The sequence below is a fragment of the Pseudonocardia kujensis genome (assembly GCF_021283305.1).
GTDB lineage: Bacteria > Actinomycetota > Actinomycetes > Mycobacteriales > Pseudonocardiaceae > Pseudonocardia > Pseudonocardia kujensis.
The window spans coordinates 1-56,421 of sequence record NZ_JAJSOK010000029.1 but is presented as its reverse complement, the minus strand read 5'-3'; the positions used below and the strand labels follow the sequence as shown (position 1 = coordinate 56,421).

The following is a 56,421-nucleotide window of genomic DNA, read 5'->3' as shown; positions in this document are numbered from 1 at the left end:
TCACGAACGGTGCAGGGGTGTCGCCGGCACCGGCCGCCGCGCACCGCACCGCTCGAGCCACCGCACGAGCTGCCGGTGCACGGCGTCGGCGCCGTACAGCAGCGCCTCGCCCTCGACCGACCGGTCGAGGAGGTCGGCGTCCAGCGGCCAGTCCGCCGGGTGGACGAGCACGGCGTCGTTCTGCCACCCGCCCAGGCCGCCGTGGCAACCGACGAGCTCCTCGAAGGCGTGCACCTCGTCGGTGCGCGGGTCGACCGTGGAGTGGACGTAGAGGTCGGGGCAGGAGCCCATGACGGCGACCCGCGCGAGATCGGCCGCGGCCCGGGGGCCGAACGCGGCCAGCGGGTCGCGGCCCTCGACGACGTCCTCGAGCAGCACCCGCACGCCGTCCGGACCGACCACCAACGGTCCGCGTGCACTGTCCACGACGAGGAACGCCACCCCGGGTTCGGCGAGCAGGCCGGGGACCAACCCCGGGAACCGCCGGTCCAGTTCCTCGATCGGCACGCGCCCCGGCAGTCCGGGGAACCAGACGAGCCCGACGTTGCCCGAACCCACGACGACCAGCTCCGGCCGCTCGCCGGGCGCCCCGTCCGGCGCCCGGCGCTGCGGCCCGACGACCACGCCCGTGCCGCCGGGGCCCTGCCGCGCGCCGGACCGCCGCGCCCCGGGCCGGACGGACGACAGGACCTCGGCGAGCATCGCGTTGGCCGGCCCCCACACCTCGACGTCACCGGTGTCGACCAGCGTGGCGGTCCCGGCCGCGGCGGTGTGCTCCCGGACCGCCGCCTCCAGGCCGCGCCCGGTCAGCTGGCGGAACGTCGGCCCCTGGCTCTGTCCGTGGTCGGACAGGACCACGAAGCGGTACGCCCGCGGCGCGGCCGCCGCCACCCTCTCGAGGGTGCCGAGGACCCCGTCCACGCCGGCCAGCGCGGCGAGCGCCTCGGGCCGCGCGACGCCGGCATGGTGGGCGATCTCGTCGTAGTCGACGAGATCGACGAAGATCACCGGCGCGCCGGCGATCATGTGCTCGGCCACCAGGGCGACGTTGAGATCGCGCAACAGGACGTTCGTCAGCCCGCGCAGGGCCACGTAGGCGCCCCGCCTGCGGACCCGCGGCTCGATGCCCCGCAAGCGTTGTCGCCGGCTCTGGTGGATCTCCTTGAGCATCTCGCCGAGTGTCCGCACGAGCGCCTGGGGGAACACGAACGGGCTGGCGAAGAACCTGATGTAGCCGCCGCCCGGGCCGAGGCCGCCCCGTCCGGTGATGCGGCTCATCGTCATGAAGGCGATCGGTGCGTCCCCGCTGAAGATGTTCGACACGCTCACGCCGCCCTCGGCCAGCAGCCCGCGCCCGTCCGAGAGCCGCTCCTCGACCTCGGCCGCGTCCGCGGGGCGGTTCGCGACCAGCAGCCGGCCGGTGTCCTTCTCGTACCAGCGGAAGGCCGGGATGCCGTCGTTGGTGCCGTGCAGCAGGGCCGCCTGGCTCGCCGGCGTGGTCGACGGGACGCGTGCCCACCACCGGACCGCGTCGTGGTCGCCGGAGCGCACCCAGCGGGCCAGGGTCGGCAGGACGCCCGAGACGATGCCGTGCTGCAGCAACGGGAACGGCAGGCCGTCCACCTGCACCACGACGACACCGACGGGGGCGGCCCCGGCGTCCACGCCGGCGTGCGGTGTGCGGCGCCGTCGTCGCTCGCCGCGGCGGATCAGGTCCGCGACGAGGTAGGTGTTGTCGGTGGCACCGAGCAGCCAGCGCGTCACGACCGCGACCACGGCGACCACCACGAGCGTCGCCACCGCGTCGCCGAGGGAGGCCACCGAGGCGGAGGGCACCGCGAGGAGCGCGAGCTCGACCACGGCGACCTGGACGATCACCCCCAGCAGGAGCGCGGTCACGGCGCCCACCCGGCGGGCCAGGGCCCGCAGCCCCGGCCGGACCAGGGCGTCCACCACGGCCATCACGGCGGCGACCACGAACGCCGTCCACCATGGCGACAGGGACAGCCCGTCCAGCACCCACGCCGCGACGAGCAGCGCCGACCCGGTGACGACGAGCCCGATCAGGCCGTCGCGGACGTCGCGGCCGCTCGTGCGCAGGCTCGTCCCTGCCTGCGAGTCCACCCCGGCATCGTGCCCGGCCGACTCGGCCCGGGCACGTCACCCCGCGCGGGTGAGCGGAGCCGACGCCGCGTTCGCGAACGTGGCGCCGCGAGAAGAGTGGGGGAGGCCACGGTGACCGAACGGCTGAACGTCCTGGCCGGCTTCGACCGGCTCCGCCGGGACCATCCGTGGCTCGACCACCTGGTGCGCGCCGGCACGCGGTACACCGAACGGCACGGGAACCACTACGCGGCCGCGATCACCTACTTCAGCCTGCTGGCCCTGGTCCCCCTCGTCATGGTCGCGTTCGCCGTGGTGACGCTGGTGCTCGTCGCCGAGCCGGATCCCCTCGCGCGGCTGCGGGCGCACATCGACGAGGCCCTCCCGGCCGCCCTGAACGCGACGGTGAACTCGATCATCGACCAGGCCGTGGCCTCCGCCTCGACCGTCGGGGTGGTCGGCATCCTCATCGCGACCTACACGGGGATGCGGTGGATGAGCAACCTGCGCGCCGCGCTGTCCGAGCAGTGGGGGCAACCGCCGCAGGAGCCACCGTTCCTTCGCCGGCTGTGCGTCGACCTGGTCGCGCTGCTCGGGCTGGGCCTGGCGGCGGCGGTGTCCTTCGGCATCACCACCGCGGCGGGATTCTTCGCCGGGCGGGTGCTCGAGTTCCTCGGGCTGGCGGACCACGCGTGGGCGCGCGTGCTCCTCACCGTGCTCGGCATCGTCCTGAGCCTGCTCGCCGACTGGCTGCTGTTCCTCTGGATCTACACGCGGCTGCCCCGCGAGCAGGTGACGTGGCGCAGCGCCGGACGCGCGGCGGTCGGCGCGGCGGTCGGCCTCGAGCTCATCAAGCAGGGGATGGTGGTGTACCTGGCGGTCGTGACCCGGAGCCCGACCGGGGCCGCGTTCGGCCCGATCCTCGGCCTCATGGTCTTCATGTACACGGTGTCCCGGTACCTGATCTTCATCGCCGCCTGGGCCGCCACGTCGCCGGACAACCAGGTCGACCACCCTCCGCCCCCACCCGAACCCGCGGTGATCCGGCCGGAGGTCCGGGTCCGCCGCGGCCTCGGGACGGCCGCCGGCGCCGGACTGGTCGGGGCGGGGGCGGTGGCCGGCCTGATCGGTGGCCACCTGCTCAGGACATCAGGGCGGCCAGCTCGGTCATCTCGGTCTCCGGGTCGACGACGGGCTGGATGACGATCTCGGTGATGCCGGCCTTCTCCATCGCGGCGATGCGGTCGAGGAGCTCGGCCCGGGTGCCGATCAGGCCCAGCTTGTCGACGAGCGACGGTACGACCAGGTCGCGGTCCTCGGGCGCGATGCGGCCGAGGTAGTTGCGGTAGAGCGTCGCGTGCCGGTTCGGGTCGGTCGCCGTGGTGCCCCGACGCTCCAGCAGCCGCTGCACGGCGTCGGCCTCGTCGGGCTCCAGCGTCTCCAGGAACCCCGGGTTGTCCGCGGCGAACGTCAGCAACGCCATCGCGACGTGACCCATGGTGTCCCTGGCCAGGTCGCCGTGGCGATCCTCGCCCTCGCGAAGCACGTGCAGCGACGTCATGACGTAGGAGTCGGCCTCCTCCGGGTGCCCGGCCCCGCGGGCGGCCTCGCGCCGCGTCGCGTCGAACGCCGTCCACGCCTCGGGCGCCAGCAGCCCGAAGGAGATGACCCCGGCCCCGAGCCGGCCCGCGATCGCCGCGGCCTTCAGCCCGAAGGCCGCGACCACGAACTCCACCGGGTCCGCCGTGTTCACGTACGGCCCGACGTGCAGGAACCGGATGGTGCGCTCGCGGTCGCCCTCGCGGTAGGCGGTCTCCCGACCCGCCGTGAGGTCCTGCAGCGCGGCGGTGAACGACTCGAGCTCGGCCATCTTGGTCGGCAGCATCCCGAGCGTGCGCCGGGCGGTGTTGCCGGTGCCCACCCCGCAGATCACCCGGCCCGGGGCGAGGGCGTTGAGGCTCGACACCGCGGCCGCCGCGGCCGGGGTCGAGCGCAGGGCCGGCGACGTGACGCCGATGCCCAGCTTGATCCTGCTCGTCGCCTTCGCGCACAACGCCAGGGACACGAACGGGTCGCCGTTGACCATCGGGGTGTCGTAGACCCAGAAGCTGCGGAAACCGAGCTCCTCGGCCCGGGCCGCCAGCTCCTCGACCCCCGGTCGGGCGGTCATCACGATGCCGGTGCGCATGAGCTCTCCTCGCCGTCGAAGAAAGGGACCGTCGTCACGGTAGCCGGGTCGGCCCGGCAGGAGGGCCGGGCAACGCAGGCTGTCCGGAGGACGCGCCGCCGTAACACCGCGACGACCCGGCGCGCTGTCTCGGTGACCGCGAGTGAGAGCCGGAGGACGTCCCCGTTGGCAGTGAAGATCGGCGGCAGAAGTGGCACGAGCGAGAAGGGCAGCGGCGGCGGCACCTCGCTCGCCCTCGCCCTCGGCATCGCTCTCCTGGCCGGCACCGGCGTGGTGACGGCGATCGGGAACGCGACGCCGTCCGGCGAGGCGTCCATCTCGGCCGACGACCGTTCGGACGCGCCCACCGGGTCGCGCGTCGGCACCAGCGACTCGGCCGCCGCGGAGGCGCGCATCGTCGGGAAGGGCGTCCGCCTGACCGCCACCGTCACCGCCGACTCGACGGACTGCGTCGCCGACTCCTACGGCCGGATCCAGGACTTCTTCCGCCGGACGCCCTGCGCGGGCCTCCACCGCGCCCACTTCGAGCTGCGCGACCAGGACGGTGACGCCGCGGTCGTCGCGGTCTCCTGGGTCGCGATGCCCGACGAGGCGAGCGCCCGTGCGCTCGAGCAGCTCATGGACACCAGCGGCACCGGCAACGTGACCGAGCTGTCCCGGGAGCGCGGCCGGTACCGCACGGTCCGCTTCACCGGCGACGCCTACGCCTCCCACCGTGACGGCCCGGTCGTCGTCAACGCCCAGGCGGAGCCCGTCACCCGCGGCTGGACAGGGCCGGCCCTGACCGGCATCGCCACCACCGCCGCGCAGTAGCTCCCGGGGGGGTGGCTCGGGCGACCGGTTCGTGCCGTCGGCGCGGCGGACGAAACGGGTGATTCGCGCCGTGATCGGTACGCTCGTCGGGTGGCGGACCCCACGTGGCTAGGGACGATCTCGGCCCTCTCGGGCACCGTGCTCGGCGGGGTGATCGCGGCCGCCGCGCAGTCGGTCCGTGACCGGCGCACCCGGCGCTACGAGTCCGAGGCACGGTGGGAGAAGGCGTTCGTCGACGGCGTCGCCGAGTTCCTGACCGCCTCGGACGCCGAGTTCCGGGCTCTGCGCCGGCTTCACCGGGCCACTCCCGGGGACGACCGCTGGGACGCCCTGCGGAACGACGCCGACGACGCCGTCGAGGGGGCGGAACGCAAGTCGAACGTGGTCTCGCTCCTCGCCGGCGACCGCACGCACCCCGTCCGTGTCGCCTCGCGGACGATGCGGCAGGCCCTGCGCGAGATGCAGACCGCGGCCCACGACGGCACGGTGCTGGGCGAGGACGAGATCGAGGACGTGCGCCGGCGCTGGACAGCGGCGCGCGAGGACCTGCTCCGGCTCGTGCAGGGCATCTGCGCACGGCACGGCCGACACCCTCGGGTCCGCGCGTTCCACGAGCGCCGGGTCGGCGCACGCGCGGAACGATCAGCCGGGGCCGACCGCCGGGAGTGACATCGTGGGGAGCAGCCGTCCCGGGGGGCGGCGTGCAGACGGTCATCAGGGACGGGTGAGCGGTAGCCGATTCAGGGTGGGTGGCGGGTCATTGTCCGCGGCAAATGCCCGACGGTAAACTCCGACACCCAGAATTACGGCCGACACGGCGACACTTCTCGCCGACCTCCGTTTTTGCGCTGCCGAGATCGGTGTCCGATGATCGAAATCCTGACCCTGGGCTTCTTCCTCAGTCTCGACAATTTCCGGTCGTCGATCGCGCTCGGAACGGTTCCGTTCAGCCTCGCCCGTGCCGTGCAGATCGCCCTCGTGTTCGGATTCTGGGACTTTCTGGCCCCGCTCGTGGGCGGAGTGGCGGGGCACTATCTCGGCGAGCTGATCGGGCCGGTCGCGGACTACGTCGGACCGGCCGTGCTCGGCGTCTACGGCGTGTACCTCATCGTCACCGCGCTGCGGAAGCCCGCGCCGGAAGAGGTCGACCAACCATGGGTGACGCTTTTCGGGATGCCGCTCGCCCTCAGTCTGGACAACCTTCTCGCGGGCACGGGATTGGGACTGCTCGGGTTCTCCCCCCTGGTCCCGGCCGTCGCTTTCGGAGTGATGACCGCAGTGATGTCACTGGCCGGGCTGCTCCTCGGACGCGGTGCTGCGCGGCTCATTCCGATACGCTCGGACCTGCTCGGCGGAATCTCACTTCTGTCGGCCGCCGTCATTCTGCCGTTCGTCTTCGCGGGCTGACCCGAGGCCGGCCCCCGGCCTCCGTCACGTCAGAGCCCCGTTTCGACCCGGCCCACGCCGCCCATTCGGGCTCGACCTCGCCAGGGAGAGCTGGTTGCCGGCCGGGTCGACGACGAACGCGATCTCGAGCAGGCCTGCACGAGCTCACCTCCGGGCTGCGCGAGCGGCGAGGGCCGGTGCAGGTCCGTGGCTCTACCCGGCAGCGCTGTTCCCACGCTCCGAGGTGCCGGCCAGCAGCCGGCCCGCGCCGGCGATGGAGGGCGTGTGACCGAGGCCGAGCAGGACCTCGTAGGCGGTCGCCGTCGCAGCGGTGATCACCGGCAGACCCAACTCGTCCTCGACCCGTTGCACAGCGGGAAGCGAGGGCATCTGGACGCAGGCGGACAGCACGATCGCGTCCGCGGCGTCCCGGCGCAGGCCGCGGGCGATGCCCGGCAGCCGCTCGGGGTCCAGCCGACCGACGGCGAGGTTGTCGGGCACCTCGAGGGCGATGGCGTCGAGGACCTCGATCCCCTCGCCCTCGATGTACTCCCGCACCATCCGGGTCAGCGGCGCCATGTACGGCGTGACGATCGCGACCCGGGAGTAGCCGAGGCCGCGCAGCGTCCGGACCAGGGCCCCCGCGCTGCTGACGACCTCGGCGGGGTGCCCGTTCGCCCGGGCGGCGTCCGCGATGACCTGCTCGGACTCCTTGTGCGCGCCCGGGCCCTGCGCCATCACCGCGACCAGGCAGGCGTAGGCGATGGCGTCGACGGCGGCGTCGGACACCGCCGTCGCGCACTCTGCGGCCCGGCCCACCATGGCGAGGAGCTCCTCGCGGGTGACCTGCTTCATCGCGGCGCGCGCCGAGTGGAAGGTGTAGCGGTGCCCGGTGGCCTCGCTCTGCCGGCGGAACAGCTCCGGGAGCTCGGTCTCCATCGTGGTGTTGGAGCTGGGCACGATCAGCCCGATGCGCGAGAGCCCGGCGGGGGCGGGTGCGGCGCAGGTCGGACCGTCGGGGTTCTCGGTCATCAGTACTCGACTCCTCCGTCGGGCAGGTCGGCCGGGGTGGGCGTGAGCTCGGGCTCGCGGGCGGCCGTGCGTCCCGCGAGCGCGCTCCAGATCGCCTCCGGCGTGATGGGCAGGGCGGTCAGCTCGACGCCGTGGTCCGCGAGCGCGTCGCACACCGCGTTCGCGACGGCGGCACCGGGCGGGATGGTGCCCACCTCGCCGACGCCGCGGACGCCGAACGGCGTGACCGGCGAGGGCACCTCGGTGTGCAGCAGCTCCACCTGCGGGAGGTCGGCGGCCGTCGGGACGAAGTAGTCCACCATGGAGCCGTTGACGAGCTGGCCGGTGTCGGCGTCGTAGCGCAGCTCCTCGCTCAGCGCGGCGCCGAACCCCTGGGCCAGCCCGCCGCGGACCTGCCCCTCGACGATCGTCGGGTTCACGACCGTCCCCCCGTCGTGGACCAGGACGAACCGCTCGACGTCGAACTCGCCGGTCTGCGGGTCCACGGCCACCTGGGCGGCGGCGGTGCCGAACGAGTACGCGCCCCACCCACGAAGTAGCGCAGCTGGTGCAGCTCCACGACGGCGGGCTACCGGTTCCGGCGCCACCGGCGCACCGCCACCCGCAGCCGCGCGGCGAGCGTCGCGGCCAGCAGCGACAGCGCGCCGGGCGGGCGCGCGGGCGTCGCCGTGGCGCGCCCCGTGCGCGCGTTCTCCTCGACGGCCACGGCGAACTGCTCGAACAGCCGCCTGCTGACGTCCCCGGCCAGCGCCCGACCGAACTGCGCGATCCGTCCGGACAGGAACAGCGCCGCCTCGGCCTGCAGGACCGTGCCGCCCCCGGGGGCGGGCTCGGCGTGTAGCCGGATGTCGGCCTGCGTGGTGCTGCCGCCGGTGTCGGCGCCCTGGGCGTGCACCCGCAGGCGGTGCTCGTCCGGCGCGCGCTCGACCACCTGCGCCAGACCGTCGAACGCCAGCTTCACGGGCCCGAGCGCGACCGTTGCGCGGCCGCGATAGCGGTGCTCGTCCAGCACCTCGACGAGTTCGGCGCCGGGCAGGCAGGCAGCCAGCCGGTGGAAGTCGTCGAGCACCTCCCACGCCTTCTCGACGGGGACCCCGAGCTCGCTGCGCACCTCGACGGTGGCCGACGGCGCGCCCGCGGGCAGCCGCACCTCGGCGGGCACCTGCGGCCGGGGCTCCTCCTCGGGGGCATCCGCCGTCGACCGCGACCGGGCGGTCCCGCGTCCGACCAGCGTGCGCGCGCCGCAGCCGCGCGGCCCGGGCAGGCCCTCCGGGTGCTCCGCGGCGACGTCCGCGACGGCCGCGAGGATGCCCCGGTAGCCGGTGCACCGGCACAGCACACCCGACATCTCCACCGGAAGGTCCTCGGCCGGGAGCGCCGTGCCCATGGGCCCTTCGGCGAGCAGGTCGTAGCTGCTCATCAGCATGCCGGGGGTGCAGAAGCCGCACTGCAGCCCGTGGTGGGCGGAGAACGCCTGCTGCAGTGGGTGCTGGTCGTCCGGGCCGCCCAGCCCCTCGACGGTGACGACCTCCGCGCCCTCGCACTGCACCGCGAACAGCAGGCACGCGCGGGCCGCCGCGCCGTCGACGAGCACGGTGCACATGCCGCACACGCCGTGCTCGCAGCCGAGGTGGGTGCCGGTCAGGCCGAGCTGCTCGCGCAGCACGTCGGCGAGGTGCACTCGCGGCGGGGCGTGGACCGTCACCTCGGTGCCGTTCACGGTCATCGTGATCGCGACGCTCTCACCCGCCGCGACCTTCTCCGGTCGCGCCTGGGGAAGGGTCATGTCGGGTCCTCCTCGCTGGAGCGGCGGGCGTGGCGCACGGCACGGGCCAGCTCGCGCGCGGCGAGCACCCCGAACAGACGCCTGCGGTAGCCGGTGGAGCCGTGGGCGTCACCGGCGGTGTCGACGACCTCGGTGGCGAGCTCGGCGGTGGCGACGCGCAGCTCCGGCTCGCGCTCACCCGCTGCCTGCACGAGCGCGGTGACGTCGCGCGAGACCGGCCGGTCGGAGATTCCGAACCCGGTGAGCCGGGCGTCCGTGATGCCGTCGGCGTCGACGCGGACGCGGGTGGCCACACCGGCGAGGGCGAAGTCGCCGTGCCGCCGGGCGATCTCGGCGAACCCGAACCCCTCCCCCGGCCGCGCCGTCGGGAACGCGACGGCGACGACGATCTCGTCGGGACCCGCGCCCGTCGTCATCGCGCCGGTGAAGAAGGCGGCGGCCGGCACCGAGCGGCGCCCGGACGGGCCGGCGACCTCGATCGTGGCTTCCAGGCAGGCCGCGACGGCGGGCAGCTCGGCCGCGGGATCGGCGTGGGCCAGGCTGCCCACGACCGTCCCGCGGCTGCGCAGCTCGCGGTGCCCGACGAAGGGCAGCGCCATCCCGATCAGCGGCACGGCACGGGCCGCATCGGCGCGCTCGACCGTGCGCTGCCGGACGGCGGCGCCGACCCGCAGCGCGCCGGACACCGCCGCCAGCCCGTGCAGGTCGGCGACCGAGTTGATGTCGACGAGCGTCGCGGGCCGGCCCAGCCGCATCGCCAGCACGGGCACGAGCGACTGCCCGCCCGCGAGCACCTTTGCGTCACCGCCGGCCAGCTCGGCGAGCACGTCGTCGAGCGTGGCGGGGCGGACGTAGGCGAACGGCGGGGCCTTCATGCTCGGGTCACCTTCCCTGGAAAGTGGGCTTGCGCTTCTCCTCGAACGCCTTGACGCCCTCGGCGAAGTCGTTCGTGGCACGCAGCATCGAGTAGGCCTTCCGCTCCAGCTCGATGCCCGTGTACAGCGGCCCGTCGAGGCCCTTGTCGAGGACCTCCTTCGCGGTGCGCTGCGCCGACGGGGAGAAGTCGGCCATCTTCAGCGCCAGCTCGTCGACCGCGGCGTACAGCGCGTCCCGGTCGGCGTGCAGGCCGGCCACCACGCCCCAGTCGAACGCCTGCTGCGCCTGGATCCGGGTGGCTGTCATGATGTGGAACTTCGCCCGGGACAGCCCGATCAGCCGGCCGAGCCGCTGCGTGCCGCCGGAACCGGGGATCATGCCGAGGTTCATCTCCGGCAGCGCGAACTGGCTGCGCGGGGTGGCCAGGCGGATGTCGCAGGACAGCGCGAGCTCCAGGCCCACCCCGAAGCAGTAGCCGTCGACGGCCGCGATCACCGGCTTGGTGCTGCGCGCCGGCGCGGTGACGTTGTGGCCGAGGTCGGTGAAGTCGATCGGGTCGACCTCCATGAATCCCGCGATGTCCCCGCCGGACGAGAAGTGTTCGCCGTCGGACCGGACGACCACGACCCGCACGTCGTCGTCGCGGTCGATCTCGGCGAACCGCTCCGCCACGAGCTGGCGCATCTCCCACGTGATCACGGTGTACTTCCCGTGGGAGAGGGTCAGGTAGGCGACCCGCCCGTCGTGGCCGCGGTCGAGGTGGACGTCACCGCCGGTCAGTGCCATGTCTCAGTACTCCTTCGTGTCGAGCAGCCGGTGCAGCACGTCGCCGTGCAGCGGCAGCCGGGTGATGGGGACGCCTGCCGGGCGCAGGGCGTCGGCGACGGCGTTGGCGAACGCCACCGGGAAGCTCATCGACGAGCCCTCCCCGCACCCCTTCGCCCCGAGCGGGGTGAGCGGCGACGGGGACACCACGTGGTCGGTGCGCAGCTCGTAGCCCGTCTCGGCGGCGGTGGGGCACAGGTAGTCGAGGAACGTGCCGGACGTCGGCTGGCCCGAGTCGGCGTAGGTGAACTCCTCGTACATCGCCCCGCCGAGGGCGTGGGTGAGCGCGCCGAGCACCTGGCCGTCGAGCAGCTGCTGGTTGAGCACGGTGCCGGCGTCGTGCACCGACGAGACCCGGTCGAGGGTGATCTCGAGGGTGTCCGGGTCGATCCGCACCGCGACGATCTCGGCCACGAACCCGTAGCAGAGCGAGGAGTTGATGCGGTCGTCCTTCGTCGCGGCCTTCACCTCGGCCGGGGTGAACGCCGCCTCCTCGTAGAGCCGGGCGGGCGTGCCCGGCGGCAGCGCGCCGGGGTCCCAGTGCACCAGGCCGGCGGCGTGCCGGAACTGCACGTCGCGGTCCGGCTCGGATCGCTGCCGCACCAGGCCGTCTGCCAGCTCCAGCTCCTCGGGGGGCAGGTCCAGCATCACCCCGGCGGCCGCGCGGACGGTGCCGGCGATCCGGTCGGCGGCCCCGACGACCGCGCTGGTCACCAGCGGCGCGAACCGCGACGAGTAGCTGCCGGACGTGACCGTCCACGGCGTGGTGGCGGTGTCCATGTCGACGACGACCCGCACCTGCTCCACGGGCAGCCCGAGCCGGCGCGCCGCGACCGCCCGGGCCACGGTGGCGTGCCCCTGGCCCTGCGGCACGCTGCCGAGCATCACCGTGACCAGGCCCTGCATGTCGACGGAGATCCGCACGTGCTCGGTGGAGCCGGACTTGTCGCGCCCGGGCTTGCGCTGCTCGCTCGGGGTGGCCAGCCCGACGTAGCCGATGTTGGTGCCGGACGGGTCGACCACCAGCCCGACCCCGATGCCGTAGAAGCCGCCGGCTGCGCGCACCTCGTCCTGGCGCGCGCGCAGCGCGGCCAGGTCGGCGTTCTTGACGGCCAGCTCCACGGCGGCCGAGTAGTCCCCCGAGTCGTACACACCACCGGTGGGCGTCTCGTGCGGGAAGGAACCGACGAGGTTGCGGGTGCGCACCTCGAGCACGTCCTGGCCGACGGCGTCGGCGACGGCGTCCATCAGGCGCTCGAGCCCGAAGTAGAGCTGCTGGCCGCCGAACCCGCGGTTGAGCCCCACCGGCATCCGGTTGGTGACGACGGCGCGCGCCCGGATCTCGACCGCCCCGATGCGGTAGGGCCCGGTGATGTTGCCGAAGCAGCGGTAGAGCGTCGACGGCTCGGGCGGGCGCAGGTACGCGCCGACGTTGTCGACGAGGTCGGCCTTCAGTGCCGTGACGGTGCCGTCGGCGGCGACCGCCGCCGCGAACCGCATCACGCGGTCCGCTCCGGCGGAGCTGGCGAGCAGGTGCTCGGCGCGGTCCTCGGTCCAGCGCACCGGGGTGCCGGCGTGCTTCGACGCGAGCGCCATGAGGACGACGTACGGGTAGATCCCGGCCTTGATGCCGAAGCTCCCGCCGATGTCGGCGGGCACGTGCAGCCGGATCCGCGACGACGGCAGGCCCAGCGCGCCCGCCATGACGGGCACCATCGTGAAGGGACCGTGGAAGTTGGCCCAGGCCTCGATCGAGGGCCCGCCGGAACCGTCGCCGCCGCCGTCGCGCCAGTCGGCGATCACCGAGTAGCACTCCATCGGCACCGACGAGTAGCGCGGGAAGTCGTACTCCCCCTCGACGACGTGCGCGGCCTGCGCGAACGCCTCGTCCACCGGCCCGAAGGAGAACGTGCGGTCGGTGGCGACGTTCGAGCCGGCGTCCTCGTGCAGCAGCGGGGCGTCCGGTGCGAGCGCCGCCCGAGGGTGCACGACGACGGGCAGCGGCTCGTAGTCGACCGCGACCAGCTCAGCGGCGTCCTCGGCGGTGTACCGGTCGGTGGCCACCACGACCGCGATCGGCTCCCCGACGAACCGGACCTTGTCGGTGCCGGTCGGGTAGTAGGGCATCGCGGTGCCGGTGGACAGCGGGAACGGCCGCAGCGCGGCGCGCACCTCTTCCGGCCCGATCACGGCGGCGACGCCGGGGTGCGCCCGCGCCCGCGAGAGGTCCACCGACCGCAGCCGGGCGTGCGGCTGCGTGGAGCGCACGACGGCGGCGACGAGGGTGCCGGGCAGCGGGTCAATGTCGTCGAGGAACCTGCCCCGCCCGGTGACCAGCGGCCCGTCCTCGACACGGGCCGGTGTCCAGCGCTGCTGCTGTCCCTGGTTCTGCGGCTCAGTCATGTGTCGACTCCTTCGCGCTGTCGGCCAGCGGGGTGAAGTCCCCGGCGACGAGCGTGCGGCGCAGCGTCTTGCCCACCCCGGAGCGCGGTATGGACCCGACCGCGATCACCCGCTTGGGCCGCTTGAGCGAGGGCAGCACCTCGCCGGCGTACGCCACCGCCTGCTCGACGGCGGGGATCGGCTCGGTGCCCTCCGCGGGCACCACGAAGGCGGTGACCGCGTGGCCCCAGCGCTCGTCGGGCAGGCCGACGACGCAGACGTCGTCCACGGCCGCGCAGCGCACGAGTGCCGCCTCGATCTCGTCGGGGTAGATGTTCTCCCCGCCGGAGTTGATCATGTCGTCGACGCGGCCGGAGACCCACAGGTCGCCGTCGTCGTCGGCGACGGCCAGGTCGCCGGTGTAGTACCAGCCGTCACGGATCGACTTCGCGTTCGCGTCCGGGCGCTGCCAGTAGCCGCCGAAGGCCTCCGGGCTCTCCATCGACACGATGACCTGGCCCTGCTCCCCCGGCGCGACCAGCGCGTCCGGCGGCGCGCCGACCTCGGGCGCCACGAGCCGCACGCGCGAGAAGATGCCGGCCCGGCCCGCCGAGCCCGGCTTGGCGGCCACGTCCGGGCCGATCGTGAACGTGTAGATCTCGGTGCTGCCGAAGTGGTTCACGAACGCGCGCGGCCCGACCTCCGCGACCAGCTGCTCGGCCAGCGCAGGCGTCATCGCGGCCCCGGCGTAGGCGAGCCGGTCCAGCGCCCGCGCCTCCGACAGCCGGCCGGTGCGCAGCAGCGACCAGTAGATCGTGGGCACCAGGTACAGCGAGCTCACGCCCTCCGACATGACGAGGGCGAGCGACTCCTCGGCGTCGAACGCGGGCTGCCCGACCCAGGTGCCACCCACGACGATGCTCGTGAGCAGCGTGCGCAGCCCCATCGTGTGGAACATCGGCATCACGCCCAGCACGACCTCGCCGTCGCGCTGCTGGGTCTGCACCGCGTGTGCCACGGCCGCGGAGTGCTCGGCGCGGTGGGTGCGCGGCACGCCCTTGGGTCGGCCCGTCGTGCCCGAGGTGTAGAGCATCACGCTGAGGTCGGTCTCCGCCACCCGCGTGCCGAGCGGATGGTCGGGCTCGGCCTCGGCCCGGGCGTCGAGCTCGGCCGCGTCCCGCACCACGACCCCGCCGCCCACGGCCGCCGCAGCGGCGCGCTCGCCGTTGGCCGCATCGGCCACCAGCAGGCGCGCGGCGGCGTCCTCGAGGCAGTAGCGCAGCTCGTCGGGCGAGAAGCGCGTGGACAGCGGCACCGAGACCGCCCCCAGCTTCTGCACCGCCAGGTGCAGGCTGGCGACCGGCTCCCCGCCGGTCAGGGCGAGCGCCACCCGGTCACCCGGCCGCACCCCCTCGGCCGCCAGCGCCCGCGCCAGTCGGTCGGTGCGCGCATCCCACTCGCGGTAGCTCAGGTGCCGCCCGCTCCCACGCACCGCAGCGCGCTTCGGGAAGCGCTCGGCGGTCCACCGCAAGACCGTTCCGAGATCCATCCGTCCTCCTTGACGATCTGTTTCAGACCGTACTATCCGGATGGACGCCGGGCAAGGCCGGACCGTACGTCTCGGACGGTCGGACCGTTATCATCGCGGTCCCGGACCAGGAGGAGGGGCAAGTGGACGACGTCCGGCTGTCCGCCACGTCGTACGTCGTGCTCGGGATGATCGCGCTGCGCGGCCCGTCCACGCCGTACGAGCTCAAGCGCGCGGTGGGGCACTCGGTGGGGTACTTCTGGCACTTCCCGCACGCCCAGCTCTACTCCGAGCCGGACCGGCTCGCGGCGCTCGGGCTCCTGGAGCTCGCCGTCGAGGAGAGCGGGCGCCGCCGCAAGACCTACTCGCTCACCGACGCCGGCCGCGCCGCCCTGCAGGACTGGCTCGCCTCCCCCACCCACGAGCACTTCCAGATGCGCGACATCGCCGAGCTGAAGCTGTTCTTCAACGAGGCGGGTGACCCCGAGAACGTGCCCGCACTCGCCCGCGACCAGATCAAGCAGCACGAGGAGCGGATCGCGGTCTACGAGCAGATGGTCGAGCGCTTCGGCGACGACCCCCGGGCCGAGCCCCGCATGATCACCCTCGAGCTCGGGCTCGAGATGGAGCACGCGGCGCTGCGGTTCTGGTCGGCGCTCGCCGACGGCGACCTCGAGCGGCTCCGGTCGGCGCGGAGCGCCCGACGGCCCTGAAGCCTCTCCGCCGCCTCCTTCCCGCCTTGATGCGGTGACGAGCGTCCAGGTCCAACCGGTCGCAGCCCGGTGGGTGGAGACCCGGCGCGCTTGCGGGCGCGCTGCAGCAGCCGCTCGTTGAATCCGTCTGCCTTCGTTGCCCGCAGGATCTCCCCGGCCCCAGCTGAGCCGGCGCGCTTCTCGTCAGCGAGGTAGCCGAGCAGCCACGCCACCGCCTCAGCGATCAGCGACCGGTCCTCTCCCTCGGGCTGACCGCGAGCAGCTCCTCCGCTCGCTGCGCTGTCTCGCCGCGCCACTCGACCCGCGCAACCTGCGTGATCCCGTCCGGAGTCTCCACCACCGCGGGGACAAGGCCGACCGCCAGCGACACCGCGTCGCCCGGCGCGAGATTCGCCTTCGTCGAGGAGATGACGAGCTGGTGGGTGTGCTCGTCCCGGGCCACCGCCAAGACCGAGCGCGCCACCTGTGACCAGGCGATCGAGCCGAGGATCAGCTTGCCGGTGTCCGCCGACTCCCGCTTCCCGAAGTGCACGATGCCCACGACCGCAACGCCGGTGTCCGCCGCGAGCTTCGAGATCGGCTCCAGCCCGCGCCGCATCTGGCGGTCACGGTCCCCGTCCAGCGCGCTGTCGATGACCGACGCACCCGCGTCGAGCACCACCAGCGCAGCACCCGGCTCTTCGATCTCCTCGGCCAGGAACCGGGTGTCGTGCGGCTGGACCAGCGGCGACTCGTCGTCGGTCCGCGTGACGGCGTCGAGGAAGACGGCCCGGTCGAGGTCGCCACCGGCCGCGACGAGCCGCGAAGGCGATGGACAGGGTGGCGCTGAGCAGGGCCACGGCCTCGGTGGCCACGCCGAGGACGAAGGAGATTCCGGTCGTCGGCGTCCTCCATGCTCTCGGTGCTCATGCTCTGGTTCGCCGCGGCTGTCTGGCTCCTCCTGGCCGTAGTGCTGGGCGTGCCTCTGGCATCGCGGAGCGGTCGCTCCCGGCCCGAGGCCCGCTCGCCCGTGGTGCTCGCCGGCACGGTCTCCAAGTACTTCGACCGCGTCCGGCGGTCGGAACAGCTGCCCGCCGCCCTGCTGTCGGCGATGCGAGTGCTGACCGACCCGGTCGAGACCGGGGCGGTGACCGTCTGCTTCCCGCAGGACGGGGATCTCGGACACGACCTAAGGCGTCGCTGCCCCTGCTCGCCCGGGTTCGCCCGGGCCGTCGACGACGGTCTCGGCGCTCCACTCGCCGGGGGGCTGCGTGTGCAGGGCCCAGTAAGTGTCGGCGATGCGTCCAGGGTCCAGCGCGGTGCCGGGGATGATGGCGCCCTCGATCCTGATGCCGGCAACGTGGACGCCGTCGGCCTTGAGGTCGTCGTGCAGCAGCGACACCGCCGCGCGGAGACCGGCCTTGCCCAGGGAGAGCGTGGCGTACCGGGGCTCGGGGGCGACCGAGGGGTGTCCGCCGGTGGCGAGGAACGTGCCCCGGCCCGCTCGGCGCATGGCCGGGGTGAACACCTGGGCGGCGGTGACGGCCCCCACGACGTCGACGGCGTAGGTGACGAGCAGATGATCGACGTCGCTGGTCAGGATGCGGTCAGGAGCAATGGAGGCGAGGTTGTAGACCACTACACCGGGGGTGGTGCGACGGGCCAGCTCCTCGAGTGCCGTTCGGAAGCCGTGGGCATCCGCGACATCGGCCGTGACGGTGTCGACGGGGACGCCGGCGTCGCGAAGCCTGCCCGCGAGCTCGGCGAGGTTCCGTTCGTGGCGGGCGACGAGGGTCACCGCGAAGCCCTCGCGACCGAAACGGCGCGCAATGGCGGCCCCGAGTCCGGGCCCGGCGCCCACGACGATCACGTGCTGCGGGTCGACGGCGGAGCCGGTCATCGGGAGTGGGGCTCCGCCAGTGCCGCTCGTGAGGCAGGCGCAGGGAAGGGGTCGGCGAAGTACTGGGTCTCGTGTGTCACGAGACCGGAGTCGAACTCCATGATGCTCACCGAACGGGTGGGCACGCCGTCGTAGGTGATCACGCACTCGCTCACCCAGACGTCGCCCGCCCCCACGAGTCGGATCAGTTCGAAGTGGCGATCGGCGGGGTGTCCTCCCCGTTGCGCGGCGATCGTCGACCGGCCCCGGAAGCGTTCTCCGGACTGGGGGTAGTCCAGGATCGCGTCCGGGGCGTAGATCGCGTGCTCCGTGTCGATGTCCCCGAGCTCGGAGGCCGTCCAGTGCTCCGCGATCTGGGCCCGGGTCGCGGCTTCATCGGCCGGGTCGTCACGGTCATCGGATGCAGTGCGGGTCATCTACTCCTCCTCGGCACGGCGGCCGCCGCGGTCACAGGTCCAGGACGATGTCGGAGGTGGGCTGCGCGCAGCAGATCAGCACGTGTCCGTCGGGTTGCGGTTCGAGCGCGGCCGGCGCGTAGCCGACGTCGCCGGCGAGCAGCGGAGTGAGGCACGTGTGGCACTCCGGCCCGGCAGCTCCAGCGGGCGGGGCCGTTGCAAGCCTCGGCGAGCTCGAGCACGCTGCGTGCGTATTTCGGGAACGCGGTGGCGACGTCGCTGCGGGCGAAGGTCACCAGCGGACCCTCGCGGGCGGTCCGGGCGGTCGGTGGGGCGGACACGCGCGGGGGTCGGATCAGCGGCCGGGGAGGCGGACCTGGATCTCCTGGAGGAACCAGCGGTTGCCGTCCGGGTCGCTGAAGGAGGCGAACGAGCCGCAGCTGCGTCCCTCCGGATCGGGTCCGGGGAGGAGTACGTCGCCCTCGGCGTGGTGGAACACCCCTCCGGCGTCGTGGAAGGGCTCTCCGATCTCCACACCGCGCCGGATCAGCTCGGCGCGCGCTGCGTCGAGGTCGGCCACGACCAGATGGAGACTCTGCACGGATCCCGGGGCCGCCGAGGTGAGCCCACTGCCGAAGATGATCGAGGCGCTCGATCCCGGAGGGGGCAGCTGCACCACCCAGAAGTCCGGTCCGGTGGTGACGTCGGCGTCGAGCCGCCATCCCAGCCGGCCGTCGTCGGTGCAGCGCCCGGTCGACGACTGCGACCGGGATGACGACGACCTCCAGGGCCATCACCAGTGTCTGGTCCTCCGCGTGGCCGACGGCGTCGTCCGGGCTCACCTGCACGCTGCTCATGGATGTCCCTCCGGAGGGCACGGGATGGGTAAGTCGTGCAGTAAGGCGCAAGGGACCCGACACAAGGCCCGATCGTGTCCGATCGTCCGGGGTGGCGTCAGGAGCAGGCAGACACGAGAGACTAGGTGCGATGGTCCGCGTGGTCTCGAGGGCCGGACGGGTAGGCCCCACTCCGCCATCGGCGGCCGGCCACCGGTTACCAGGCTGACCAACCTCCCCGGACAGCACACCTAGGCCAGCAGCCGGATCGGGTCATCGCCGCTGCCAGGTCGTCGGCGGTGACGGCGAGCAGGTCGATCGTCTCGCGAACGTGGCGCCAGGCCGTCGTGACGCCGATCTGAAACCCGGCGGCCAGGCGCGACAGCGTGTCGCCGCTGCGCACGTGGGCCAGGGCGAGCAAAGCCTGCCGGCCGGGGTCGAGGCGCCGCCGTCGGGATCGCCGCTGGTCACGGCGGACTCGGATGAGCGCGGCGAGGTGGTTCAGGCTGCGGGTGACAACGCAATCGCGCAGGGGAAGACAGCACAGCGGGGCTCCCGGTCGGGCATCTAATCTTGGTCGGTTGCTGTCTTGCCGGAGCCTCGTCCTATGTCGACACCAGCCGCCCACACCACCTGTGACCTTCACCGTCCCGATGAAACGGCTCACTGCATCGCCACGGACGCTCGCGTCCGTCGCAAGGGCGTCGGCGCCGCCCTCACCTTGCGCGCACCGGCGTTGGCCCGGGAGGCCGGGCGAACGGTTGTCACGCTGCACGTGCGTCGGGTTCAAGACCGTCGCTTACCACGGTTTCTCCACCTTCCCCGCCTCGTACGTCACGGCGAGGGCCAGAGGGCCGACGCACGGCGGGCCAGGCGTTGAAAACAGAGGCAGACGGTCACGGTCCTGAGGCATTCGACCACCCGTTCGTCCCGACCGAATTCCTACGATCGACCGGAAAGACGCCCGTCGAAGAAGGAGAATCATGCAATTGCAGGGATGCACTGCACTGGTCACCGGCGCCGGTCGTGACCTCGGTCGCCTCTTCGCTGAGCACCTGCTGCGGCGAGGGGCGAAGAAGGTGTACGCGGCCGCGCGACGCCCCGAGCTCGTCGACCTGCCCGGCGTCGTGCCGCTACGCCTGGACATCACCGACCCGGCGTCGGTGGCCGCAGCCGCCGAGGCCGCCGGCGACGTGACCCTGCTGATCAACAACGCGGGCGTCTCGTTGAGCCAGAACCTGGTCGAGGGCGATCTGGACAAGATCCGAATGGTCGTCGAGACGCATCTCTTCGGCACCCTCAACATGGTCCGCGCGTTCGCGCCGGTCCTCGGCGCCAACGGCGGCGGCGCCATTCTCAACGTGCTGTCGAATCTGTCCTGGATGAGCTTCGACGGCAACAACTCCTACGCGGTGGCCAAGGCCGCACAGTGGAGCCTGACCAATGGAATCCGGCTCGAGCTGGCGGAGCAGCGGACCCTCGTTTCTGGGCTGGTCTTCGGGCCGACGAGAACCGAGACCATGAAGGCGTTCAACCCGGCTGCCGTGATGAACGACCCGGTCGACATCGTCAGCTCCGCGCTCGACGGTATCGAGGCCCGCCGGATCGAGATCGTGGCGGACGATTACGGTGCGGCGGCCAAGGCTTCGCTGACCGGCGAGCCGCGCGGTTTCGTTCTGGCGACCAGCAACTGAGGCCGGCGACCAGCAGCTGAGGCCCGCGCGGCTCGCGATGAGAGCAGCCCGGGTGGCTACTCCGACGCCATCCGGGACACGGTGCGGTAGCGCAGCGGCGATTGCCCGCGAGCCCGGTGGAACGCACGGCGGAAGGCGTGCGACGAAGCGTAACCGACGGTTTCGGCTACGACGTCGATCGGGTCATCGGTGTCGCGAAGGCGGACGGCGGCCACGTCCATCCGCCACGAAGTCAGGTAGGCCCCTGGTGAGATACCGAGCGCGGCGGGGAAACGGCGGCTCAGGGTGGCTCGCGACACCCGGACCGCCGAGGCGAGATCGGCCGTGGTCCACGGATATGCGGGACCCTGGTGCATGAGGGCGAGGGCATCGCGTACCACCGGGTCGGTCACCGTGGTCAGCCAGGGCGAAGCGGCGGGACCCGAGCCGCCGGCGCCGACCGCCCGGACGAACTGCACGAGCAGCAGATCGACGAGGCTGTTGACCGCGGCGGTGACACCGATCTCGGGGTGTGAGAGCTCGTCGCACAGCAGACCGATCGTCGCGTCCAGTTTGCGGCTGCGGGCCCCCGCGACGTGCAGGACGGCTCCCGGCATCGACACCGGCGTCTGGCTCACCGCGGGGTCAAGGTCATAGTGCACCGTGATTAACCGGGCCGACACCGGTCCGGATCCGAGTCGCACCACGCCGCCCCGGTCACGGGCCCGGGAGGCGGCGGCGCGATCACAGGACCCCATCCGTACACCTTCGCCGCTGGACAGCCCGTGCGCCGTGCCCGGCGGCAACAGCACCGCGTCGCCCGTCCGGAGCGGCCGGCGCGGCTCTTGCGGGACCTCCAGCCAAACCGTCCCGGAGGTGATGAGGTGCATCGCCGCGCCGGGGCAGGTGTCGAGCCACAGACCCCAGTCTCCGCCGGCGTCGGTCCGCGTCCCGACCGAACCGTGCGCACCGAAGAGACGTACGGTTTCTGCCAGCGGGTCGGAGACCCGCGGCGTGGCCGGGGCCGGCCGACGGACCAGCGTGTCCGCGGCAGCGGTCATGAGCCGGCTCCGTGGCTCCGCCACGCGACGGTGGCTGCGCTGTCCATCGATCAGCGGTCCCGGTGCGGGCGGGTTGCTCATGATCAATGCAGCGCCGGCCGTGCTCCGGCGTATTCCCGGCCTTGTCACCAACGCGGCCATCTTGGCGCAATTTTCGGCTCAGATCGCCTGCGACCCCGGGAGATAGCAGGTCTTGTAGAGCGGACGGCTGTCGACTTCGACCTGGAGTCATCCATGAGCTCGGCGGCCGTTCCCGACGATGGCGGTCCAGGTCGGCCAGCTAATTGTGGTGGCGGTCCAGAGGCCGCGCCGCCGGCACTCCTCGGCGATCTCGGCCACCGGCCGGATGCCGGTGGGCCGCCACGAAGGAGCCATTGTCTCACAGAAGCCAGCGACAGTCGGGTCGCCGGTGCGGGTCATCGGCTGTCCTCGGCGCTCGGCAACGTCTTGTGTGGGTCCCCCGCTTCGGCGGACCCTGCGAGCCACTGAGCGCCCTCGGTGTAGAGGCGCTCGACCGCCTCGCCGGTCAGCCCGGGCAGCCCGGGCGCCACGGTGAATCCGGCCTGCGTCTGGAGGTAGCCAAGGTGGCGGTAGCCGGTCGGGAAGCGCCCAAGCAGTGTCGGGTCCAGCTCCAGCCGTGAAGCGGGATCGACAACGTCGAGTCGGTCCTTCTCATAGATCGGCTGCCGGCGCACGATCTTCCAGCCCCCCTGCTCGCGGGAGAGAAAGTCGTAGAACCGGCCGGTGCACACAACATCGACCAAGACATCGTCGACCTCGGCGCGCTGATTGATCGTCATCTTCGTCTGGGCGATCGCGCGGTCATCCACCACATCCGCGGAGTGTCCGCCGAGGAAGTGCAGGATCGACACACCGCGCTCGGAGCCTTTCCGGCTGACCTCGATGAACCGTGTCGCCGGTCCTTGAAACCAGGTCGCGGTCATCCAACCGGTCTCCGGGTGCCAGACCGTGGCGAAACGCTCCCAATCGCCTGCATCCCGCCATACCGCCCACTTCTCCACCAACTCGCGAATAGCTAGTCGGTCGTCGCACGGGTGGAACACGATCAGACCTTTTTCTCGAATGCGGACGCAGGGTTCGGCCGGTAGGGACGGGAGACACCTGCGGCGACGGCCGCGATGACGCAGAGTCCGCCAACGAGCAGGGCCGCCGGGAGCCACCCAAGGGAGCCGTCGCCGATTACGAGGTAGGCGAGAGTCGGCGTGAACCCGGTCAAAACAATACCGATCTGGGTAGCGAGCCCAACAGCAGTGTAGCGGAGCTCCGGCGCGAAACGCTCGGAGAAGAACGATGGCCACAGTCCGTTCGGGGCCGAGTAGATGACGCCCTTGAGGACCAGCGTCATAGCGAATACTGCGGCCAGGTTCTCGGCCCCGATGGCCGCCATGTAGGGGAAGACTCCCACGGCAGTGAGAAGCGCTCCGCTTACGAATACCCGCTTTTTTCCGTACCGGTCCGCCAGAGCGCCGAACAGCGGGTGGAAAACAAGAGCCACGAGCTGACTGCCTGTCATTGCGGCCAACATGCTCGCCTTATCCAGTGAGTGTTGCTGCGTACCGTAGGACAGGCCAAAGACGAGGACGAAGGTGGACAAGCTCGAGAACAGATAGGCTAGGAAAACGAGGAGTAGTGGCAGTGGCTGGCGGCGCAGCAGGCCGGCCAGAGGGACATGCGAGGAGGCGTGCCGCGTCGACCCGGCAGAGGCGTTCTTGCGGGTGAACTCGGGAGATTCTGCTACGCCTCGCCGTATCAGCAGCCCGATCACAGCGGTCAAGACCCCGGCGAAGAACGGGATCCGCCATCCCCAGGATATCAATTGATTGTCCGGAAGCCCCGCGATCGGGATGAAGACGAGAGTTCCGAGCGTGGCTCCGGCGGAAGTCCCGTTGAGCATCCAACTGGACCAGAATCCTGTGCGGTTGCTGGGTGCGTGTTCGATGGTCAGCAGGCTGGCGCCGACGCCTTCGGCGCCCGCGGAGAGTCCTTGCACGAGGCGGGCAATCACGAGGAGCAGCGGAGCGATAATGCCAATCGAGTCGTAGCTGGGAATGCATCCGATCGCGAAGGTCGAGAGCCCCATCAGGGACAGGGTGGTGTTGAGTACCTTTCGGCGGCCGATGCGGTCGCCGAGGTGGCCGAAGAAGATCGCTCCAAGGGGACGGGCGATGTAGCCCACGCCGAAGGTCGCGAGGGCGGCGAGGGTGCCGGCGGTCGGGTCCTCGCCGGGGAAGAAGACCTCGTTGAACACGAGCGCGGCGGCGGTACCGTAGATCAGGAAGTCGTAGTACTCCGCGGTGCTGCCGAAGAAGCTCGCGAGTGCGGCGCGTCGGACCATACGTTGCTGGCGACGGGGGTCAGACGTGAGGGGCCGGTCGTGGACAGTGGTGTTCTCTGGGCTGTCGGACATGAGCCTCTTCCTCGAGGTTGTCAGCGAGTCGGCGGTGCGGTGTAGGGGCCGGCGCGGTTTAGTACGGGGTGAACTCACGTGCCGACGTGCGGAGAGCCTGCGTCTTCAGCACGGACTCTGCGTACTCCTCCTCGGCGATGCTCTCCGGAACGACCTTCGCGCCTGCCTGTGTGACGCTGCCAGCTGGAGTCGTCCACATCGACCTGGTGACCGCCGCGGTGTCCGCGTGGTTCGGTCGGAAGAGGCCGACGGCGCCGGAGAAGGGACCCCGGTGGACCTTCTCGATCTCGCTGATCAGCGACGTGGCCGCCTCGCGCGGGTGTCCGACGGCGGCGCCGTGCGGGAACAGGGCGCGGATCGCGTCGACCTCGTCCCGGCCGGTGGCAAGGTCCGCCTGGACCTCGGCGAACAGGTGTCCCAGCCCGAAGAACACGCGCTGCTCGCGTTCCCGGCTGAACTTCTGCGTCCCCGGCTCGGCGATGCCGGTGAAATCTTCCCAGATGGCGTTTGCGACGACGTCGTACTCCGCAATCTCCTTTGGAGCGGGGTGCCAGGTGTAGGTCTCGCCATCGGGCAGGTGTGGGACGGGGTGGGTGGCGCCGTCGGTCTCGGCGACGACCCGCCGGTCGGTGATCTGGGCCAGCGAGAGCGAAGTCGCCCCCCACAGCGCGAAGTCGTCGTGCTGAATAAGGAACATGCAGGTGGAGGGGTTGATCGACCGGAGCACCCGGTAGCTTTCAACCGGGTCGGCGCGGCGCGGGGAGGTCATCCGCACGGAGAGGACGACGCCGCCGATGCCAGACTCACTGGCCCCGGCCTGGAAGCGGGCGACCCCCTCGGCATACTCCTGTGCGGAGGTAGTCGCAGACCAGCCGAACCGTTCCTCCTGTGAGGACTCCTGCAGGGGGCGGGGAACCGCCATGGCGCAATTCTGCGCCCACTCCTCCGAAGACGTTCCCGCAGTCCCGCGCAACTGCACCACTCGGCCCACACCTCGCCGGTGGTCGATCTCGAGGTACTCGACCAGACGCAGCAGCAGGCCTGCGGGAGGCTCATTGCCGGGAGCATCGAGTAGCTGCTGAGACGTGGCGTCGTGTGGGTACCCCAGCAGTGCAAACACCCCGCCGTCGGGTCCATCCGTGCGCGCTGCGGACAGCTCCGCCCGCAAGCACTCGAAGGCGTCCGCGTCCGGCGTGAGGGCGCTGGTCTCGACTCGCAGGCCGATCCAGGTGGTCTCCGGCTCCCGGGTGACGGGGTCAACGCGCTCGTAGACGAAGGCGGGCAGCCGACTGTCGATCGCCGACAACGCCGACAGCAGCGCGTCGACCCCGCCATCAGGTAGATCGAACTCGTCCGGTCCACCCGCGCGGCGGCTGCGAGTGGTCGTCTGCGTGGAGGACGCGGTCGTGTTTCCGTGCTTCGTCGTGGGTGTCAGTCCGGGGCCCCATCCGGGTGCCCGCAGCCGGCTCAGCACGTCGGCGTTGTACCGGATGCCGGCCCGCGAGTCGTGCGCGAAGGTGAGGTCCTCCAAAGACACCCATCCCGTGTAGCCGGCGTCGTCCAGCAGGCCCAGGACGCGTGACACGTCGACCAGGCCGTCGTCGAGATGAGCCCACCCGTAGCTCCACTTGCCATCGGGGCGACGGCGGGCGTCGACATTCTTGAGGTGGACGTGGTGCAGGTAAGGGCCCAGCAGCTCGATGCCGATGCGGTAGTCCTCGTACCCCTCGTAGACCATGTTGCCGACGTCGTAGATCACCCCGAGCTCTGTCGGCGCGAACTCGGTGAGGATCGGGATCGCGAGGCCGACGCTCGGGACGATCGTGTTGTGGTGGATCTCCACCGCAATGCGGGCTCCCCGCCGAGCGCCCTCGGGCACGATCTCGTGCAGGAAGGCGACAAACCGGTCTCGCAGGGCTTTGTAGCGGCCGGAGGCCTGGGACAGGCGCGGTGCCTGCACTCGGACTTGGGGAGCGCCTGCGCGTACGGACATGTCCAGGACCCGCCGCATCCCCGCAACATCGTCCAGCTGGACGTAGGGGCCGAGACCGACCACGGTGAGGTCGTGCCGCGCAGCCAACTTCCGGGCCAGATCTCCATCCGCTTCCGAGAGCGTGCACCGGTTGCCGACGAGGAAATCGGTCGCGTTGCTCGACCGGCCGTACGGAGCCTCGCCCACCTTCCATTCGATCCCGTCGAACCCGGCTTGTCGGAGCGCTGCGCAGGCCTCGGCAGGGGAGAGCGTCGGCAGGGCCACGGTGGCATAGCTATAGCGCACGTCCGCTCTCCTTCGATGTTCCGGTGGCCGCCACGGCCGGGATGAGACCAGCGTCCTCGAGATCCGTCCAGAACTGCGCGGGGATCACGCGGTCTGCGGCCGCGACGTTGATGCGGACTTCCTCCGCCGACCGATTCCCGACGACGACCGAGGTCACCGCCGGATGCCTTAGCGGGTACGCAAGAGCGGCCGCGGAGATGTCCACCCCGTGGGCAGCGCAAACCGCAACGATCGCAGACACCCGCCTGCGGACGTCGGCGTCGGGACGGCCGTAGTCATAGGTGGATTGCGCGCTGCCGGACGCCAGGATGCCGGTGTTGAACGGTGACGCGACTACGACGGACTGGCCGGACTCGAGACAGAACGGGAGGAGTCGCTCGGCCGGCTCATGGTTGAGCAGGGTGTAGGAACCGGCCATCATGAAGCCATCCACCGGGTGGCGCGCAGCGATGCGCAGGCAGACCTCGGATTGCCTGCTGGACACGCCGATCGCGCCGATCACCCCGGCGTCACGTAGCTGCTCCAGCGCGGGCAGGCACTCGTCCAGGACCGTCGCCAAGGCATCCTCAAAGCCCGATCCATGCATCGCCGAATCGATGTCATGCACGTAGACGATGTCGACCCGGTCGAAGCCGAGCCGCTCAAGGCTCCGCTCGACAGACTCGCGGGTCGCCGAGCCCGTGTAATCGAAGCGCCGCGCCGCGACGAGGTCCGTCGCTCCGGGCCTGTTCGCCAGTCGGCCCACCTTCGTCGACACGGTCAGCTCACGGCGGTCGTGCCGTCGGGCGAAGCGGCCGAGCCTGCGCTCACTCTCGCCATCCAGGTAGAGGGGCGCCGTGTCGTAGTGCCGGATCCCGTGGGCCCAGGCGGCTTCGAGCATCCCGTCAAAGGCTCGCTCGCCGTCGACGTTCGACTGTGTTCCCGCGCCGATCCCCAGCCTGCCGATCTGGACGCCGGAGCGGCCGAACCTCACTCCGCCCTGGTCCGTAGCAAACATTCTCATCTCCACTGGTAGTTCTCTGGTGGTGCCCTCGCACGGGGCAGGCCGTACAGCCGACAGAATTGCCCCTCGCGAGGCTCAGTCTTGCCGTTGATAGGTAAGACGGAGATGGGCGATACGCGTCGGGTATCGACGGCAACGAGGAGGCGGACATGGAGCACACAGGCACCTGCTTTACCTGGTCGAGGTCGTCACGAGCACTTCGGCCGGCCGGCGCGCTGGGGTTCACGCAGCCGCCGCTCACTCAGCAGGCCTAGGCGCCGGAGCCGGGTGTAGGCATCCGGTGGCCGACCGCACCCGGCGCAGCGTGCATCCGAAGGCCACCGATGAGGCCCGTCTACTCCACTCCGTGCCGCGATCGCCGCGGCGTAAGGCCCGGCAGCGGCCGACCGCCGCAGGCACTCTCACCGCACGCCGGGAACTCGATCCGTTTCACACCGGAGCGTCCATGGTGTGACGGATGGGCGAGCTCCCCGGCTTGAGAGACTCCGGGCCCGACGCCGACGAGGACCCGGCGTGTCTTGCGTCAAGAACCTGGCAGGTCTGGATCAAGTACGCCACGGACTGGCGGCGGTGACGGTGCCGCGTTGCTGGACGGCGATGCGTTGCTGCCGACGCCGACTCGGTGGTCCCGCGGCCTGCGATCCGAGCGGAGTCGATGCGGATGCTCGTTCTTGCCCGCGAGCGACCTTAGCTGGCTCCCCGCTGCACCCGCAGGGCGGTGAGATAGCGGCGGTCGAATTCCTGCTCGGATACCGGCTCGGCCTCGATTTCCAATACTTCCCGGGCCAGCTGCCAGAAGGCCGCGGTGGATGCCCGTCTGTCGTCGGCACGCCAGATCAGGCTCAACGGAGGGGCGAGGACAGTCGGCGCGAGCGGCCGGAAGACGACGTCGAGTCTTCCAGGTACGACCGCGCTTTCGGGAGCGACGGCGATGCCCAGTCCGGCTGCCACCATCCCCACCACTGTGTGGATCCCCTGCACGGTGCACGCGATCGCGGGCTCGAAGCCGGCGGCGGCGCAAGCGAGGTGAAGGTAGCGAGGGAAGCGCTCCTCCAGCGGTGTGAGGACGAACTGCTGGTGGACGAGCGCTGACACATGGACCGTCGGCTGGTTACCCAGTGGGTGTTCTCGGGGTAGCACCAGCCTCGCCTGCTCGGTCATTAGGGGTAGTGCCAGCAGCTGGCCGCTCCCTCGGCCGGTTGAGAGCGGAGGGCGGCCGAAAGCGAGATCCGCGGTGCCCTCCAGCACCGCACGCACGCCGTCAGACGTGCGCAGATACTCGACAGGGTGGACAGCGAGATCTGGCTTGCGGGTACGTAGCACGCGCAGGATGCGGGGCAGAACATTGGTGAATGAGGAAGCCAAGGCGGCGACCTCGATCCCGCCCACCTCCCCGCGCGCCGCACGGAGAGTTTCAGCACGAGCACGCTCCACAGCGGCGTGAACCGCACGCGCGTGCTCGGCGAAGGTGTATCCGGCCTCGGTCAGCCTCGAACCGCCCGGCAGCCGCTCCACCAGCTCGACCCCCAGCTCCTGCTCGAGTTGCTTGATCTGCTGGGAGAACGGGGGCTGCTTGATCCCGACGGCGGCAGCGGCCCGACCGAAATGGCGGTGCTCGGCCAGCGCGAGAAAGTAAGTGAGGTGTCGTAGTTCCACCCTCGCTCCTCGCTCCGCTGCCCGTGCACACTACACCCCCGCCCCTGCTCGTCGGGATCCGAAGTCAAGCAGCTACCGGTTGAGGCTGTTCTCGGATCGGTACGAGGAGGATTACGCCGAGCAGGGGGCCAATCGCCAGCACGCTGAGAGCGAGCAGAAGTGATCCCGTGGCACCGAAGACCGCGCCGACGGCGACGGGTGCGAAGACGCCCCCGAGCTGCCAAGACGTATTGGCGAAACCAAACGCGCTCGCGACGTAACGAGGGTCTGCGTATTGAGGAACTGTCGAATTGGTGAGGACGGTGTAACCGTAGACGCCGAGGCCCAGGAGCGGCGCCACGGCGAGCATCGCGCCGTAGCTGTGCATAAACCCGAACACGATGAGGATCACGACGAAGTAGCCGCTGAGAACCATGAGATGGGCCTTGCGGGTCCCACGAACGCGGTCGGACAGAAAACCGACCAGCGGTTTCGCACCGATCGCGGTTGTGCTCACCACGATCATGAGGAAGGCTGCCTTCCCGGTGGACAACCCCAGTCCCCTGACCATCAACAAGTTGCCCCAGGCCAGGAAGCCAAGGGTGCCCCACTGCATGCCAAGGCCGGCGGCCGAGAGGCAAACGAGGTTGGGATTTCTCAGCATCATGAGAATACTCAGCCGGCCGTCGCGCGACTTCGGCTCGGGTGCGACCTCACGGGGTGGCCTATTCCGCAGGAACAACCAGCACAGGACGCCAATCGCGATGGACAGCACGCCGATTACGAAGTAGACACCGTTCCACTGCAGTTCCGCCATCAAGCTGGGGATGATGGCGTTGGCGAGAACACCCCCGACCGCCGTCGAGGTCATATAGAGACCAAAGGCCGTGCCGCGTTCCTGGAGCGGGAACCAGCGACTGAGGAGCTTAGTGAACGCGGCGATGTCAGCGCCACTGACGAGGCCGATGAGAACCTGGACAGCGATGCCTAGGCCGAGGTTGGTAACGGTGCCGAACACAAAAGTGAGGGCGCCAGAGCCGACCAGTGAGATCCCCACCGCGGCGCGGCCACCAATGAGATCAGCAAGGATACCACCGGGAATGTTTGCGACGACATAGCCGACGGATACCGACGTGGCGAAGATTCCGAGTTGGGCGACGGACAGCCCGAGCGAATGCGAGGCGCTGTCAGCCACCACCGACCAGGCGGTTCGGTTGATGTAGATGACCGTGAAGGCCAGCCAGCACAGGAACAGAATTATCCATCGATAGCCGGATGGACCAGGGGTCGTTTTCTCGGCGGCCCGATTTTCGGTGGTCATCGTAGTTTCAGTTGAGTCCATGTGGGACCTCTTTGTCCGAACTGTGGGACATGCGCGCTATCGCGAATTCGTTCCCAGGTGGGCGAAGTTCGCGATGTCGCCCAATTATCGACCGACGGATCAGCCGGACGGTCCGGCCGCATGTTGGCCGGGCCGATGCCGTATCAAGCGTCCTCGGAATTCAGTGATCGAGTCGCGCCAGCCAGTTGCGGAACATGCGGTAGAACCGCACCGGATCCTCCTGGTGCAGCCAATGTCCGGCGTCAGGCCAGCTGTGGAACTCGCTAAGCGGGTGCGGGCAAAGCGCTCGGTCAACCGCAGCCTGTGACGCATCCCGGTAGACAGCGAACACCGGAACCCTCCGGCGGAGCAGTACGGCGTCGGCCCCGGGACGCAACCGGATGCTGTCAGGCCCCAGCGCAAAGCCCCTGGAGGTTTCCGCGATGACGTGCGGAGCGATCGCGAACGGTCTCCGTTGATGCCATTCGCGCAGATAGGCCGACGTGTGCGGCCCTTCAATCAAGGCAAAGTGGTTCGCGGCGAGTGCGGCCGCGCCGGGCCCTGCCAATTTCTCTGCACGCGCCTCGAACCCTGCGCGACGCTCCGGCGGGAGCGCATAAACCGGATCGATGGCGACCAAGCCGGCCACCAGAGCCGGATGGCGGTCACCGACCAGCACCCCCACCTCCGCCCCCGCCGAATGACCGACGACCAGGGCCTTCGAGACGCCAAGTGTTCGCATCACTGTGGCGACGTCGTCGGCGAAGACTGCAGGACCGTAGCCCGAGCGCGCGGCAGTCAACCGTCCATGGCCGCGCAGATCGAGAGTGATGACCCGAGTGCGGGGCGTCAGCAGGGGAAGGAGGTGGATCCAGTCGTCTGAATCGCAGAGCCAGCCATGCACGAGAACAACGGGGTACGTTCCACCACCTGTATCGCCTCCGCTGTCGGTGCAGAACAGATCGATTTCATCGTCGACTGTGACAAATCGCGCGTTCATTGGGGTCCTTCGTCGTCAGCTGTCGCCGGTATGGACCATCCTGGGGCCCGGCAAGCCGGCAACACGCAGACGTTTTGTCGCAGCATCTCCGTCGGGTCGCGCTCGGTGTGAGATCCTCCAGCGATACCCGCCGTTGTGCCCGCTCTCGTCAAATTCGACAGCCTCACCGTCTGAGGGCAGGAGCACTGCGTTCTAGTCGCGAGGGCTTGCCCAAGTACACAGATCGCCCGTGTGTAGTGAGGTAGAGATTGCGGTCGATTACCGAGGGCCCTGAGTCCCGTCTCAGTCGCCTGACCCGCCTGCTGCCCGCGGCCTGAGCACAGCATGGCGCGCTCACCGACCATCAAAGGCCTCGACACTGCTGCCGACCGCACGCGGGACTCACCGACCTTCTCCTCCACGGCCCCAGACTGCCTTCCCCGCTTCAGATGCCACGGGGGCGGCCCGGGCGACCCGATCGTCGCTTATCCGTAGCGCATTCGGCGTCCTCCAATGCGGCGTTGCCGGACCAGCTTCGTCGAACGTCGTCGATGGGGCCTGGAGGGATATGCCAGTTGGACCTGCCTGAGACGTCAGACGTATGGGACGCCAGGAACCCGGCCACAACGGAGCCGGCCCTCGTTGTGCAGCTCGCGGACCTGCTCGAGGCATAGAGGTCATTCAGAATGACGTCGTCAGCTGGCGATGGCAGAGCAGGGCGCAGGCGAGCTGGAGTAGTCCGAGGTGGATGTCGGCACGGCGTTCGTAGCGGGTCCGTAGCCGCTTGAATGCGTGCAGCCAGGCGAAGCCGCGTTCAACGACCCGACGGATCTTGCCCAGCCCGGAGCCGCGCGCGACACCGCGGCGCGCGATCCGTGGAAGGATGCCACGCTCGCACAGCAGCCGCCGGTACTTGTCGAAGTCGTAGCCGCGGTCGGCGTAGAGTTCGCGGGGCTTGTGTCGCGGGTCCCGCGGATCGGTGGAACCGCGTCGAGCAGTGCCAGCAGCTGGGTGACGTCGTGGCGGTTCCCGCCAGTCAGGGTGACCGCGAGGGGGACCCCGTGGCCGTCGATCAGGTGGTGCTTGGAGCCGGGGTGGCGCGGTTGACCGGGGACGGCCCGACATGGCCCCCCTTTGAGCGCGTGCACGTGCGAGGCGTCGACCGCCATCCGGTCCACATCGAGCTGGCCGGCGGCGCGCAGCTCGGCGAGCAGCAGCTCATGAAGGGCCGGTCACACCCGGCCTCGGTCCAGTCCCGCACCCGCCGCCAACAAGTCACCCCCGGAGCAGCCGATCACCGCGGTCGGTGCTGGTCCCAGGTGATCCCGGTCCGCAGCACATGAACGATCCCGGCCAGCGCGACCCGGTCGTCCACCGGTAGCCGCCCGGGAAACCGGCGCCGCCGCGGCGCCCGCGCGGGCAGCAGCGGAGCGACCCGCTCCCACAACGAGTCCGGAACAAGATCCTCCACCACGGCCCGACAGCTTGGCCGAGGTCCGCGTTCGTCTACAGCAGACACGCCGAGGCTATTCTGAAACGAGCTCTTAGCTTGATCTTCAACCTTGGCGCGCTGTCGTGGTCGGGTCGCAGCTGGTCGTGCGGCGTGTCGACTGGGCATGGGTGCGGCCACCGCTTGATCCTCTTCGGGTTCCTCTCACAGAGCTCGAAGACGAAGGCGGTGGCCGCGGCGCCGAGTGTGACTCATCGACCGGGTTCGGCGACGTACCCCTGCGGTCGATCCGCCGCTCGCACGTCGAAGGGTGGGTGAAGGCGGAGACCAGCCGCGACCTCGCCCCCGGAAACCATCGCCACTCGCTACAACAACATCCGGGCCGTGTTCAAGGCCGCCGTACGCGACGGGATCATCCAATCCGACCCCACGGACGGTGTGGTTCTTCCCCGGAAGCGGCGGAACGAGGCAGCCCTGATGCTGCCCACCAGCGAGCAGGTGGGCACGTTGCTCGAAGTCGCCGAGGACCCGTTCCGCCCCATGCTGGCGCTCGCCGCGTTCGCCGGCCTCGGCGTCGGGGAGATCTGCGCCGTACAGCTCGGCGACGTGGAGTTACTCGGACGACGCCTCCAGGTCCGACGCCAGGTTCAGCGTGAGAACAGCGGCGGCGTCGAGATTCGGGCGCCGAAGTACAGCAGCGAACGGACGATCCATCTGCCGGACGGGCTCGTGCAGATCCTTGCTCGTCATGTCGAGGCCCGTGGACTGACGAGGCACGGCGAGTGGTTGTTCTACGGAAGAGACGGAAATCCTCCACACCAGACCACCGTGACCTACTACTGGCGGCGCGCCCGAGCGAAAGCGTCGGTGCAGGAACTCAAGATGCACGACATGCGGCACCACTTCGCTTCCGGATCGATCGCTGCCGGATGTGATGTTGTGATGGTGCAGCGCGCTCTCGGACACGCCACCGCCACGACGACCCTGAACATCTACGCCGATCTTTGGCCGACCGCCGAGGACCGCACGCGGGCCGCGGCTGATCGACTGTTGACGGGGGCTTTGGGCGATCCTCCGGACCCCCTGCGGACCGACGGCGGACAGGAGGTGCGATGACCAGCGCAGATAGCCCCTGCTACACGTTGAAGCGGAACTCCACCACGTCGCCGTCCTGCATCACGTAGTCCTTGCCCTCCATGCGGACCTTGCCCGCGGCCTTGGCGGCGTTCATCGAGCCGGCCTCGACGAGGTCGTCGTAGGAGACGATCTCTGCCTTGATGAACCCCTTCTCGAAGTCCGAGTGGATCACGCCGGCGGCCTGGGGCGCGGTGTCGCCCCGGTGGATCGTCCAGGCACGGGCCTCCTTGGGCCCGGCGGTGAGGTAGGTCTGCAGGCCGAGCGTGTGGAAGCCGGCGCGGGCCAGCGAGTACAGGCCCGGCTCGGGCTGGCCGATCGACTCCAGCAGCTCCCGGGCCGACTCCTCGTCGAGCTCGAGCAGCTCGGACTCGACCTTGGCGTCGAGGAACACCGCGTCGGCGGGCGCGACGAGGTCCGCCAGCTCCTTCTTGCGGGCCTCGTCGGTGAGCACGCCCTCGTCGGCGTTGAACACGTAGAGGAACGGCTTGGTGGTCAGGAGGGTCAGCTCGCGCAGCGGGGCGGGGTCGACGCCGGCCTGGAACAGCGTGCGACCCGCGTTGAGGATCTCCACCGCGGCCTCGGCCGCGGCGAGCACCTCCCGGCGGTCCTTCTGCATCCGGGCTTCCTTGGTCAGCCGCGGGACCGCCTTCTCCAGCGTCTGCAGGTCGGCGAGGATCAGCTCGGTCGCGATCGTCTCGATGTCCGAGGCCGGGTCGACCTTGCCCTCGACGTGGACCACGTCGTCGTCGGAGAACACCCGCACGACCTGGCAGATCGCGTCGGACTCGCGGATGTTCGCCAGGAACTTGTTGCCCAGTCCGGCGCCCTCGGAGGCGCCCTTCACGATCCCGGCGATGTCGACGAAGGAGACCGTGGCCGGGACGACCTTGGCCGAGGAGAACATCTCGGCGAGCCGGTCCAGCCGGGAGTCCGGCAGCGGCACCACCCCGACGTTCGGCTCGATCGTGGCGAACGGGTAGTTCGCGGCGAGCACGTCGTTGCGCGTCAGGGCGTTGAACAGGGTCGACTTGCCGACGTTGGGCAGCCCGACGATGCCGAGGGTGAGGGACACGAGCGTCCAGGGTAGTCGTCCCGCCCCGCCGGCTCCGGACCCCTCGTTCCGGAGCCGGCGGGGCGCGTCACACGGCGACGAGCTCCCCGCTCCGCCGCCGGTCCGTGGCCGCTCCCTGCCGCTCGGCGAGGTAGCGACGCAACGTGGTCAGGGCCCGGTGCTGGGTGACGCGGACGGAGCCGGGCGTGGAGCCCAGCACCGCCGCGGTCTCTGCCGCGGAGAGGCCCTCGATCAGCCGCAGCCGCACCACGTCGCGGTGCCGCTCCGGCAGGCGCCCGAGCAGCCGTTGCACCATCCGGGCCTGCTCGGCGCGCACGCTGAGCTCGTCGGGGGCCTCGGCGGTGGAGACGCCGTCGGGCACCTGGTCGGTGAGGTCGATGCGGGAGATGCCGCGCCGCCGCACGGTGTCGACGATCTTGTTCCGCGCGATCGTGAACGCCAGGGCCAGGAAGGGCCCCGAGTCCAGGTCCGCCTTCGGCAGGGCCTTGAACAGGGCGATCATCGTGTCCTGCGCCATGTCCTCGGCCGAGGTCGCGTCGCCGGCGCCCTGGGCGAGCCGCACGCGGCAGTAGCGCAGCACGGGCGGGTGCACCGCCGCCATCAGGTCCTCGCAGGCCCGGCGGTCGCCGGTCGCGGCCGCGCGGGCGAGCCGGTCGATCCGGGCGGAGGGCTCCTCGGTCGCAGGTGCCTGGTCGGCGGGGCGCATGACGTCCTTCCCGACGACCGGGGCGTCCGGCCGTCACGACGGAAAGACTTCTCCGACCCGTCCCCCGGATACATCCGGCGAGCCTGCCGAGCGGGAGCGGTGCTGCCTGCGCGGCCGTGGTGGTACTGGCATCACCACCCGTTCGGGTTTCGCTGCTCCGTCCGGGCTAACGCCCGGGGATCGCCGGCGATAGCCCGGGTACCGGACGACGAGAGGGGCGGGCGTGACGGCGGGTGCGGTGGGACGGACGGCGATCGCGGGGACGGTGCTGGCGGCACTGTCCGGCAGCACGATGACGGCGGTGTCGCTGTCCTCGGCGGACACCTCCGTGCCGTTGCCGACCTTCGCCGCGGCACCGGCCACGGCCCCCGACCTCCCCACCCGGCCCGCCGCGGCCCCCGAACCCGCGGGGGCCGGCGTCGTCGACGGCGGCACGCTCGCCGCGATCGCGCTCACTCCCGCGATCGCGGCGGCGCAGCCCGTCCGGGCGCCGGCTCCCGCCGTCACCCCGGCCGTGCCCGTGGCCCACCGGCAGAGCGCCGTGGTCGAGCGCCGCCCGGGCCAGGCCCGGCAGGAGCGGGTCCGGCGCGCGGTCGCCGAGCGCCTCTCCCCCGACACCCGCGCGAACATCCGCCGGGCCTGCGGGATGGGCGTGCTCGACGGGAACCTCTGCCGCCTGGGCTGACCGGCGGCCGGTCCGTGGACGCCGGTGTCCGATTCCCGCCAGAACCCGGTGGCGCGGGGTGGCACAGTCGTTCCCGTGCTGGACATCGAACGCTGCTACCGGGCCGTCGCCGCGCGCGACTCGCGGTTCGACGGCGTCTTCATCACGGCGGTGCGCACCACGGGCATCTACTGCCGGCCCTCGTGCCCCGCGACCACGCCGAAGCGCCGCAACGTCGAGTTCTACCCGACCGCGGCCGCCGCGCAGCAGCACGGCTACCGGGCCTGCCGGCGCTGCCTGCCCGACGCCGTCCCGGGCTCGCCGGACTGGAACAGCCGCTCCGACCTCGCCGCCCGGGCCATGCGGCTCATCGCCGACGGCGTCGTCGAACGCGCCGGGGTCGCCGGCCTGGCCACGGCGCTGGGCTACTCCGAGCGCCACCTGACCCGGATCGTCACGGCCGAGCTGGGCGCGGGCCCGCTGGCGCTGGCCCGGGCGCACCGCGCGCACACCGCGCGCCTGCTCATCGAGACGACGCCGATGTCGATGGCGGACATCGCGTTCGCCGCCGGTTTCGCGAGCGTCCGCCAGTTCAACGACACCGTGCGCGAGGTCTACGCGGTCACGCCGAGCGTGCTGCGCCGCGAGTCCGCGGGGCGCGGGCCGGCACCGGTCGCCGGGACGTTGAGCCTGCGCTTGCCGCACCGCGAGCCGTTCGACGCCGAGGGGCTCCTCGCCCACTTCGCCGGCCGCGCGCTGGCCGGGGCGGAGTCCGTCGAGGACGGCGTCTACCGGCGGACGCTGCGGTTGCCGCACGGCCCCGCCGTGGTCGCGCTGCGGCTGGGCGACCACACCCCGGGACACGTGCGGGCGGAGCTGCGGCTCACCGAACCCCGCGACCTGGGCCCGGCGGTGGCGCGGCTGCGCCGGCTGCTGGACCTCGACGCGGACCCCGTCGCCGTCGACGAGCTCCTGGCCCGGGACCCGGCCCTCGCGCCCTCCGTGGCGGAGACGCCCGGCATCCGGCTGCCCGGGGCGGCCGACGGGCTCGAGATCGCCGTCAGGGCCCTGCTCGGTCAACAGGTCTCCGTGCCCGCGGCCCGCACGACCGGGGCGCGGCTCGTCGCCACCCTGGGCGACCCGCTGCCCCCGGAGCTGGCCGGCGAGGGCCCGGACCGGCTCTTCCCGGCGGCCGACCGGCTCGCGGAGCAGGTCGCGGAGACGGTCGGCGGGCCCGCCCGCCGGGCCGCCGCCCTCGCCGGGCTCGCGGCCGCCGTCGCCGACGGCACGCTCGTGCTCGACACCGGGCGCGACCCCGCCTCCCTGCGGGCGGACCTGGTCGCGCTGCCCGGCGTGGGCCCCTGGACCGCCGGCTACGTCGCGATGCGCCTGCTCGGCGACCCCGACGAACCCCTGGTGTCCGACCTCGCCGTCCGCCGCGGCGCCGCGGCGCTGGGCCTGCCGTCCGACGTGGACGGCCTGACCCGGCACGCCGCCCAGTGGCGGCCCTGGAGGTCCTACGCCGCCACCCACCTCTGGCGCGCCGCCACCCGGCGGGCCGCCGACCCGACCGTCTGGAGGACGGCATGAGCACCTGCACGACCCTCGACACCCCCGACGGCCCCTTCACCGTGGTCGTCGACGACGACGGGGCGGTCCTCGCCTCGGGCTGGACGGCCGCGCTCGGCGACCTGGTCCCGCTGGTGCACACCGGGATCAGGCCCTCCCGCGTGGAGCCCGGCGACGGCGGCGCGGCCGCCGAGGCCGTGCGCGCCTACTACGCCGGCCAGCTGTCCGCCGTGGACGGTGTACCGGTGCGGCAGCGCTCCGGCGCGTTCCTGGAGCATGCCTGGGAGGTGCTGCGGACCGTCCCGGCCGGCGGCCCGGTGACCTACACCGAGTTCGCCGCGAAGGCGGGCCGGCCGGCCGCGGTGCGCGCCGCCGCGTCGGCCTGCGCCCGCAACGCCGCCGCCCTCTTCGTGCCCTGCCACCGGGTGCTGCGGACGGACGGCACGCTCGGCGGGTTCCGCTGGGGACTGCCCGTGAAGCGGTCCCTGCTCGACCGCGAGACCGGCTGAGCCGGCAGGGGGCGGGCGCGTGCCGGTCCCCGGAATTGTCGGGGGTCGGGTGCACCCTGCTGATCGTGGATCTCTCGAACGCGTTGCCGCTCCTGCTCGCCGGGCTCCTCCTGGGCCTGGCGATCGGGGGCGGCCTGGCGTGGCTGCTGGCCGGGGCCCGGTACCGGGTCGCCGCGGCGGAGGCCGCCCGGGCCACCGCCACCGCTTCGGCGGGCGCCCGCGCGGAGGCCGCAGCGTTCAAGGCGGAGCGGACCGGGCTGCTGGAGCGCATCGAGGAGCTGCACGAGGAGGTGGGCACCGCCACCGAGCGGCTGCGCCGCGCGGAGGCGGACGTGTCGGCCACCCGGGCCGCGCTGAACAGCGAGCGCGAGGCGGCGCTGGAGCGCGAGCGCCTGCTCACCGCGCGGGACGCGGAGCTGCGCGAGACGTTCCAGGCGCTCTCGGCCGAGGCGTTGTCGCGCAACAACGAGCAGTTCGTCAGCCTCGCGGAGGGCCGCATCCGGGAGGCCGCGGCGGCGCTGCACGCCAAGGCGGAGCACGACGAGGCGGCGCGTGCCACCGCGATCGGGAAGCTGCTCGACCCGATGGCCGCAGCCCTGCAGCGCGTCGAGGGCCAGCTGCGGACCGTCGAGCGCGAGCGCGAGGCGGCCTACGCGGGGCTCGTCGAGCAGGTCAAGGCCATGGCGCAGAACTCGGAGAAGCTGCGCGGCGAGACGAAGCAGCTGGTCACCGCGCTGCGCGCGCCGCAGGTCCGCGGGCGCTGGGGCGAGCTGCAGCTGGAGCGGATCGTGCAGCTCGCCGGCATGGTCGAGCACTGCGACTTCTCCACCCAGGTGACCGGCGAGGGCACGGCCGAGGGCCAGGGCGGGGTGCGGCCGGACATGGTCGTGCACCTCGCCGGGGGCAAGCAGATCGTGGTCGACGCCAAGGTGCCGTTCGCGGCGTACCTGGAGGCGGTCGAGACCCAGGACCCGGCGGTGCACCGCGAGAAGCTGCAGTCCCACGCCCGGCAGCTGCGGGCGCACGTGGACCAGCTCTCGGCCAAGGCCTACTGGGCGTCCTTCGAGCCCACCCCGGAGTTCGTGGTGCTGTTCGTGCCGGGCGACCCGTTCCTGGAGGCGGCGCTCCGGTCGGACCCGGCGCTGCTGGAGCACGCCTTCGCGCGCAACGTCGTGATCGCGACGCCCACGACCTTGATCGCGCTGCTGCGCACCGTCGCGTACGGCTGGCGGCAGGAGGCCCTGGCCCGCAACGCCGCACAGGTGCACCAGCTCGGCCGGGAGCTGCACGGCCGGCTCGCCACCATGGGCACGCACGTCGCCAAGCTCGGCCGCAGCCTCGACGGCGCGGTGGAGAGCTACAACCGCACCGTCTCCTCGCTGGAGGCGCGCGTACTGGTCACCGCTCGCCGGCTCACCGAGCTGAAGGTGTCCGAGGGCGACCTGGAGGCGCCGAGCCCGGTCGAGCGGGTGCCGCGGGCGGTGTCGGCTCCGGAGCTCGTCGCCTCCGCGGGCGAGTCGCTGGTCGCGCTGCACGAGCTGGCGCCCGAACCGGGAGCGCGGGACGGGGCCCGGGAGGGTGACGGCGGCGGGTGGCAGGCGCGCGACGCGGGCCCGGAGGAGCCACGGGCTACCGTGAACGGGTGACATCGCGCGACCCTGCCTCCCGGTCCTCCGGCGGCTGGCCGGTCACCGAACGGTCGGCGCTGGCCACGGTGCTGGGCATCCCGCCGCTGGCGGCCGTCGCGCTCGCCGTGGTGCTGACCGCGCTCGGCGTGTTCATCGACGTGCTGCGGATCGGCACCCTCGGCGTGGTGTTCGGGATCGCCTACGTGGTGGGCTGCATCCTCGCCGTGGGCTGGGTGCGCCGCCGCAACCTGTTCGGGCCGATGGTGCAGCCGCCGCTGCTGGTCGCCGTGCTGGTGCCGGTGATCGTGCTGCTGGTCGGGCAGACCGGTCCCGGGCTCACCGAGACCGTGCTCATGATCGGGGCCCCGCTGGTCAACGGGTTCCCGATCATGGCAGTGGCCACCGGACTCACCCTGCTGATCGGGCTGCTGCGGCTGATCGTGCAGCGCACCGGCCCGGACGACGCCCTGAGCAGGCTCGGCCGCCTCGGGGTGCGCGGCCGGGACCGCGACCTCCCCGAGGACGAGCCCGACGAGCCCCCGGTCAGCGCCCGGCGCGGGTCGGCCGGAGCTCGCGGGGCAGGGCGAACGTCAAGGTCTCCTCGGCGGTCGTGACCTCCTCGACCGACTCCCAGCCGCGCTCGGCCAGGTAGTCGAGGACCCCGCGGACCAGCACCTCGGGCACCGAGGCACCGCTCGTCACGCCCACGGTCCGCACGCCCTCGAGCCACGCCTCGTCGATCTCGCGGGCGTAGTCGATCAGGTGCGCGGCGCCGGCCCCGGCGCCGAGCGCGACCTCGACCAGCCGCACCGAGTTCGACGAGTTCGGCGAGCCGACGACCAGCACGAGGTCGCACTGCGGGGCCATCGCCTTGACCGCGACCTGGCGGTTCTGGGTGGCGTAGCAGATGTCGTCGCTCGGCGGGTTCTGCAGCGTCGGGTACCGCTCGCGCAGCGCCCGGACGGTGTCCATGGTCTCGTCGACCGACAGCGTGGTCTGGGAGAGCCAGACGACCTTCTCCGGGTCCCGCACGGTGACGTTCTCGGCGTCGGCGGCGCTCTCCACCAGCTGGATGTGGGTGGGGGCCTCACCGGAGGTGCCCTCGACCTCCTCGTGGCCCGCGTGCCCGACGAGCAGGATGTCGTAGTCCTCGCGCGCGTACCGCTTGGCCTCCTGGTGCACCTTCGTGACCAGCGGACAGGTGGCGTCGATCGTCTGCAGCGAGCGCGCCTTCGCCTCGTCGCGCACGTCGGGCGAGACGCCGTGGGCGGAGAAGACGACGATCGCGCCCTCCGGGACCTCGCTCGTCTCGTCGACGAACACGGCGCCGCGCTCGCTCAGCGTCTCCACCACGTGCTTGTTGTGGACGATCTGCTTGCGCACGTAGACGGGCGCGCCGTGCTGCTCGAGCGCCTGCTCGACCGCCTCCACCGCGCGGTCCACCCCCGCGCAGTACCCGCGGGGCTTCGCGACGAGGACGCGCTTGCCGTCCGATCCGGCGGTACCACTCATGCCGACCAGGGTACGGGCGCCCGATCGCGGCCGCCGTGGGATGTGGGTGAGGCGACCCCGCCCCGTGCTGCGGGGCCCGCCGATCACGGGGGACAATGCGGTCATGAGCCCGCTACCGATGCCGGTGCGGATCGCCGCCGGCCTGGCCGCCACCGCCGTCGAGCAGGTCCGCGAGCTGCCGCGCCTGGTCGTCGAGTTCCCCGTGACCGCGGTCAGCCAGGCCCTCCAGGCGTCCATGCGCGTGCAACAGAAGGTCACCGAGCTGGCGATCAAGGGCGACAAGGCCCTGGGCGCGTTCGGCCAGGCCCCCGAGACCCCCGCCTGGGCGACCTTCGACGACGAGGGGGACGAGCCCACCACCAACGGCTACGCCGCCGCGTCGCCGATCACCCCCGGCACCGACCTCGTGCCCGCGCCGGGCGCCGAGGTCGAGCCGGCGACCGGGTACGCGGGAGGCACGGCGAGCGGGGCCGAGGACCGGGTCGAGGGCGACCACCTCGCCGAGCCCGGCGACCCGGCTGCGGGCGCCGCGATCGAGCGGATCGCCGAGCAGACGCTCGGCGACGAGGCCGACACCCCGCCCGCGGTGCTGCCCGAGTACCCCGGGATGAACCTGCACCAGTTGCGCGGCAAGCTGCGCAAGCTCGACCTGCCCGGCCTGCAGGCGCTGTTGATCTGGGAGACCTCGCACGAGAACCGGCCGCCCTTCGTCACGATGCTGTCGAACCGGATCACCACGGTCCGGGAGGGATGAGCGCCGGCCCGTCGACCGAGGAGTCGCCCTGGCCGGTCCGGACGGTCGCGCGGAAGATCTCCGAGTGGATCGACCGGCTGGGCGCGGTCTGGGTCGAGGGCCAACTGGCACAGGTCACCGCCCGCGCCGGCACGGGAACCGCGTTCCTGACCCTGCGTGATCCCGTGGCGAACGTGTCGCTGCAGCTCACGACCCCGATGGCGCTGGTCGCCGAGCAGCGCGAGGTGGTCGCCGAGGGCAACCGGGTAATCGTGCACGGCAAGCCCTCCTTCTTCCCGGGCCGCGGCACGTTGAGCCTGCGGGTGGACCGGATCCGCGCAGTCGGGCTCGGCGAGCTGCTGGCCCGCATCGAGCGGCTGCGCCGGCTGCTGGCCGCGGAGGGGCTGTTCGACCCCGCCCGCAAGCGCCGGCTGCCCTTCCTCCCGCAGCGGATCGGGCTGATCACCGGCCGGGCGTCGGCGGCGGAGCACGACGTCGTGAGCAACGCCCAGGCCCGCTGGCCCGCGGTGGAGTTCCGGATCGAGAACACCGCCACCCAGGGCGGGCTGGCGGTCGCGCAGATCGTGGAGGCGCTGGAGATCCTCGACCGGGACCCGGCGGTCGACGTGATCGTGCTCGCCCGCGGCGGCGGCAGCGTCGAGGACCTGCTGCCCTTCTCCGACGAGACCCTGTGCCGCGCGGTGGCCGCGTGCCGCACGCCGGTGGTGTCGGCGATCGGGCACGAGCCGGACACCCCGCTCGTCGACCACGTTGCCGACCTGCGGTGTTCCACGCCCACCGAGGCGGGCCGCCGGCTGGTGCCCGACCTCGCCGAGGAGATCGCGCGGATCACCGGGCTGCGCGACCGCGGCCGGCGCGCGCTGCACGGCTGGGTCGACCGCGAGCAGCGGACGCTCGACGCGTTGCGGGCCCGGCCCGTCCTCGCCGACCCGTTGCGCGACATGGCTCGCCGGCACGAGGAGCTGGAGCGTCTGCGGACGGCCACCCGTGCGGCCGTCCTGCGGCGGGTGGAGCGGGACGGCACGGAGATCGCGCACCTGCGGGCCCGCCTCACCGCCCTGGGCCCGGCCGCGACGCTGGCCCGCGGCTACGCGATCGTCCAGCGGTGGACCGGCGACGAGATCCTGCCGGTGCTGCGCTCGACCACCGAGGTCGCGCCGGGTGACCGGCTGCGCATCAGGGTCGGCGACGGGACCGTCGGGGCGGCCGTGGAGGATGGCCGCGATGAGTGAGCGTCCCCCGGTGGGCGGGCTCGGCTACGAGCAGGCCCGCGACGAGCTGGTCGAGGTCGTGCGCGCCCTGGAGACGGGCGGGCTGGGCCTCGACGAGACGGTCGCGCTGTGGGAGCGCGGCGAGGCGCTGGCCAAGCGGTGCGAGGAGTGCCTGGCCGGGGCGCGGGAGCGGGTCGAGAAGGCCCTCGCCGACGCCGAGGCCGAGGACTGATCCCGCGGCGCGGCGGCCGGTGACGGCGTCGTCGAGCCCGAGGCCGCGCCCCGGACGAGGGAGCTCAGTTCTGCTCGGCGCCCGCGGGGAGGATCTGTCCGGCGACGGTCGCCCGGGCCAGCGCGACGAAGTCCGCGTCGGTGCCGCTGCCGGTGATCAGCCAGCGGACGTGCGGGTCGTCCGGTGCCGTCGCGACGCGGAAGGGCTCGCCGCCCGCCTTCTGGTAGGTCACCCAGGGCAACCCGGCGGCGTCGGTCACCCCGGTCCCGGCGAGCGGACCGCCGGCCTCGGTGGCGACGAGGGCCTCCTCGGCGCCGTCGCTCTGCACGAACCGCAGGTACTTGCCCTCCGGCGTCAGGTACCCGACGCGGACGGCCGTCCCGCCGCCCTCGACGGGGCTGCGGTCGGTGGAGTTGCTCCGCCAACCCTGCGGGACCGCGGGGACGCGTAGCGGGAACTCGGAGGCCCGCGCGAAGTCGGCGAGCTGGGCCGGCGCGTCGACCGTCGGCGCGGTGCTCGAGTCGATGGTCGGGCCGCCCGGGGCGAAGGAGCAGGACCGCACGCCGCCACCGACCGCGACGATCACCAGCAGCACCGCGAGGCACATCAGCATGTCCCGGGCGCGCAGCGAACCCCGCGAGGGCTTACCCGGCGGCGGGGGGCCCTGTGGGGTGGGGGTCGGGTCGGCGCTCACCCCTCCATGGTCCCCCACCGCGTGCGCCGGCACGCAGGGAGTGTGCATGGCGTCCGTCGCTCTGCACCCCGTACCGCGTCCGGTTCTGCGAGGATCGGGCACGGATCCCCCGCCGCCGCCGAGCCCGCCGCGCGTGACGGGGCCGGGGGTCGGCCGCGTCGCCGACCCCCGCGATGCGACCGGTACACCCGAGCCAAGGAGGCCCGATGACTGGACCCAAGCCCGAGCGACGCCGCGAGGCCCCGGACCGCAACCTGGCGATGGAGCTGGTGCGGGTCACCGAGGCCGCCGCGATGGCGGCGGGGCGCTGGGTCGGCCGCGGCGACAAGAACGGCGGCGACGGGGCGGCCGTCGACGCCATGCGCCAGCTGATCGGGACCGTGTCGATGCGCGGGGTCGTCGTGATCGGCGAGGGCGAGAAGGACGAGGCGCCCATGCTCTACAACGGCGAGCAGGTCGGCAACGGTGAGGGTCCCTGGTGCGACGTCGCCGTCGACCCGATCGACGGCACCACGCTGATGGCCAAGGGCATGCCCAACGCTTTGGCGGTGCTCGCGGTCGCCGAGCGGGACGCGATGTTCGACCCGTCGGCCGTGTTCTACATGGAGAAGCTCGCCGTCGGGCCCGACGCGGCGGGCCACATCGACATCACGAAGCCGGTGGGCGACAACATCCGTGCCGTCGCGCGGGCCAAGGAGATCGACGTCCGGGACGTCACCGTCACCATCCTCGACCGCCCGCGCCACGAGCAGCTGGTCTCCGACGTGCGCGACACCGGCGCCCGGATCCGGTTCATCTCCGACGGCGACGTGGCCGGCGCGATCGCCGCCGCGCGCCCGAGCACCGGCGTGGACATGCTCGTCGGCATCGGCGGCACGCCGGAGGGCATCATCGCCGCCGCCGCGCTCAAGTGCATGGGTGGCGAGATCCAGGGCCGGTTGTGGCCCAAGGACGACGAGGAGCGCGCCAAGGCGATCTCCGCCGGGCACGACCTGGACCGCGTGCTCACCACGAACGAGCTCGTGACCGGCGAGAACGTGTTCTTCTGCGCCACCGGCGTCACCGACGGGGACCTGCTGCGCGGCGTGCACTACCGCGCCGGCGGCTGCACCACCCAGTCCATCGTCATGCGGTCCAAGTCCGGCACGGTGCGGCTGATCGACGGCTACCACCGGCTGACCAAGCTGCGCGAGTACGCGTCGATCGACTTCGACAGCCCGACCCACGAGGACGTCGAGGCGCCGCCACTGCCCTGACCGTCGCGCCCGGACGGCACCCGCGCCCTCCGGCGGGGTGCCGGCCGGGTTCGCGGGAGGCTCACCGGGGACGATCCCGGGGCGGGCGACGGGATGCCCGGCGCGGGGCCGTGCCCTGCCCCGCGCCGGTCCGGACACCCGACGGGTGCCACCCCTGCGCCACCGCCCCTCCGGTGGCTCCAGCCCATCGTGCTCCTCCACCCCGGACGGCGGCATCGACAACTTTGCGTATCCACCCGTTCGGCCGAACGAGGGACGCTGATCGCCTTTCAGGTCACGTCCGGCCAGGGCCGGGCGGCTCAGGCCGCCACCAACCCCAGGCGTTGTGCGGCCAGCACCGCCGTGAGCCGGTCCGCCACCCCGAGCTTGGAGTAGCAGCGCTCGAGGTGCTTGTGCACGGTGCGCTCCGCGATGTCGAGCCGCCGGGCGATCGCCCCCGCGGTCAGCCCCTCCGCGAGCAGCCCCAGTACCGCGCGCTCACGCGGGGTGAGGCGGATGGAGCGGGCGACGTCGCGTCCCGAGGGCGAGGCGTTGCGCAGCGCGGCGGCGTAGGCGCGGGCCTGGCGGTCGAGGCCGCTCAGCACGCACCAGACCCGGTCGGCGAGCCGGAGATCGTCCGCCGAGAAGACCTCGGGCCGACCGACCACCAGCATGCGCGCCCCCTGCGTCCCGGCGGGGATGCACAGCTGCTCGGGCACTCCACAGGCTTTCGACAGTGCGGCTCCCTCCCCGTACACGTGCCCGTCGGCGAAGCGCGCGGGGATGTCGGCGATCTGGATCGGGCGGACGTCCGCGGTCGCCCGGAAGTACCGTGCGATCGGGTTGTCCCCGCCGTGCAGTCGGCCCCAGTCCTTCATGTCCTCGCGATAGCCCTCGAGGGCGGCGTCGAGCGGATAGATCTCCCCGTCCGACGAGCCGTCCCGCCCGAGCTCGGCCGCCGCCACGGCAGCGGCCCCGAACGTCTCCCGCAGCATCACCGTCACGCGATCCAGTGGCAGCTCCGTCAGCGGCTCCCGCAGCAGCTCGGCGGTGAACTCCAACCAATCCCCGTCGTCGCGGTCCCTCATGGCGTCTCGACCCCCTCCGTCGACACCGCCTGCGTAGTGGCTCCGATACGGAGAGCTGATCGTTACCGCTGTACATACCCGCTCCGGCGAATCCGCCCGCCCGGGCCAAGCCCGTCCGCCGAGCGCGCGGGACGGATCCCACGGACGATGTAATCCCGGTCATCGGACCGAGCGGTAAGGGCACCCTCAGGCGGAGGATGAGGTCATGAGCGACGACGCGGCCGGCGGCACCGGCGACTTCCGCATCGAGCACGACACCATGGGCGAGGTCCGGGTCCCGGCGACCGCCCTGTACCGTGCGCAGACCCAGCGCGCCGTCGAGAACTTCCCGATCTCCGGACGGGGCCTGGAGCGCGCGCAGATCCGCGCGCTCGGCCTGGTCAAGGGCGCGGCGGCGCGGGTGAACGGGCGGATCGGCGTGCTCGACGAGAAGCTGGCCGGCGCGATCGCCGACGCCGCCGACGAGGTCGCGGCGGGCGAGCACGACGCGCACTTCCCGGTGGACGTCTTCCAGACCGGCTCGGGCACCTCGTCGAACATGAACGCCAACGAGGTCATCGCGACGCTGGCCACCCGGGCGTCGGGCCAGGACGTGCACCCGAACGACCACGTCAACGCCTCGCAGTCGTCGAACGACGTCTTCCCGACCACGATCCACCTGGCCGCCAGCGAGGCGCTGGCCATCGACGTGGTGCCGGCGTTGGAGCACCTCGCCGCGACGCTGCGCACCCGCGCGGAGGAGTGGGCCGACGTCGTCAAGGCCGGCCGCACGCACCTCATGGACGCCGTGCCGATCACGCTGGGCCAGGAGGCCGGCGGCTGGGCCACCCAGGCCGAGTACGGCGCCGCCCGCGTGCGCGACGTGCTGCCCCGGCTCGGCCAGCTGCCGATCGGCGGCACCGCGGTGGGCACCGGGCTGAACGCGCCGGAGGGCTTCGGCGCCGGCGTCGTCGAGGAGCTCAGGGCCGCGACCGGGCTCGACGCGCTCTCCGAGGCCCCCGACCACATCGAGGCCCAGGGCTCGCGGGACTCGCTGGTGGAGGCGTCGGGGGCGCTGCGCACCGTCGCCGTGTCGCTCTACAAGATCGCCAACGACCTGCGGTGGCTCTCCTCGGGTCCGCGCACCGGGCTCGCCGAGGTGCACCTGCCCGACCTGCAGCCCGGCTCGTCGATCATGCCCGGCAAGGTCAACCCCGTCCTCTGCGAGGCCACGATGATGGTGGCGGCGCAGGTCATCGGCAACGACGCGACCGTCGCCTTCTCCGGCAGCCAGGGCAACCTCGAGCTCAACGTGATGATGCCGGTCATGGCACGCAACGTCCTCGAGTCCGCGCGGCTGCTGTCCAACGTGGCGCGGCTGCTCGCCGACAAGGTGGTCGCCGGCGCCGAGGCCGACCTCGACCGCACCCGCGAGTACGCCGAGTCCTCCCCGTCGATCGTCACGCCCCTGAACAAGTACATCGGCTACGAGGAGGCGGCGTCGATCGCCAAGCAGGCCCTCAAGGAGCGCCGCACCATCCGCGAGGTCGTGCTGGAGCGCGGGCACGTCGAGGACGGGAAGCTCACCGAGGAGCAGCTCGACAGCGCCCTCGACGTGCTGCGGATGGCCCGGGGCGGTCGATAGCCGGCCCCTACACCAGGTGCAGCGCCTGGGCGCGCAGCACCGCGGAGAGCCGGTCGGTCACGCCGAGCTTGAGGTAGCAGCGCTCCAGGTGCTTCTGCACCGTGCGCGGGGAGATGGCGAGCCGCCGCGCGATCGTGCCCGCGGTGAGACCCTGCGCGAGCAGCCCGAGCACGGCCCGTTCGCGCGGGGTCAGCGGGATCTCCGACGGTCCCACGCCCTTGCCGGCGGCCACCGTCGCCAACGCCGTGACCTGCCGCTCGAGCCCGGTGAGCAGCCGCCACAGCCGTTCGGCGAAGGCCTCCTCGGGCGGTGACCAGGGTTCGGGCCGACCGAGCACGAACGACCGCGCGAGGCGGGACGTCGCCCGCAGCGGCAGCGAGAGCTGGTTCGGCGCGGAGCACGACTCGGCCAGGTCGCGGCCGCCCTGGCTGTTCCACCGGTCGGCGAACTCGGCCGGGACGGCGAGGGTCTGCCGCGGCACCCAGAGCCCGGAGGCCAGGTGGAAGCGCAGCAGCGGGTGCTCGACGGGGGCCCGGTAGGCGCTCCACTCGGCCAGCTCGCCGAAGTGCTCACCGAGGCCGCCGTCGAGCCAGACGTGGCGCACCGGCTCGTCGGGCACGACCTCGCTGTAGGTCACCCCGGACGTCCCGAAGGTGCGGGCGAGCGCCTCGGCCAGCCGGTTCACCGGCATCTCGACCAGCGGCTCGGCCATCAACGCGGCGACGAGCTCCATCCACTCCCGCTCGGCCCGCGTCCCCATCGCCCCTCCTGCTCCGCCCCGGGGGAAGAGCGCGCGGCCGCATCCCGTGATGCGCCGCCGCAGGCTGTTCGGCCCACGGCGCCGCGGGGTTAACCGGTCACGGCGCGTCGCGGCCCGGCGATCCCCCGATCTCCCGTCACACCTCGGTAACGGCCCTCCCCGCGGGACGCCCGGGGGTATAGGTACTTCCTGTGCCGCGGTCCGGCCCTCCCCCGGCCGGACGACCGCGCGCCACCCGATCGACGGCCGCCGGTCATCCCGCGGCCGCCCGGACGGGTGAGGCTTCGCCGGGCGGCGCGCGTCGCCGGGAGTGTGCGTGAGGAGAACGATGGACGTGCGGAAGAGGTGGGGTCGCGCCGGCGCCCTGGCGGCGGGCGTGGCGGCGGTGGCCCTGGCGGCCACGGCGTGTGTGAGCTCGGGCGGCGGCAGTGGCTCGGGCGGCGGCTCGTCCGAGTCCGGCGGCTGGGCCACGGCCACCTCGGCCCAGGCAGGCGGCGGCATGGACGCGCTCGTGCAGGCCGCCAAGCAGGAGGGCCAGCTCAACGTCATCGCGCTCCCGCCGGACTGGGCGAACTACGGCGCGATCATCAAGGCCTTCGGCGACAAGTACGGGATCACCGTGAACTCGGCGAACCCGGAGGGCTCGAGCCAGGACGAGATCAACGCCGTCACCCAGCTCGGCACCCAGGACCGGGCGCCCGACGTGCTGGACCTCGGCCAGGCCTTCGCCACCGGCAACACCCAGCTGTTCGCCCCGTACCAGGTCGCGACCTGGAACGACATCCCGGCGGCGAACAAGGACTCGGGCGGCGCCTGGGTGAACGACTACGGTGGCTACATCTCGATCGGCTGCAACGCGAAGCTGGTCGCGAACTGCCCCACCGCCATCGCGGATCTCGCGAAGCCCGAGTACAAGGGCCAGGTCGCGATCAACGGCGACCCGACGCAGGCGGCGGCCGGGTTCGCGTCCGTCTGGGCCGGCGCGCTGGCCAACGGCGGCTCGCTCGACGACATCACCCCGGGCGTGAACTACTTCGGGCAGCTCGCGAAGAGCGGCAACCTGCTCAAGGTCGACCCGAACGCGGCGACGATCGAGAGCGGGCAGACCCCGATCGTCCTGGACTGGGACTACACCAACGTCGCGCAGGCCGAGAAGGTCGAGGCGAGCTTCGAGTGGAAGGTGAACGTGCCCGCCGACGGGCTGTTCGCCGAGTACTACTCGCAGGCGGTCAACAAGAACGCGCCGCACCCGGCCGCGGCCCGGCTCTGGCAGGAGTTCCTGTACTCCGACGAGGGCCAGAACCTGTGGCTGGCGGGCAAGGCCCGCCCGGTCCGGTTGCCGCAGATGCAGCAGGCCGGCACCGCCACGCCGGAGCTGGTCGCCGCGCTGCCGCCGGTCCAGGGCACCGCGCAGTACCCGACGCAGGCGCAGACCGACAAGGCCAAGCAGGTGGTCGCCCAGCAGTGGGCGTCGGCCACGGCCTGAACGCGGCCGTCGCATCGTGACCTCCCTTCTCGACACGCCCACCGCCGCCCCGGACGCGCCCGCCGCGCGCCCGGAGCGGCGGTGGCGCGCCGCGCTGGGCCTGCTGCCCTTCGCGCTCTACTTCCTGGTCTTCCTGGGCGGGCCGCTGTACTTCGTGATCAGCGGCGCCTTCACCGACGCCGACGGCCGCCCGACCCTGGGCAACCTCGTCGCCTCGCTGACCTCGCCGCAGTACCTGCTGGCCTTCCGGCAGAGCCTGCTGCTGTCCGCGGTCACGGCGGTGATCGGGGCCGTGTTCGGCACCTTCCTGGCCCAGGCGGTGCTCACGGCCCGGCCACGGTCGCCGTTGCGCCGCATCGTCTCCACGGCCTCGGGGGTGCTCGCCTACTTCGGCGGCGTGCCCCTGGCGTTCGCGTTCATCGCCGCGCTGGGGCAGACCGGGCTGGCCACCGCGTGGCTGCGGTCGGCGGGGCTCGACCTGTACGCGTCCGGCTTCCGGATCGACTCGCTGACCGGCCTGGCGCTGACCTACGTCTACTTCCAGATCCCGCTCATGGTCATCCTGATCACGCCGGCGCTGGAGGGCCTGCTGCCGCAGTGGCGGGAGGCGGCGGAGAACCTGGGCGCCACGGCGTGGTCGTACTGGCGGTTGGTGGCGCTGCCGGTGCTGGCGCCCGCCTTCGCCGGCGCCACGCTCGTGCTGTTCGGCAACGCGTTCGCCGCCTACGCCACCGCCCTCGCCCTGACCAGCGGCTCGATCCCGCTGGTGCCGACGGCGATCGCGTCGGCGTTGTCGGGCAACGTGCTCGTCGGGCAGGCCAACGTCGGCCTGGCGCTCGGCCTCGACATGGTGGTGGTGATCGGGATCGTGATGGTCGCCTACCTGTGGCTGCAGCGGCGCGCCGCCCGCTGGAGCCGGCGATGAGGCGCCGCTGGCGGGTCGTCGTGCTCGCCCTGGCCGCGCTCTACTTCCTGGTCCCGCTGATCGCGTCGGCCGAGTTCAGCCTGCGGTCCCCCGGCGGTGGCCACGGCGTCGCCAACTACACCCGGATCGCCGAGGACCCGGTCCTGCTCTCGGCGCTGCTCACCTCGCTGCGGATCGCCGTGCTGACCGCGGTGGTCGTGCTGCTCCTGGTGGTCCCGACAGCGGTGTGGGTGCGGCTGCGGTTCCCGTCGCTGGCCGCCGTGCTGGAGAGCGCGACGATCCTGCCGATCGTCATCCCCCCGGTGGTGATGGCGGCCGGTATCGCGTTCGTGCAGGCCAACCTGGGCGGGCCGGTGTTCCGGGCCCTGTTCGACTCGTCGACCAGCGCGCTCACGCCCTTCTACGTGATCCTCGCGCTGCCCTTCGCCTACCGCGCCGTGGACAACGGGCTGGCCGCGATCCCGCTGCGGACCCTCGTCGAGGCCGCCCGCAACCTCGGTGCCGGCATGACGACGGCGCTGGTCCGGGTCGTCCTGCCCGCGATCCGCAGCGCGGTGCTCGGCGCCGCCTTCCTCACCCTCGCCCTGGTGCTGGGCGAGATCGTGATCGCGCGGATCCTGCTCTACACCGACACCTTCCCGATCGCGGTCGTGGAGGTCGGCCGCAGCGCGGCGGGCGTGTCGGTGGCCCTGTCCCTGGCCAGCCTGCTGCTCACCTGGGTGCTGCTGCTGGCCGTGTCGTTCGTCGGGACCCGCCGGAGGAGAACACCGTGACCGCAGTGCAGAAGTCCCCCGCGGACACGGCGACGGACGCCGCGGTCGAGTTCCGCGGGGTCAGCCGGGTGTTCGGCGGGACCCGCGCGCTCGACGGGCTGGACCTGGCGTTGCGCCGCGGCGAGCTGCTCGCCCTGCTCGGGCCCTCCGGCTGCGGCAAGACGACGGCGCTGCGGCTGCTCGCCGGGTTCGACCGGCCGACGAGCGGGGAGATCCGGATCGACGGCGCCGACGTCACCGACGTGCCGGCCAGCAGGCGCGACACGGGGATGGTGTTCCAGGCCTACAGCCTGTTCCCGACCATGACGGCGGCGGAGAACGTCGCGTTCGGGCTGCGGATGCGCAAGGTCGGCGGGGCCGAGCGCGGCCGGCGGGCGGCCGAGCTGCTGGAGCTCGTCGGCCTGGGCGACCGCGGCGGTTCCTACCCGCACGAGCTCTCCGGCGGTCAGCAGCAGCGGGTGGCGCTGGCGCGGGCGCTGGCGGTGCGGCCCAGCGTGCTGCTGCTCGACGAGCCGCTGTCCGCGCTCGACGCCCGGGTGCGGGTGCAGCTGCGCGACGAGATCCGCCGGCTGCAGCTCGCCGAGGGGATCACCACGCTGTTCGTCACGCACGACCAGTCCGAGGCGCTCGCCGTCGCCGACCGGGTCGCGGTGCTCAACGCCGGGCGGATGGAGCAGGTCGACGTGCCCCAGGAGGTCTACGCGCGGCCCGCGACCCCGTTCGTCGCGGAGTTCGTGGGTGTGATGAACACGGTCCCGGTCTCGCGGAACCGGATCACCCCGGGCGCGGCGGAGACCGCGCAGGTCCGCCCGGAGGCACTGCTCGTCGGGGCCCCCGACGGCCTCACCGGCACCGTGCTGACCAGCACCTTCCTGGGCCCGGTGACGCGACTGGTGATCCGCACGGAGGTCGGCGAGCTGACCGCCGATGCCGTCACCCGCCCCGGCCTGCCCGGCATCGGCGACCACACCACGGTCCAGGTCAGCGGCTGAGGGCGTGCGCCGACGGGCGCGCTGCCTCATGATCGGGAGCATGTTCCCGGGCTTCGACGACGAGCGGGTCGACGTGGGCGAGGTGGTGCTGCGGGTGCGGCACGGCGGCAGCGGGCCCGCGGTGCTGCTCCTGCACGGCCACCCGCGCACGGCGGCGACCTGGCACCGGGTCGCCCCGGTCCTGCGGGACGCCGGGTTCACGGTGGTCTGCCCGGACCTGCGGGGCTACGGGGCCTCCACGGCTCCCCCGACGGCCCCCGACCACGCGCAGGCGTCGAAGCGGGCGATGGCCGCCGACCTCGCCGCGCTCATGCGCCGGCTCGGCCACGAGCGCTTCACGGTGGCCGGGCACGACCGCGGCAGCTACGCCGCGCTGCGGCTGGCGCTCGACCACCCCGACGCCGTGGAGCGGCTCGCGGTGCTCGACAGCGTCCCGATCAGCGAGGCCCTCGCCCGGTGCACCGACCGCTTCGCCGCGGCGTGGTGGCACTGGTTCTTCTTCGCGCAGCCCGAGAAGCCCGAGCGGGCGATCACCGCCGATCCGGACGCCTGGTACGGCGGCGACCCGGCAATGATGGGCGAGGAGGCGTACGCCGAGTACCGGGCCGCGATCCACGACCCCGCCACCGTGCACGCGATGCTCGAGGACTACCGCGCCGGGCTCGGCGTCGACCGGGCCCACGAGGAGGCCGACCGGGCCGCGGGCCGCCGCCTGCGCTGCCCGGTCCTGGTCCTCTGGTCGACCCGGGACGACATGGAGTACCTCTACGGCGACCCCCTCACGATCTGGCGTGACTGGGCCGACGACGTGCGCGGGCACGGGATCGAGTCCGGTCACCACATGGCCGAGGAGGCCCCGGACGACCTCGCCCGCGCCCTGCTCGCGTTCTGCGGCTGACGCCGCACGCGCGCGGTCAACCCTCACCACGCACGGGCGCCGGAGGCGCGGAGGAAGCGCTCCCCCCAGTCCCGCACCCGCGCGGTCAGTTCCGGGGGCGACCGGATCTCGAACTCCGCACCGCAGCCGCCGAGGGCGAGCAGCGGCCAGTCGAGGTCGTCGGTGGCCATCCGGAGCAGGCAGCGGTCCGGGCCGAGCGGCTCGATCGTGGCCCAGCGCCCGAGGTGGGCCAGGCGCTCCGCGGGCGCCTCGACCACCGCCTCCACGGTCCAGGTGCCGGGGCGGTTGCGGATCCCGGACTGGACGAAGTCGGCGGCGTCGGCGGTGGGCAGCTCCCGGGGCCGGAAGCGGGCCCCGGTGCGGCGCGGGTCGGCGAGCCGGTCCAGCCGGAAGCTGCGCCAGTCGTGCCGGTCCAGGTCGTAGGCGACCAGGTACCAGCGCCGGCCGAGCGGGACCAGCCGGTGCGGCTCGACGTGCCGGACGCGGAGCGGGTGGTCCGGGCCGTCCGCACCGTTCGTCGGCTCGGGCCGGCGCGCGGTGTAGGTGAACTCGATCCGCTCCGAGTCCCGGCAGGCCTGCGCCACGACGATCAACGCCTCCGGATCGAGCGCGTCGGCGCGGGAGGCGCCCCAGGTGCTCGGCACGGTGACCCCGCGCAGCGCGTCCACCCGGCGGCGCAGCCGGGGCGGCATGACCTGCACGACCTTCGTCAGCGCGCGCAGGGCCGGTTCCTCGATCCCGGCCACGGCGCCCTGCGTGGCCGCCTGCATGCCGACGGCCAGCGCGACCGCCTCCTCGTCGTCGACGACGAGCGGCGGCAGCGCGGCCCCGGCGGCGAGCTGGTACCCGCCGTCGACGCCCCGGGTGGCCATCACGGGATAGCCGAGCTCGCGGAGCCGGTCGACGTCCCGGCGCAGGGTCCGCACGGACACCTCCAGCCGGGACGCCAGCTCCGGCCCCGGCCAGTACCGGTGGGTCTGCAGGAGCGAGAGCAGCCGCAGCGTCCGCGAGCTCGGTGACGTCACCGGGTCAGTATCCGGACGATTGCGGCCGGATACCGACCGCAATCCGGCCCGGACTACGGCTCGACGACCGCCTTGCCCAGCACGCCCCGCTCGCCCAGCAGCGCGACGGCCTCGCCCGCCCTCTCCAGCGGGTAGGTCCCGGCGATCGGCGGGTCGACGATCCCCGACTCCAGGTACGGGATCAGCTTGTCCCACTCCGCACGGGTGTAGCCCTCGCGCGCCGTGGCGTAGGCGCCCCAGCCGACGCCGCGGACGTCGATGTTGTTGAGCAGCAGCCGGTTCACCTTGACCGTGGGGATCTCGCCCGCGGTGAACCCGATGACCAGCAGCCGGCCCAGCGGCGCGAGCGAGCGCAGCGAGTCGGTGAACCGGTCCCCGCCGACGGGGTCGACGACCATGTCGACGCCGGTGCCGCCCGTCAGCTCCTTGACGGCGTCCTTGAACCCGTCCGTCAGCACCGCCTCGTCCGAGCCGACGGACTTCACGAAGTCCGCCTTCTCCTGCGTGGACACGACCGAGATCACCCGGGCGCCGAGGGCCTTCGCCAGCTGGATCGTCGCGGTGCCGATGCCGCCGGCGGCGCCGTGCACCAGCACGGTCTCGCCCTTCTGCAGCTGACCGCGCGTGATCAGCGCGAAGGTCATGGTCAGGTAGTTCATCGGCAGGCAGGCGCCCGCCGCGAAGCCCACGTTGTCCGGCAGCGGGAAGACGCTGAGCACCGGGGCCGTGGCCAGCTCGGCGAACGCGCCGATCGAGGTGCTCGCGGCGACCCGGTCGCCCGGCGAGAACTCCGAGCCCTCCGGCGCCTCGCGGACCACGCCCGCCAGCTCGCCGCCGAGCGTGAAGGGCAGCTCCGGCTTGTACTGGTACTTGTCCTGCGTGAGCAGCAGGTCCGGGAAGTTGACCCCGGCCGCCTCGACCTCGATCAGCACCTCGCCCGGCCCGGCCACCGGGTCCGGCACCTCGCCGATCTCCAGCGCCTGCGGCCCGTCCGTGCGGGTCACCCGTGCTGCGCGCATGCATGTCTCCTGTCGTCGCGTTCGTCGTCGAACATGTCAGGTCCGCGGTGGGGGCGCCAGGTACCGCGGATTGGCCACGGCGACCTGCGCGGTGACCGACGCCCGGACGGCGGCGACGACGTCGGGGCCGTCGGCGGGCAGCGCGCCGCCGCGGATCCGGGCGGCCAGCTCGGCGTCGTCGGCACAGCCCAGGGCGTGCAGTCGGGCGCGGTGCTCCGCCCGCTGCGCCGGGCCGAGCCGCAGCTCGCGGCGGGCGATCGTGAGCGCGTTCGCCGCCACCTTGGCGAGGTAGGCGGTGCGCGGGTCGGGCGGGGTCAGCTCCTCGCGCAGGAACCCGC

Annotated in this window: 52 protein-coding genes and 2 pseudogenes; 22 read left to right on the top strand and 32 right to left on the bottom strand. The window is 72.3% G+C overall.

What is annotated here, in order from left to right; all coding sequences use genetic code 11:
* The gene (locus tag LWC35_RS20730) at positions 1-2,124 is read right to left on the bottom strand and encodes an alkaline phosphatase family protein (RefSeq protein WP_232871828.1); all 2,124 of its coding nucleotides are present in this window, start codon (positions 2,122-2,124) and stop codon (positions 1-3) included.
* A 111-nt stretch (positions 2,125-2,235) separates the two neighbouring features.
* Here LWC35_RS20730 and yhjD point away from each other — a divergent pair, with 111 nt between their 5' ends.
* Positions 2,236-3,306 carry an inner membrane protein YhjD gene (gene yhjD, locus LWC35_RS20725; RefSeq protein WP_232871827.1) on the top strand — a complete coding sequence of 357 codons (1,071 nt, stop codon included), beginning with the start codon at positions 2,236-2,238 and terminating at the stop codon, positions 3,304-3,306.
* Here the strand turns inward: yhjD and LWC35_RS20720 are convergent.
* A complete protein-coding gene (locus LWC35_RS20720) occupies positions 3,245-4,291 on the bottom strand; it encodes an LLM class flavin-dependent oxidoreductase (RefSeq protein ID WP_232871826.1) in 1,047 nt (348 codons plus the stop codon). The genes yhjD and LWC35_RS20720 overlap by 62 nt on opposite strands.
* A 165-nt stretch (positions 4,292-4,456) precedes the next feature.
* On the opposite strand from LWC35_RS20720, the gene LWC35_RS20715 reads away from it, so the two are divergent.
* The 3 genes from LWC35_RS20715 to LWC35_RS20705 all read left to right on the top strand — a co-directional run bounded on the left by LWC35_RS20715 (position 4,457) and on the right by LWC35_RS20705 (position 6,511).
* Positions 4,457-5,104, top strand: a complete 648-nt coding sequence (locus LWC35_RS20715; protein WP_232871825.1) for a hypothetical protein — start codon at positions 4,457-4,459, stop codon at positions 5,102-5,104.
* 90 nt (positions 5,105-5,194) lie between these two features.
* Complete coding sequence (locus LWC35_RS20710; RefSeq protein WP_232871824.1) at positions 5,195-5,773, top strand: hypothetical protein; 579 nt, start codon at positions 5,195-5,197, stop codon at positions 5,771-5,773.
* Positions 5,774-5,971: 198 nt separating this feature from the next.
* The gene (locus tag LWC35_RS20705; RefSeq protein ID WP_232871823.1) at positions 5,972-6,511 is read left to right on the top strand and encodes a manganese efflux pump MntP; all 540 of its coding nucleotides are present in this window, start codon (positions 5,972-5,974) and stop codon (positions 6,509-6,511) included.
* Positions 6,512-6,703: 192 nt separating this feature from the next.
* On the opposite strand, the gene LWC35_RS20700 is transcribed toward LWC35_RS20705, so the two are convergent.
* From LWC35_RS20700 to LWC35_RS20670, 7 genes are read right to left on the bottom strand one after another with little or no spacing between them, the layout of a single operon-like run.
* Positions 6,704-7,522 (bottom strand): maleate cis-trans isomerase family protein, encoded by an 819-nt coding sequence (locus LWC35_RS20700; RefSeq protein WP_232871822.1) that lies wholly within the window; start codon positions 7,520-7,522, stop codon positions 6,704-6,706.
* Positions 7,522-8,109: a xanthine dehydrogenase family protein molybdopterin-binding subunit gene (locus LWC35_RS20695; protein WP_308194614.1), complete on the bottom strand. Its 588-nt coding sequence runs from the start codon at positions 8,107-8,109 to the stop codon at positions 7,522-7,524. Before LWC35_RS20695 ends, LWC35_RS20700 begins: the two co-directional genes overlap by 1 nt.
* Entirely contained in the window at positions 8,091-9,308 is a 1,218-nt protein-coding gene (locus LWC35_RS20690; protein ID WP_232871820.1) for a xanthine dehydrogenase family Fe-S subunit, read from the bottom strand. The genes LWC35_RS20695 and LWC35_RS20690 overlap by 19 nt, the downstream gene beginning before the upstream one ends.
* The gene (locus LWC35_RS20685; protein WP_232871819.1) at positions 9,305-10,183 is read right to left on the bottom strand and encodes an FAD binding domain-containing protein; all 879 of its coding nucleotides are present in this window, start codon (positions 10,181-10,183) and stop codon (positions 9,305-9,307) included. The genes LWC35_RS20690 and LWC35_RS20685 overlap by 4 nt, the downstream gene beginning before the upstream one ends.
* 7 nt (positions 10,184-10,190) lie before the next feature.
* The gene (locus LWC35_RS20680) at positions 10,191-10,970 is read right to left on the bottom strand and encodes an enoyl-CoA hydratase/isomerase family protein (RefSeq protein ID WP_232871818.1); all 780 of its coding nucleotides are present in this window, start codon (positions 10,968-10,970) and stop codon (positions 10,191-10,193) included.
* A 3-nt stretch (positions 10,971-10,973) separates the two neighbouring features.
* Complete coding sequence (locus LWC35_RS20675; RefSeq protein WP_232871817.1) at positions 10,974-13,412, bottom strand: xanthine dehydrogenase family protein molybdopterin-binding subunit; 2,439 nt, start codon at positions 13,410-13,412, stop codon at positions 10,974-10,976.
* A complete protein-coding gene (locus LWC35_RS20670) occupies positions 13,405-14,940 on the bottom strand; it encodes a class I adenylate-forming enzyme family protein (protein ID WP_232871816.1) in 1,536 nt (511 codons plus the stop codon). The genes LWC35_RS20675 and LWC35_RS20670 overlap by 8 nt, the downstream gene beginning before the upstream one ends.
* Positions 14,941-15,062: 122 nt before the next feature.
* Between LWC35_RS20670 and LWC35_RS20665 the strand changes: the two genes are divergently transcribed.
* Positions 15,063-15,632, top strand: a complete 570-nt coding sequence (locus LWC35_RS20665; RefSeq protein ID WP_232871815.1) for a PadR family transcriptional regulator — start codon at positions 15,063-15,065, stop codon at positions 15,630-15,632.
* A 223-nt stretch (positions 15,633-15,855) separates the two neighbouring features.
* Here LWC35_RS20665 and LWC35_RS20660 read toward each other — a convergent pair whose 3' ends face one another.
* The 5 genes and pseudogenes from LWC35_RS20660 to LWC35_RS20640 all read right to left on the bottom strand — a co-directional run.
* Positions 15,856-16,797, bottom strand: coding sequence for an AAA family ATPase (locus tag LWC35_RS20660; protein ID WP_443690208.1), 942 nt, complete (start codon positions 16,795-16,797; stop codon positions 15,856-15,858).
* A 3-nt stretch (positions 16,798-16,800) separates the two neighbouring features.
* The gene (locus LWC35_RS20655) at positions 16,801-17,511 is read right to left on the bottom strand and encodes an SDR family NAD(P)-dependent oxidoreductase (RefSeq protein ID WP_232871814.1); all 711 of its coding nucleotides are present in this window, start codon (positions 17,509-17,511) and stop codon (positions 16,801-16,803) included.
* The gene (locus LWC35_RS20650) at positions 17,508-17,927 is read right to left on the bottom strand and encodes a nuclear transport factor 2 family protein (RefSeq protein ID WP_232871813.1); all 420 of its coding nucleotides are present in this window, start codon (positions 17,925-17,927) and stop codon (positions 17,508-17,510) included. The genes LWC35_RS20655 and LWC35_RS20650 overlap by 4 nt, the downstream gene beginning before the upstream one ends.
* Before the next feature lie 334 nt (positions 17,928-18,261).
* Complete coding sequence (locus LWC35_RS20645) at positions 18,262-18,507, bottom strand: VOC family protein (protein ID WP_232871812.1); 246 nt, start codon at positions 18,505-18,507, stop codon at positions 18,262-18,264.
* A gap of 503 nt (positions 18,508-19,010) precedes the next feature.
* Positions 19,011-19,289, bottom strand: a pseudogene (locus tag LWC35_RS20640) (helix-turn-helix domain-containing protein); the annotation flags it as partial.
* A 436-nt stretch (positions 19,290-19,725) separates the two neighbouring features.
* Between LWC35_RS20640 and LWC35_RS20635 the strand changes: the two are divergent.
* Positions 19,726-20,436: an SDR family oxidoreductase gene (locus LWC35_RS20635; protein WP_232871811.1), complete on the top strand. Its 711-nt coding sequence runs from the start codon at positions 19,726-19,728 to the stop codon at positions 20,434-20,436.
* 56 nt (positions 20,437-20,492) lie between these two features.
* On the opposite strand, the gene LWC35_RS20630 is transcribed toward LWC35_RS20635, so the two are convergent.
* From LWC35_RS20630 to LWC35_RS20590, 9 genes and pseudogenes are all read right to left on the bottom strand, one after another.
* Positions 20,493-21,476: an AraC family transcriptional regulator gene (locus tag LWC35_RS20630; protein WP_232871810.1), complete on the bottom strand. Its 984-nt coding sequence runs from the start codon at positions 21,474-21,476 to the stop codon at positions 20,493-20,495.
* Positions 21,477-21,892: 416 nt separating this feature from the next.
* The gene (locus tag LWC35_RS20625) at positions 21,893-22,540 is read right to left on the bottom strand and encodes a nuclear transport factor 2 family protein (protein ID WP_308194613.1); all 648 of its coding nucleotides are present in this window, start codon (positions 22,538-22,540) and stop codon (positions 21,893-21,895) included.
* Positions 22,541-22,542: 2 nt separating this feature from the next.
* On the bottom strand, positions 22,543-23,904 hold the full coding sequence (locus tag LWC35_RS20620; protein ID WP_232871808.1) for an MFS transporter: 1,362 nt from the start codon (positions 23,902-23,904) through the stop codon (positions 22,543-22,545).
* Positions 23,905-23,962: 58 nt separating this feature from the next.
* A complete protein-coding gene (locus tag LWC35_RS20615) occupies positions 23,963-26,182 on the bottom strand; it encodes a chorismate-binding protein (RefSeq protein WP_232871807.1) in 2,220 nt (739 codons plus the stop codon).
* Positions 26,172-27,155, bottom strand: a complete 984-nt coding sequence (locus LWC35_RS20610; protein ID WP_232871806.1) for an aldo/keto reductase — start codon at positions 27,153-27,155, stop codon at positions 26,172-26,174. Before LWC35_RS20610 ends, LWC35_RS20615 begins: the two co-directional genes overlap by 11 nt.
* Before the next feature lie 717 nt (positions 27,156-27,872).
* Positions 27,873-28,841: a LysR family transcriptional regulator gene (locus LWC35_RS20605; RefSeq protein WP_232871805.1), complete on the bottom strand. Its 969-nt coding sequence runs from the start codon at positions 28,839-28,841 to the stop codon at positions 27,873-27,875.
* A 64-nt stretch (positions 28,842-28,905) separates the two neighbouring features.
* The gene (locus tag LWC35_RS20600; protein ID WP_232871804.1) at positions 28,906-30,141 is read right to left on the bottom strand and encodes an MFS transporter; all 1,236 of its coding nucleotides are present in this window, start codon (positions 30,139-30,141) and stop codon (positions 28,906-28,908) included.
* 181 nt (positions 30,142-30,322) lie between these two features.
* Positions 30,323-31,141: an alpha/beta fold hydrolase gene (locus LWC35_RS20595; RefSeq protein WP_232871803.1), complete on the bottom strand. Its 819-nt coding sequence runs from the start codon at positions 31,139-31,141 to the stop codon at positions 30,323-30,325.
* Between the two features lie 660 nt (positions 31,142-31,801).
* A pseudogene (locus LWC35_RS20590) lies at positions 31,802-32,594 on the bottom strand (IS5 family transposase).
* Between the two features lie 360 nt (positions 32,595-32,954).
* Between LWC35_RS20590 and LWC35_RS20585 the strand changes: the two are divergent.
* On the top strand, positions 32,955-33,686 hold the full coding sequence (locus tag LWC35_RS20585) for a tyrosine-type recombinase/integrase (RefSeq protein ID WP_232871802.1): 732 nt from the start codon (positions 32,955-32,957) through the stop codon (positions 33,684-33,686).
* Positions 33,687-33,705: 19 nt separating this feature from the next.
* On the opposite strand, the gene ychF is transcribed toward LWC35_RS20585, so the two are convergent.
* Both ychF and LWC35_RS20575 read right to left on the bottom strand, forming a co-directional pair.
* Positions 33,706-34,779, bottom strand: a complete 1,074-nt coding sequence (ychF, locus tag LWC35_RS20580) for a redox-regulated ATPase YchF (RefSeq protein WP_232871801.1) — start codon at positions 34,777-34,779, stop codon at positions 33,706-33,708.
* Between the two features lie 67 nt (positions 34,780-34,846).
* Positions 34,847-35,485 (bottom strand): sigma-70 family RNA polymerase sigma factor, encoded by a 639-nt coding sequence (locus LWC35_RS20575; RefSeq protein WP_232871800.1) that lies wholly within the window; start codon positions 35,483-35,485, stop codon positions 34,847-34,849.
* Positions 35,486-35,708: 223 nt separating this feature from the next.
* On the opposite strand from LWC35_RS20575, the gene LWC35_RS20570 reads away from it, so the two are divergent.
* From LWC35_RS20570 to LWC35_RS20550, 5 genes are all read left to right on the top strand, one after another.
* Positions 35,709-36,170 (top strand): hypothetical protein, encoded by a 462-nt coding sequence (locus tag LWC35_RS20570; protein WP_232871799.1) that lies wholly within the window; start codon positions 35,709-35,711, stop codon positions 36,168-36,170.
* Positions 36,171-36,245: 75 nt separating this feature from the next.
* Positions 36,246-37,739 (top strand): AlkA N-terminal domain-containing protein, encoded by a 1,494-nt coding sequence (locus tag LWC35_RS20565; RefSeq protein ID WP_232871798.1) that lies wholly within the window; start codon positions 36,246-36,248, stop codon positions 37,737-37,739.
* Positions 37,736-38,227 (top strand): methylated-DNA--[protein]-cysteine S-methyltransferase, encoded by a 492-nt coding sequence (locus LWC35_RS20560; RefSeq protein ID WP_232871797.1) that lies wholly within the window; start codon positions 37,736-37,738, stop codon positions 38,225-38,227. The genes LWC35_RS20565 and LWC35_RS20560 overlap by 4 nt, the downstream gene beginning before the upstream one ends.
* 65 nt (positions 38,228-38,292) lie before the next feature.
* Entirely contained in the window at positions 38,293-39,873 is a 1,581-nt protein-coding gene (locus LWC35_RS20555; protein ID WP_232871796.1) for a DNA recombination protein RmuC, read from the top strand.
* Positions 39,870-40,469 carry a DUF6542 domain-containing protein gene (locus LWC35_RS20550; protein WP_232871795.1) on the top strand — a complete coding sequence of 200 codons (600 nt, stop codon included), beginning with the start codon at positions 39,870-39,872 and terminating at the stop codon, positions 40,467-40,469. Before LWC35_RS20555 ends, LWC35_RS20550 begins: the two co-directional genes overlap by 4 nt.
* Here LWC35_RS20550 and LWC35_RS20545 read toward each other — a convergent pair.
* Positions 40,399-41,367, bottom strand: coding sequence for a 4-hydroxy-3-methylbut-2-enyl diphosphate reductase (locus tag LWC35_RS20545; protein ID WP_232871794.1), 969 nt, complete (start codon positions 41,365-41,367; stop codon positions 40,399-40,401). The genes LWC35_RS20550 and LWC35_RS20545 overlap by 71 nt on opposite strands.
* Positions 41,368-41,470: 103 nt before the next feature.
* Here LWC35_RS20545 and LWC35_RS20540 point away from each other — a divergent pair, with 103 nt between their 5' ends.
* The 3 genes from LWC35_RS20540 to LWC35_RS20530 are packed head-to-tail and all read left to right on the top strand — an operon-like array spanning position 41,471 to position 43,564.
* Positions 41,471-42,121, top strand: coding sequence for a lipid droplet-associated protein (locus LWC35_RS20540; RefSeq protein WP_232871793.1), 651 nt, complete (start codon positions 41,471-41,473; stop codon positions 42,119-42,121).
* Positions 42,118-43,353, top strand: a complete 1,236-nt coding sequence (gene xseA, locus LWC35_RS20535) for an exodeoxyribonuclease VII large subunit (RefSeq protein ID WP_232871792.1) — start codon at positions 42,118-42,120, stop codon at positions 43,351-43,353. Before LWC35_RS20540 ends, xseA begins: the two co-directional genes overlap by 4 nt.
* Positions 43,346-43,564 (top strand): exodeoxyribonuclease VII small subunit, encoded by a 219-nt coding sequence (locus LWC35_RS20530; RefSeq protein ID WP_232871791.1) that lies wholly within the window; start codon positions 43,346-43,348, stop codon positions 43,562-43,564. The genes xseA and LWC35_RS20530 overlap by 8 nt, the downstream gene beginning before the upstream one ends.
* A gap of 64 nt (positions 43,565-43,628) precedes the next feature.
* On the opposite strand, the gene LWC35_RS20525 is transcribed toward LWC35_RS20530, so the two are convergent.
* Entirely contained in the window at positions 43,629-44,258 is a 630-nt protein-coding gene (locus LWC35_RS20525; protein WP_232871790.1) for a DUF4245 domain-containing protein, read from the bottom strand.
* A 206-nt stretch (positions 44,259-44,464) separates the two neighbouring features.
* On the opposite strand from LWC35_RS20525, the gene glpX reads away from it, so the two are divergent.
* On the top strand, positions 44,465-45,514 hold the full coding sequence (glpX, locus tag LWC35_RS20520) for a class II fructose-bisphosphatase (RefSeq protein WP_232871789.1): 1,050 nt from the start codon (positions 44,465-44,467) through the stop codon (positions 45,512-45,514).
* Between the two features lie 299 nt (positions 45,515-45,813).
* On the opposite strand, the gene LWC35_RS20515 is transcribed toward glpX, so the two are convergent.
* Complete coding sequence (locus LWC35_RS20515; protein WP_232871788.1) at positions 45,814-46,581, bottom strand: helix-turn-helix transcriptional regulator; 768 nt, start codon at positions 46,579-46,581, stop codon at positions 45,814-45,816.
* Between the two features lie 205 nt (positions 46,582-46,786).
* On the opposite strand from LWC35_RS20515, the gene LWC35_RS20510 reads away from it, so the two are divergent.
* Positions 46,787-48,205, top strand: coding sequence for a class II fumarate hydratase (locus LWC35_RS20510; protein WP_232871787.1), 1,419 nt, complete (start codon positions 46,787-46,789; stop codon positions 48,203-48,205).
* Between the two features lie 7 nt (positions 48,206-48,212).
* Here LWC35_RS20510 and LWC35_RS20505 read toward each other — a convergent pair whose 3' ends face one another.
* Positions 48,213-48,965 (bottom strand): helix-turn-helix transcriptional regulator, encoded by a 753-nt coding sequence (locus LWC35_RS20505; protein WP_232871786.1) that lies wholly within the window; start codon positions 48,963-48,965, stop codon positions 48,213-48,215.
* 328 nt (positions 48,966-49,293) lie between these two features.
* On the opposite strand from LWC35_RS20505, the gene LWC35_RS20500 reads away from it, so the two are divergent.
* Genes LWC35_RS20500 through LWC35_RS20480 form a run of 5 tightly spaced genes read left to right on the top strand, consistent with a single transcriptional unit; the run spans position 49,294 to position 54,039 of the window.
* Positions 49,294-50,451 (top strand): ABC transporter substrate-binding protein, encoded by a 1,158-nt coding sequence (locus LWC35_RS20500; RefSeq protein ID WP_232871785.1) that lies wholly within the window; start codon positions 49,294-49,296, stop codon positions 50,449-50,451.
* Positions 50,452-50,467: 16 nt separating this feature from the next.
* Complete coding sequence (locus LWC35_RS20495) at positions 50,468-51,376, top strand: ABC transporter permease (protein WP_232871784.1); 909 nt, start codon at positions 50,468-50,470, stop codon at positions 51,374-51,376.
* Entirely contained in the window at positions 51,373-52,149 is a 777-nt protein-coding gene (locus tag LWC35_RS20490; protein ID WP_232871783.1) for an ABC transporter permease, read from the top strand. Before LWC35_RS20495 ends, LWC35_RS20490 begins: the two co-directional genes overlap by 4 nt.
* Positions 52,146-53,141, top strand: coding sequence for an ABC transporter ATP-binding protein (locus tag LWC35_RS20485; protein WP_232871782.1), 996 nt, complete (start codon positions 52,146-52,148; stop codon positions 53,139-53,141). The genes LWC35_RS20490 and LWC35_RS20485 overlap by 4 nt, the downstream gene beginning before the upstream one ends.
* A 40-nt stretch (positions 53,142-53,181) precedes the next feature.
* Positions 53,182-54,039 (top strand): alpha/beta fold hydrolase, encoded by an 858-nt coding sequence (locus tag LWC35_RS20480; protein ID WP_232871781.1) that lies wholly within the window; start codon positions 53,182-53,184, stop codon positions 54,037-54,039.
* 23 nt (positions 54,040-54,062) lie between these two features.
* Here LWC35_RS20480 and LWC35_RS20475 read toward each other — a convergent pair whose 3' ends face one another.
* The 3 genes from LWC35_RS20475 to LWC35_RS20465 form a co-directional block, all read right to left on the bottom strand.
* On the bottom strand, positions 54,063-55,064 hold the full coding sequence (locus tag LWC35_RS20475) for a helix-turn-helix transcriptional regulator (RefSeq protein WP_232871780.1): 1,002 nt from the start codon (positions 55,062-55,064) through the stop codon (positions 54,063-54,065).
* A 53-nt stretch (positions 55,065-55,117) separates the two neighbouring features.
* The gene (locus LWC35_RS20470; protein ID WP_232871779.1) at positions 55,118-56,083 is read right to left on the bottom strand and encodes an NADPH:quinone oxidoreductase family protein; all 966 of its coding nucleotides are present in this window, start codon (positions 56,081-56,083) and stop codon (positions 55,118-55,120) included.
* A gap of 36 nt (positions 56,084-56,119) precedes the next feature.
* Positions 56,120-56,421 (bottom strand): DUF6285 domain-containing protein (locus tag LWC35_RS20465; RefSeq protein WP_232871778.1); only part of this gene is annotated, 302 nt, incomplete at its 5' end.

Excerpts from the sequence above, each read along its gene's own strand:
- LWC35_RS20720 (WP_232871826.1), bottom strand. The coding sequence starts at position 4,291 with ATGCGCACCGGCATCGTGATGACCGCCCGACCGGGGGTCGAGGAGCTG.
- LWC35_RS20705 (WP_232871823.1), top strand. The coding sequence starts at position 5,972 with ATGATCGAAATCCTGACCCTGGGCTTCTTCCTCAGTCTCGACAATTTC.
- LWC35_RS20700 (WP_232871822.1), bottom strand. The coding sequence starts at position 7,522 with ATGACCGAGAACCCCGACGGTCCGACCTGCGCCGCACCCGCCCCCGCC.
- LWC35_RS20690 (WP_232871820.1), bottom strand. The coding sequence starts at position 9,308 with ATGACCCTTCCCCAGGCGCGACCGGAGAAGGTCGCGGCGGGTGAGAGC.
- LWC35_RS20685 (WP_232871819.1), bottom strand. The coding sequence starts at position 10,183 with ATGAAGGCCCCGCCGTTCGCCTACGTCCGCCCCGCCACGCTCGACGAC.
- LWC35_RS20680 (WP_232871818.1), bottom strand. The coding sequence starts at position 10,970 with ATGGCACTGACCGGCGGTGACGTCCACCTCGACCGCGGCCACGACGGG.
- LWC35_RS20675 (WP_232871817.1), bottom strand. The coding sequence starts at position 13,412 with ATGACTGAGCCGCAGAACCAGGGACAGCAGCAGCGCTGGACACCGGCC.
- LWC35_RS20670 (WP_232871816.1), bottom strand. The coding sequence starts at position 14,940 with ATGGATCTCGGAACGGTCTTGCGGTGGACCGCCGAGCGCTTCCCGAAG.
- LWC35_RS20655 (WP_232871814.1), bottom strand. The coding sequence starts at position 17,511 with ATGACCGGCTCCGCCGTCGACCCGCAGCACGTGATCGTCGTGGGCGCC.
- LWC35_RS20650 (WP_232871813.1), bottom strand. The coding sequence starts at position 17,927 with ATGACCCGCACTGCATCCGATGACCGTGACGACCCGGCCGATGAAGCC.
- LWC35_RS20635 (WP_232871811.1), top strand. The coding sequence starts at position 19,726 with ATGCAATTGCAGGGATGCACTGCACTGGTCACCGGCGCCGGTCGTGAC.
- LWC35_RS20630 (WP_232871810.1), bottom strand. The coding sequence starts at position 21,476 with ATGACCGCTGCCGCGGACACGCTGGTCCGTCGGCCGGCCCCGGCCACG.
- LWC35_RS20620 (WP_232871808.1), bottom strand. The coding sequence starts at position 23,904 with ATGTCCGACAGCCCAGAGAACACCACTGTCCACGACCGGCCCCTCACG.
- LWC35_RS20600 (WP_232871804.1), bottom strand. The coding sequence starts at position 30,141 with ATGACCACCGAAAATCGGGCCGCCGAGAAAACGACCCCTGGTCCATCC.
- LWC35_RS20595 (WP_232871803.1), bottom strand. The coding sequence starts at position 31,141 with ATGAACGCGCGATTTGTCACAGTCGACGATGAAATCGATCTGTTCTGC.
- LWC35_RS20575 (WP_232871800.1), bottom strand. The coding sequence starts at position 35,485 with ATGCGCCCCGCCGACCAGGCACCTGCGACCGAGGAGCCCTCCGCCCGG.
- LWC35_RS20560 (WP_232871797.1), top strand. The coding sequence starts at position 37,736 with ATGAGCACCTGCACGACCCTCGACACCCCCGACGGCCCCTTCACCGTG.
- LWC35_RS20545 (WP_232871794.1), bottom strand. The coding sequence starts at position 41,367 with ATGAGTGGTACCGCCGGATCGGACGGCAAGCGCGTCCTCGTCGCGAAG.
- LWC35_RS20540 (WP_232871793.1), top strand. The coding sequence starts at position 41,471 with ATGAGCCCGCTACCGATGCCGGTGCGGATCGCCGCCGGCCTGGCCGCC.
- xseA (WP_232871792.1), top strand. The coding sequence starts at position 42,118 with ATGAGCGCCGGCCCGTCGACCGAGGAGTCGCCCTGGCCGGTCCGGACG.
- LWC35_RS20530 (WP_232871791.1), top strand. The coding sequence starts at position 43,346 with ATGAGTGAGCGTCCCCCGGTGGGCGGGCTCGGCTACGAGCAGGCCCGC.
- glpX (WP_232871789.1), top strand. The coding sequence starts at position 44,465 with ATGACTGGACCCAAGCCCGAGCGACGCCGCGAGGCCCCGGACCGCAAC.
- LWC35_RS20515 (WP_232871788.1), bottom strand. The coding sequence starts at position 46,581 with ATGAGGGACCGCGACGACGGGGATTGGTTGGAGTTCACCGCCGAGCTG.
- LWC35_RS20510 (WP_232871787.1), top strand. The coding sequence starts at position 46,787 with ATGAGCGACGACGCGGCCGGCGGCACCGGCGACTTCCGCATCGAGCAC.
- LWC35_RS20505 (WP_232871786.1), bottom strand. The coding sequence starts at position 48,965 with ATGGGGACGCGGGCCGAGCGGGAGTGGATGGAGCTCGTCGCCGCGTTG.
- LWC35_RS20500 (WP_232871785.1), top strand. The coding sequence starts at position 49,294 with ATGGACGTGCGGAAGAGGTGGGGTCGCGCCGGCGCCCTGGCGGCGGGC.
- LWC35_RS20490 (WP_232871783.1), top strand. The coding sequence starts at position 51,373 with ATGAGGCGCCGCTGGCGGGTCGTCGTGCTCGCCCTGGCCGCGCTCTAC.
- LWC35_RS20480 (WP_232871781.1), top strand. The coding sequence starts at position 53,182 with ATGTTCCCGGGCTTCGACGACGAGCGGGTCGACGTGGGCGAGGTGGTG.
- LWC35_RS20470 (WP_232871779.1), bottom strand. The coding sequence starts at position 56,083 with ATGCGCGCAGCACGGGTGACCCGCACGGACGGGCCGCAGGCGCTGGAG.